We start from the raw sequence: 42398 nt of genomic DNA, 5'->3' as shown, positions 1-42398 counted from the left end.
AGGTCACCCGGGTCGCCCGCGAAGTCGGCACCGAAGGCAAACTCGGCGGCCAGGCACAGGTCAAGGGCGTCTCCGGCACCTGGCGCGACCTCACCGACAACGTCAACTCGATGGCCTCCAACCTCACCGGCCAGGTCCGCAACATCGCCTCGGTCACCACCGCGGTCGCCAAGGGCGACCTGTCCCAGAAAATCACCGTCGACGCACGCGGCGAGATCCTCGAACTCAAGTCGACCGTCAACACCATGGTCGACCAGCTCTCCTCCTTCGCCGACGAGGTCACCCGGGTCGCCCGCGAAGTCGGCACCGAGGGGGAGCTCGGCGGTCAGGCACAGGTCAAGGGCGTCTCCGGCACCTGGCGCGACCTCACCGAGAACGTCAACCAGCTGGCGTCCACCCTGACCACCCAGCTGCGGGCGATCGCGCAGGTCTCCACCTCGGTGACCCGTGGCGACATGACCCAGCACATCACCGTGCAGGCGCAGGGCGAGGTCGCCGAGCTGAAGGACAACATCAACCAGATGATCGTCACCCTGCGGGACACCACCAAGAAGAACGCCGAGCAGGGCTGGCTGGACTCGAACCTGGCGCGGATCGGTGGTCTGCTGCAGGGGCAGCGGGACCTCGGCGAGGTCTGTCGCATGATCATGAATGAGGTGACGCCGCTGGTCGACGCGCAGCTCGGCGCGTTCTTCCTCGCCGACGCCGACGACGGGGTGACCCGCCTCGGGCTCACCGCCGCGTACGGCTACGTGGCCCGGGACCACAAGATCATCTTTGGGCCGGGTGAAGGGCTGGTCGGCCAGGCCGCCGTCTCCCGCCGGACCATCCGGGTGGGCGCCGGCGCCACCGGCGCGCTCACCCTGCGGTCCGGGCTGCTCAGCATCCCGCCCCGGGACCATGTGGTGCTGCCAGTGCTGTTCGAAGGCGAGATGCTGGGGGTGATCGAGTTCGCCTCCGTCGCCGCCTTCTCCGAGCTGCACCTGGCGTTCCTGGAGCGGCTGGTCGCCACGATCGGCATCGCGGTCAACACCATCCAGGCGAACAAGCGCACCGAGGAGCTGCTCGCCCAGTCGCAGCGGCTGGCCAACGAGATGCAGGCCCAGTCGGCCGAACTGCAGCGCACCAACGCCGAACTGGAGGACAAGGCCCGCCTGCTGTCCGAACAGAAGGGCAACATCGAGACCAAGAACCGGGAGATCGAACTGGCCCGGATCGGTCTGGAGGAGAAGGCCCAGCAGCTGTCCCGGGCCTCGGCGTACAAGTCGGAGTTCCTGGCCAACATGAGCCACGAGCTGCGTACCCCGCTGAACTCGCTGCTCCTGCTGGCCCGGTTGCTGGCCGACAATCCGGACGACAACCTCACCGGCAAGCAGATCGAGTTCGCCAAGACCATCCACAGTGCCGGCTCCGATCTGCTGTCACTCATCGACGACATCCTCGACCTGTCGAAGATCGAGGCCGGCCGGATGGACGTGCAGCCGGCCGAGGTGCCGTTCGGCGAGATCCGGTCGTACGTCGAGCAGGCGTTCGCGCCGCAGGTCGACGAGAAAGGGCTGGAACTGCGCGTCGAGGTGGCACCGGACCTGCCGCCGGCGGTCGTCACCGACGCGCAGCGGCTGCAGCAGATCCTGCGCAACCTGCTCTCCAACGCGGTGAAGTTCACCGATGCCGGGTCGGTGACGCTGCAGATCGCCTCCGCCCCGCCGGACCTGACCTTCGAACAACCCGCACTGTCCACCGCCGACCAGGTAGTCGCCTTCACGGTGATCGACACCGGAATCGGCATCTCCGACGACAAGCTCTCGCTGATCTTCGAGGCGTTCCAGCAGGCGGACGGAACGACCAGCAGGCGCTACGGCGGCACCGGCCTCGGCCTGTCGATCAGTCGCGACCTGGCCCGGCTGATCGGCGGCGCGATCTCCGTCTCGTCGGTGCCGGGCGAAGGATCCACCTTCACGCTGTACGTTCCCGACGTGCTCAACACCGACGCGGTGCTGCCGCCGGCACCGTTGCCGGCCGCGGCGCCGATCCGCACCGCGCTGCCACCGCTGACCCGGCCGATCGAGGTGGACCGCCCCGAACCGCCGACCACCCGGCGGCTGGACGGGGCCACCGTACTGATCATCGACGACGACGTTCGCAACGTCTTCGCGCTGACCAGCGCGCTGGAGCTGCACGGGATGACCGTGATCTACGCGGACAACGGGGTCGACGGCGTACGTAAACTCGCCGAACGCCCCGAAGTGAACATCGTGCTGATGGACGCGATGATGCCGGACCAGGACGGTTACGAGACGACCCGGATCATCCGCCGCAATGAACGCTTCGCGGACCTGCCGGTGGTCTTCCTGACCGCCAAGGCGATGCCGGGTGACCGGGAGTCCGCGCTGCAGGCCGGGGCGACGGACTACATCACCAAACCGGTCGACCTGGACGAACTGATCACCCTGATGGTGACCTGGATCAACGCGGCTGAGGAGTTGAACTCGTGACTGCCGGATCGGCGAAGGTACTGCTGGTGGACGACCGGCGGGACAACCTGCTCGCCCTGGAGGCGATCCTGCAGGGGATGCCGGTGCAGGCCGTGGCTGTGGAGAGCGGCGAGGACGCGCTGAAGAAGCTGCTGGTGGACGACTTCGCGGTGATCCTGCTGGACGCGCAGATGCCGGAGATGGACGGATTTGAGACGGCCAACCACATCAAGCGTCGCGAACGCACCCGGCACGTACCGATCCTGTTCCTGACCGCCGCGGACCGCGATGCCCAACTCGCCCTGCGCGGGTACGCCGTCGGCGCGGTCGACTACCTGATCAAGCCCTTCGACCCATGGGTGCTGCGGGCCAAGGTCGGCGTCTTCGTCGACCTCTGGGTGAAGAACCGCCAACTCGCCACCCAGGCGGACCTGGTCCGGCAGCGGGACGAACAGGTACGGCAACTGCGTGCGGCGATCGACCGGGCAGCCGCCCGGCTGCGCGACGACGAGGTGAATCCGGCCGAGGTCGCCGACGAGTTGGAGACGGCCCGCTGGGGCGGCTGACCGCAGCGCCGGGCTGGCCGCCCCCGGCTGACCGCGACGCCGGGTCAGCCGGCCCGAGTCAGCCGGCGCCGTTACGGATGGTGAGCGCCGACCGCAGCCCGGTGATGTTCAACACCCGGTGCAGGAACTCGCCGACGTTGGTGAGCAGCAGCAGACTCTGCGCGTGGCTGGCCTTGCGGGTGAGCACCACCAGGGTGCCCAGCCCCTGCGAGTCGCAGAAGGTGACACCGGCCATGTCCAGCACGATCCGGGCCGGCGCGTCACCGAGCAGATCGTTGACGGTGGTGGACAACTGGGCGGCGGTGAGCATGTCGATCTCACCGACGAGGCGTAGTACAGCCTCGTCGGGAGTGCGCCGCAACGCGATCGACAACTCCGCCCGTTCCACCCGGCCAGCGTATCGCGACAGCGCGAACCCGGCCCTGGTACGGCGGTCGCCGCAACCCGGCCGCTGGGCAGGGTCGGATGTGCGGTCGCCTGGTGACGCTGCCACAATGGCAGGGCCGTGACTGCCACCGAAACTGCCGACGCCTGCCCGTACCCGGCGCACGCGCCCGCATCCCAGGCCCTGTTCGACCGCGCCACCAAGATCATCCCTGGCGGGGTCAACTCGCCCGTGCGCGCCTTCCGGGCGGTCGGCGGGACACCCAGATTCATGGCCCGGGGGTCCGGCCCGTGGCTGTTCGACGCCGACGACCGACGTTACCTCGACCTGGTCTGCTCCTGGGGACCGCTGATCCTCGGCCACGCCCACCCCGAGGTGGTCGCCGCGCTCAGCGCAGCCGCCGCGCACGGCACCAGCTTCGGTACGCCGACGCCCGGCGAGGTGGAGCTGGCCGCCGAGATCGTCGACCGTACCCCGGTCGACCAGCTCCGGCTGGTCAACTCCGGCACCGAGGCGACGATGTCGACGATCCGGCTGGCCCGGGGGCACACCGGTCGGCCCCGGATCGTCAAGTTCGCCGGCTGCTACCACGGCCACGTCGACGCACTGCTCGCCGCCGCCGGTAGCGGGGTGGCCACCCTCGGGCTGCCCGACTCGCCCGGGGTGACCGGTGCCGCCGCCAGCGAGACGATCGTGCTGCCCTACAACGACGTGGCGGCGGTGGAGGCGACCTTCGCCGAGCACGGCGACCAGATCGCCGCGATCATCACCGAAGCGGCCGCCGGCAACATGGGTGTGGTGCCGCCGGCCCCCGGCTTCAACGCCGCGCTGGCCCGGATCGCCCACGCGCACGGCGCGCTACTGATCGTCGACGAGGTGATGACCGGGTTCCGGGTCGCCCGGGGCGGCTGGGCCGAGCTGGAGCCGGTCGACGCCGACCTCTACACGTACGGCAAGGTGATGGGTGGCGGTCTGCCGGCCGCAGCGTTCGGTGGCCGGGCCGAGATCATGCGGCAGTTGGCCCCGGCCGGCCCGGTCTACCAGGCCGGCACGCTCTCCGGGAACCCACTGGCCTGCGCCGCCGGGCTGGCCACGCTCCGGCTGGCCGACACCGACCTGTACCGGCGGCTGGCCGACACCGCGACCCGGGTCGCCGAGCTGGCCACCGGGGCGCTCACCGCCGCCGGAGTGCCGCACCGGCTCTCCACCGCCGGCACCATGTTCTCCATCTTCTTCACCGACGCCGAGGTCACCGACTACGCTGGCGCCCGCCGGCAGGACGTCGACGCGTACCGCGCCTTCTTCCACGCGATGCTCGCGCACGGCGTCTACCTGCCCCCCAGTGCGTTCGAGGCATGGTTCGTCTCGGCGGCGATCGACGACGCCGCCCTGGAGCAGCTCGCGGCGGCGCTGCCGGCCGGGGCCGCAGCAGCGGCTGCGGCGGCGGACGGCGCGCTGCGGGCACCGACGCTGGGGGACAACGGATGAAACGGACGGTCGTCCACGTACTGCGGCACGGCGAGGTCCACAACCCGGAGAAGATTCTGTACGGCCGACTGCCCGGTTTCCGGCTCTCCGAACTCGGCGTGCAGATGGCCAAGGCGGCCAGCCAGGCCCTCGCCGACCGGGACGTGGTGCACGTGGTCGCCAGTCCGTTGGAACGCGCCCAGGAGACCGCCGAGCCGATCGCGGCCCAGTTCCGGTTGCCGGTCTCGGTCGACGAACGGCTGATCGAGTCGGCAAACTGGTTCGAGGGCCGGCGGGTCTCCCCCGGCGACGGGTCGTTCCGTGACCCGCGTAACTGGTGGGTGCTGCGCGATCCGGTCACCCCGTCGTGGGGCGAGGCCTACACCGCTATCGCCGAGCGGATGTTCGCTGCGGTGCACGCCGCCCGGGTCGCTGCCGAGGGCCACGAGGCGGTCTGCGTCTCCCACCAGCTGCCGATCTGGACGCTGCGCCGCTACCTGGAACGCAAGCGGCTCTGGCACGACCCGCGCCGCCGGCAGTGCGGCCTGGCCAGCCTGACCGCGATCCACTTCGAGGACGCGAAGGTGGTCGGCATCGGCTACTCCGAGCCGGCCGCCCACCTGATCGCCATGTCGCCGTCGGCGCGGACGGCCAAGGGGGCCTGAGATGCGGTCGGCACGTCGTGGGCTGATCGCGCCTGGCTGTCGGCCTGCCGCCCGGCTCGCCCGGTCTGCCGTGCTTCTCGCCGGTACGCTGGCCGCCGCGCTCGTTCTGACCGGCTGCGCGGCCAGCGACTGGGCGACCGACTGCGAGACCGACCCGCAGGGCGTGATCCGGTGCACCGGTGACGACCGGCCGGCAGCGCCGGAGCTGGACGCCGAGCTGCTCGACGGCTCCGCGTTCGATCCGGCGGCGTACCGGGGCCAGGTCCTGGTGGTCAACTTCTGGGGCTCCTGGTGCCCGCCCTGCCGGGCCGAGGCCGCCGACCTGGAGGCCACCTACCAGGCGACCCGGGACCGGGGGGTGCGGTTCCTCGGCATCAACGTCCGCGACGAACGGGACAAGGCCCGCGCCTTCGAGGCGGGCCGGGTGACGTACCCGAGCCTGTTCGACCCGGCCAGCCGGCTCGCCCTGGACTTCAACATCCCGCCGAACAGCATCCCCGCGACGATGATCATCGACCGGAGCGGCCGGATCGCCACCGTCGTCCGCGCCGAGATCCGCCAGGACGACCTGCAGCCGCTGGTCGAACAGGTCGCCGCCGAGGCGACCGGCGACGATGCCGAGGCGACCGGCGACGATGCCGAGGCGACCGGCGGCGGCGCCGGCGCCGAGCCGGACCCGGCCGATGGGTGAGACGTTCGCCGAGATCGCCCGGGGCGGTCCGGTGCTGCTGGCTCTCGGCCTGGCCGCGCTGGCCGGGCTGGTCAGTTTCCTCTCCCCGTGCATCCTGCCGCTTGCCCCCGGCTACCTGTCGTACGTCACCGGACTGGCCGGCTCCGACCTCGACGCCACCGGCGGCCGCAGCGGCAGCGCTGCCAGCGCGAGTGCTGGCAGTTCCTTCGGCGGCCGGCACGGCCGGGTGCTGGCCGGGACCCTGCTGTTCATCAGTGGCTTCACCGTGGTCTTCACCCTCACCGCGATCCTGATGGCCAGCGTCGGCCGGCACCTGTTCGTCTACCAGCGGCCGGTGGAGATCGGCGTCGGGCTGCTGATCGTCCTGTTCGGGCTGGCCTTCCTCGGTCTGGTGCCCGGCCTGCAACGCGAGGTGCGGGTACGCCGGCTGCCGGAGGCCGGCCTGGTCGGCGCCCCGGTGTTCGGCGCGGTCTTCGCGCTGTCCTGGACGCCGTGCGTCGGCCCCACCCTCGGCGCGGTGATGGGGATGGCGACGGTCAGTGGCCAGACCGATCGGGCGGTCGCGCTCGCCGTGGCGTACTGCCTCGGGCTCGGTCTGCCGTTCGTCGTCTTCGGTCTGGCGTTCCGCCGGCTGCTCGGCGTGTTCACGGTGATCCGGCGCAACAGCCGCTGGGTCACCCGGGTCGGCGGGGCGATGCTGATCCTGGTCGGGTCGGCGCTGGTCACCGGCGCCTGGACCGACTTCGTCATCTGGTTCCAGGCCACCGTGGGGGCCGGCGAGGTCGGCATCTGATGTCCCGGCCGAATCCGGCGCTGGCCCTGCTGCGCAACTCGTGGCGGCAGCTGACCAGCATGCGGACCGCGTTGATCCTGCTCTTCCTGCTGGCGGTGGCGGCGATCCCCGGCTCGCTGCTGCCGCAACGCGACGTCAACATCGAAAACGTCGACGCGTACTTCGCGGCGAACCCGCGGCTGGCCCCGGTGCTGGACCGGCTCGGCATGTTCGACGTGTTCGCCTCGACCTGGTTCGCGGCGATCTACCTGCTGCTGTTCACCTCCCTGGTCGGCTGCATCGTGCCCCGGCTGCGCGAGCATGTACGGGCGTTGCGGGCCGCGCCGCCGGCCGCCCCGCGCCGGCTCGACCGGTTACCGCAGCACGCCCGCTGGACCACCGCCGGCGACACCACGGCCGGCGACGCACCCGCCGCCGCGCGGGACGCGATCGCCACCGAACTGCGCCGCCGCCGCTGGCGGGTCACCGTCACCGACGACAGTGTCGCCGCCGAGAAGGGCCACCTGAAGGAAACCGGCAACCTGGTCTTCCACCTGTCGCTGATCGGCATCCTGCTCGGGGTCGCCGTCGGGAGCTGGTTCGGCTGGAACGGCAACCGGCTGCTGGTCGCCGGGCCGGACACCGCGTTCTGCAACACCGTGCAGCAGTACGACGAGTACCGACTCGGCCCCCGGATCTCCGACGGTGACCTGCCCCGGTTCTGTCTGGAGCTGACCGACTTCACCGCCACCTTCCTGGAGACCGGACAGCCGGACAGCTACTCCGCCGAGGTAGAGGTCGACGCCGACGGCGGGGCCGCCCGGACCGAGGCGTTCTCGGTGAACTCCCCGCTGCGCCTCGACGGCGCCAACGTCTACCTGCTCGGGCACGGCTACGTGCCGGTGCTGCGCTACACCGACCGCTACGGACAATCGCAGACCGTCTCCGCGCCGTTCCTGGCCGTCGACGGGATGCTGACCAGCGAAGGCGTCGCCAGCTTCCCGGACGCCAACGTCGACCCGGCGAACGGCGAACGGGATCCGCAGCTGCAGGTGGCCTTCGAAGGGCTCTTCCTGCCGTCCGCCCCGCAGCAGCCGCCGTACGTCCGCTCCACTCACCCGGAGCTGCGCGACCCGGCGGTGATGCTGTGGGCGTACCGGGGCAACCTCGGCCTGGACGCCGGCATCCCCGGCTCGGTCTACCAGATCGACCAGCGGCAGGTGGAGGCCGGCAGGCTGCTACCGGTCGGTGATCCGCAGCTGCTGCGGGTCGGCGAGACCATGACCCTCGACGACGGCACCACCATCGAGTTTCTCGACATTTCGCAGTACGTGACCCTGTCGGTCCGGCACGATCCCGGCAGCGGCCTGCTGCTGGCCAGCTCGACGGCGCTGCTGCTCGGGCTGATGCCGGCACTGTTCGGCCGGCGACGCCGGGTGTGGTTCCGGGTCACACCGACCGGCCCCGACGCAGCGTCAACGACGCCCGGTAGTAGCTTGATCGAGGCCGGTGGGCTGCCGCGCACCGACCACCCCGGGTTCGGCGACGAGTTCCGGGAGCTCATCCGGGCACTCGGCGGCGACGCCGGGCCACGGGAAGGACGGCACTGATGTCAGCACTGTCGGATCAACTCCTGGTGGTGGCGATCTTCGCGTATCTGCTCGCGATGATCTGCCACGCGGTCGAAGCCGGGTTCGGCACCCGGCGTACCGCCGCCGCGACGGTGCCCGACCGCGAGCTCGCCGCCGTCGCGGCCGCCGGGACCGGCGGCGGACCCACTCAGCCGACGCCTGGATCCGACCTGACCGGTCCGGCCGTCTACAAGACCACGGGTACGGGCGGCGAGCGGACCGGCTGGCCGGCGGTCGGACTCGCCGGCTGGTTCGCCGTCGGCGCCACCGTGCTGGGTGCCCTGTTCCACCTGGCCTGTCTGGTCACCCGGGGGGTCGCCGCCGAGCGGCTGCCGTGGGGCAACATGTACGAGTACGTGCTGGCGATCACCTTCGTCGGGGTGGCCGCCTGGCTGGTGCTGGTCCACCGCCGGCCGTCGCTGCGGCTGCTCGGCCTGTTCGTCGCGCTCGTCATGGTCGCCCTGCTCGGCCTGGCCGGCCTGGTGTTCTACACCCCGATCACACCGCTGGTGCCGGCCCTGCAGTCCTACTGGTACGCCATCCACGTCTCCACGATCATGGCGTCGTCCGGACTGCTGCTGCTCGGGTCGATCCCGGCCGCCATGTTCCTGCTCCGGTCCGGCTACGAGCAGGGGCGGCGAGGCTTCCCCTACCTGCTGGCCAAGCGGGTGCCGGCGGCGGTGTCGCTGGAACGGCTCACCTTCGGGCTGCACGCCATCGGCTTCCCAGTGTTCACCTTCGCGGTGATCGCCGGGGCGATCTGGGCCGAACACGCCTGGAGCCGGGCCTGGGCCTGGGACCCGAAGGAAACCTGGGCGTTCATCTCCTGGGTGATCTACGCCGGCTACCTGCACGCCCGGGCGACCCCGAGCGTACGGCGGACCACGGTCACCTGGATCGCGATCCTCGGCTTCCTCACCATGCTGATGAACCTGTTCGGGGTCAACTACTTCTTCGAGAGCCTGCACTCCTACGCCTGACCGGCACCGGCCGAGTCCGGACGCGGCGCGAATCACCGCCCCGGGTGGTGGCAGCGGCCACCGGGTAGGCCAGACTTGGCGGCATGGCGGCTCCAGGTTTCCCGTACCAGGATCTGAAGGACTTCGTCGCGGCGCTGGAGACGGCCGGCGAGCTGCGGCGGGTCGACGTACCGGTGGATCCGACGCTGGAGATCAGCGAAGTCGTCACCCGGACCGTGCGGGCCGGCGGCCCGGCGCTGCTGTTCGACCGGCCCACCCGGGGCGAGATGCCGGTGGCGATCAACCTGTTCGGCACCGAACGGCGCACCGCGATGGCGCTCGGCGTCGAGAACCTGAACGAGATCGGCGACCGGATCGGTGCGATGATCAAGCCCGACCTACCGGTCGGCTGGTCGGGCATCCGCGACGGACTCGGCAAGGTCATGCAGCTCACCTCGCTGCCGCCGCGCAAGGTCAGGACCGCACCCTGCCAGGAGGTCGTCTACACCGGCGCGGACGTCGACCTGAACCGGCTGCCCGGGCTGCAGGTCTGGCCCGGCGACGGCGGCATCTTCCACAACTACGGGCTGACCCACACCAAGCACCCGGAGACCGGCAAGCGCAACCTGGGCCTCTACCGGCTGCAGCAGCACTCGCCGACCACGCTCGGCATGCACTGGCAGATCCACAAGGACTCCACCGCCCATCACGCGGTCGCCGAGCGGCGCGGCGAGCGGCTTCCGGTGGCGGTGGCGATCGGCTGCGACCCGGTGGTCAGCTACTCGGCGTCAGCGCCACTGCCCGGCGACATCGACGAATACCTGTTCGCCGGATTCCTGCGCGGCCAGCGGGTCGAGATGGTCGACTGCAGGACCGTACCGTTGCAGGTGCCGGCGCACGCCCAGATCGTGCTGGAGGGCTACCTGGAGCCGGGCGAGCGGCTGCCGGAGGGCCCGTTCGGCGACCACACCGGCTTCTACACCCCGGTCGAACCGTTCCCGGTGCTGCACATCGAATGCATGACCACCCAGCGGGACCCGCTCTACCACTCGATCATCACCTCGAAGCCGCCGCAGGAGGACCACGGGCTCGGCAAGGCCACCGAACGGATCTTCCTGCCGCTGCTGCGGATGCTGATCCCGGACATCGTCGACTACGACCTGCCGGCCGCCGGGGTGTTCCACAACTGCGTGATCGTGTCGATCCGCAAGCGCTACCCGAAGCACGCCCAGAAGATCATGTCGGCGATCTGGGGGGCCCACCTGCTGTCGCTGTCGAAGCTGATCGTCGTGGTCGACGACGACTGCGACGTGCACGACTACCACGAGGTCGCGTTCCGCGCCTTCGGCAACGTCGACTACGCCCGCGACCTGCTGCTCACCGAAGGTCCGGTGGACCACCTCGACCACTCGTCGTACCAGCAGTTCTGGGGTGGCAAGGCCGGCGTCGACGCGACCCGCAAACTGCCCACTGAGGGCTACACCCGGGGCTGGCCGCAGGAGATGACCATGTCACCGGAGATCGTCTCGCTGGTGGACAAGCGCTGGCGGGAGTACGGGATCTCGTGAGCGCCGCAGCCACCGCCGGGCCGACCGGCGCGCCCGCCGCCCCGGTCGGCAAGATCCGAGCCTTCCTGCGGCTCGTCGCGATCGAGCACTCCGTCTTCGCGCTGCCGTTCGCGTACCTGTCCGCGCTGACCGTGATGGCCCGCCTGGACGGCGGCGTCCGCTGGCTCGACCTGCTGCTGATCACCGTCGCGATGGTCGGGGCCCGGACGTTCGCCATGGCCGCGAACCGGATCATCGACCGGCACATCGACGCGCGCAATCCGCGTACCGCGGGGCGGGAACTGGTGAGCGGGGCGGTGAGCGTCCGGACGGCCTGGACCGGCGCGGTGGTCGCGCTGGTGGTCTTCCTCGGCGCCGCCGCCGCGCTGAACCCGCTCTGCCTCGCGCTCGCCCCGCTGGCGGCGGTCCCACTGGTGGTCTACCCGTACGCCAAGCGGTTCACCGACTGGCCGCACGCGGTGCTCGGGCTGGCCCAGCTGATCGGCCCGGTCGGTGCCTGGCTGGCGGTCACCGGCACCTTCGCCGGTGCCGGGCCGGCGATCCTGCTCGGCGCGGCGGTCGGGCTGTGGATCGGCGGGTTCGACCTGATCTACGCCTGCCAGGACGCCGAGGTCGACCGTGAGATCGGGGTACGCAGCGTGCCCGCCCGGTACGGTCGACGCTTCGCGCTGCACGCCTCGACGGTGGCGCACCTGGTGACGTTCGCCCTGTTCGGGTGGTTCGGCGTGCTGGTCGGCTTCGGCTGGCCGTGGTGGATCGGGCTGGCGTTGACCGCGGTGGCGTTCGGCTACCAGCATCTGGTGGTGACGCCGACCGACCTGTCCCGGGTCAACCGGGCGTTCTTCACCGCCAACGGCTTCGTCGGCATCGCGTTGTTCGCGTTCGCCCTGGTCGACCTGGTGGTACGGCTCGGCCTGCGCTGACCGTTGACCGCCCCGGCCGTCAGCGCCGCTGCCGGTAGCGGGCGCTCTCGAACGACCAGTCGATGGTGCCGCGCACGGCGTACCCGACCCCGGCCAGCAGGCCGTGCGCCGCCCGGTCGTGGTCCGGCCCGAACGGCGGCACCTCGGCTTGGCGTGCGCCGAACGCCGCCATCTCGGCCCGCCACCGGTGCGCGACGATGACCAGCGCGTCGCCGATCGGCACCCGCCGCGTCTCGGCGACCGCCACCACCAGGTTGTGACCGCCGGCGGTGGTCAGGTCGCGGGACAGTGAGAAGAGGTCGTTGTACCAGGAGAGCAAATCGTTGCCGGCGACTCGGACATCGCGCACCCGGGGGTGGTGGAAGACGGCGTCCGGCACCAGGTCGCCGGTCGCGTACTCGATCAAGGTGTACGCCACGTGCGCCGCCGATGTCGCCCGACGCAGCTCGATGTACTCGTCCAGGCCGGGCCGGTGACCAGTTGCCTTGTTCACCGCCTCGCGTACCGCTCCGTCGAGGTGCTCCGCCACCGCCTCGATGAACCGCCGGCACCACCAGTCGGGCATCGACTGACGCACGACCCGCCATGGACCGACCAGCATTCGGCGCAGCGGCCCGGCAAACGCCTGATCGGGACGCGGCTCGGGGTCGAGACGCGGCTCGGGGTTCGCGCCCAGCACCGCCAGCACCTCGTCGGCGAGTCGGCGCAACCTCCCCTCCTGCGGCTCCGCGACCCCGTCGAACTCGTCGTCGAGCAGGAAGAACCAGGCGAACATGGCGGCCAGCACACGCAGCCGGCCCACCGGCACGCTCGGATAGAGCCGGGCGGCGTACCGCCCGATTCGGGCCCCGGCGAGCCGACGATGGGTGGCGGTGCCCGGCGGCAGGCCGCACCGCTGCAGCCAGCCGGGCAGCCAGGAGTCGGCCTGCGCCGCGTACGGGGACAGCACTGTGGGCAGCGGGCACGCGGCGCGCAGCTCCACGAGCAGCTCGCCGAGCAGTTCGGCGGCCGGCTCGTCGAGGCAGGAAGAGCCGTACGGGATGTCGGGGCGGGGCGGCGACGGGGTGAATTTGCGGGAGTCCATGGGCTGCCTGCGAAGTTGCTGCCAATGTGTCCGTAAGGCGGGTCGTCTTACCCTATGGGGTGACCGGGCACCGGCGACAGCCCGCGACCAGCCACGCGAACAGGGATCTCGATGAGAAGACCATGGGTGATCGGCGTCTCCGGGGCGTCCGGTACGCCGTACCCGGCCGCGGTGCTCCGCGCACTGCTCGACGCCGGCCATCCGGTCGACCTGGTGGTGTCCCGCGCGGCCCGGCTCACCCTGCTCGACGAGACGGGCGCGCCGCTGCGGGACAGCCACTGGCGCGCCGACCTGGCCCGCTGGCTCGGCCGTGGGCTGGACGACGCGGACGTACGGTTCTGGCCGGCGGGTGATCTCGCCGCCGGGCCGAGCAGCGGCTCGTACCAGGCGCGCGGCATGGTGGTCGTGCCGGCCAGCACGGCGGCCTGCGCCGGCATCGCCATCGGGCTGTCAAAGGATCTGTTGCAGCGGGCCGCCGAGGTCAACCTCAAGGAACGGCGGCCGGTCGTGCTGGTCCCCCGGGAGACCCCGGTGACCCGCAGTCACCTGGAGCACCTGCTCGCCCTGCATGATGCGGGGGCGGTGGTGCTGCCGGCCAGTCCCGGCTTCTATGGTGCGGGTGCCGACGCCACCGCCGCCCAGTTGGTCGATTTCGTCGCCGGCAAGGTGCTGGACGCGCTCGGCGTACCGCATGACCTGTTCCGGCGGTGGTCCGGCGAGTTGGGCGCGGACCGGCCGTGACCACCGGCTCAGTACGGCCGGCGTCAGTACGGCCCGGCTGCTCCTGATCCGTTCTCGGTGTGCCGGGGCCGAGTGGTCTCCGCGCTTTCCGCCTGCATCTCCTCCAGCACGCCTTCGCCTTCGAGTAGCGCACGCACCTCGGACTCCCGGAACCGACGATGGCCTCCGGGAGTTCGGATACTGCCGATCCGGCCGGCCGCTGCCCATCGTGTGACGGTCTTCGGGTCGACACGGAACAGCGCGGCCACCTCGCCCGGCGTCAGCAGACGATCTCCAGTGTCCACGGTCCCCTCCTCGCGTCCACGACGGCTCTGGCGTGGCCAGTCAGCCCCCCGATGGACCGTGTGCCAGATGCCGTAGTGCCAGACGTACGGCCATTAGAGCACCGGCCGACCGCCGTGTCCGGGAAATGAGCAGAGCTACCCGACTGGGCAGTTGCCCGGTAGGATTAGCGCCCTATATTGTAATTCACCCCAGCTCGTCGACCAGCGGGCCACCCGGGCGGGCGACAGGCACTAGGGTCTACATCCCGTGGACGCCATCGACCTCCGGCTCGTCGATTTGCTGCGCGGCAACGCGCGGCTCTCCTACGCCGAACTCGCCCGCCAGGTCGGACTCTCCGCCCCCGCCGTACACGAACGGATCGGCAAGCTCGAAACCTCCGGCGTGCTGCGCGGCTACCGGGCCGACGCACAGCCGGAATCGGTCGGGCTCGGCGTCACCGCCCTGATCGGACTGGTCGAAGACTCAGGTGCCGACACCGAGGCGGTGCTCGACGCGCTGCGCAACATGCCGGAGATCGAATCCTGCTACTTCATGGCCGGCACCGAGTCGTTTCTCTGCCTCGCCCGGGTCGGCACCATCGCCGAGCTGGAACAGCTCATCATGCGGCTGAACCGGACACCGGGCATCGCCAACACCCGGACCAGCGTCACGCTGTCCACCAAATGGGAGAACCGGCCCCGCCCCCTGACCGGGTGATTCGACAACATCACTTGTTACCGTCTGCGAATGAACGAACTGGACCGGTACGACGACGCCGGCCGGGCCTGGGTGACCGACGCGATCGCCAAGGTCGAGGCGGACGCCAACCGGTCCGCCGACACCCACCTGCTGCCGTTCCCACTCCCCCCGTCCTGGGGCATCGACCTCTACCTCAAGGACGAGTCGGTGCACCCGACCGGCTCGCTCAAGCACCGGCTGGCCCGCTCGTTGTTCCTCTACGGCCTGTGCAACGGGTGGATCGGTCCGCAGACCACGATCGTCGAGGCGTCGTCCGGCTCCACCGCCATCTCCGAGGCGTACTTCGCCCGGATGCTCGGCCTGCCGTTCGTCGCGGTGATGCCCGCCGGCACCTCGGCCGAGAAGATCGCCCAGATCGAGTTCCACGGTGCCCGCCCCCACCTGGTCCGCGACCCGGCCGCTGTAGTGATCGAGGCACGGTGGCTCGCCGAAGACCTCGGCGGGCACTTCATGGACCAGTTCACCTACGCCGAACGGGCCACCGACTGGCGGGGCAACAACAACATCGCCGAGTCGATCTTCGCCCAGCTCGCGCTGGAACGGCACCCGGTCCCGCACTGGATCGTGGTCGGTGCCGGCACCGGCGGCACCAGCGCCACCGTCGGCCGGTACGTCCGCTACCAGCGGCACCGCACCAAGATCTGCGTCGTCGACCCGGAAAACTCCGCTTTCTACCCGGCATGGTGCAGCGGTGACTGGTCGACCTCGACCGGCCGGGGGTCGATGATCGAGGGGATCGGTCGGCCGACCGTCGAAGCGTCCTTCCAGCCGTCCGTGGTGGACCGGATGATCCAGGTCCCGGACGCCGCCTCACTGGCCGCCATGCGTATCGCCAGCGACCTGCTGGGTCGGCGGGTCGGCGGGTCGACCGGCACCAACCTGTGGGGCGCGTTCGCGCTGATCGCGCAGATGCGGGCCGCCGGCGAGCAGGGCTCGGTGGTGACGCTGCTGTGCGACAGCGGCGAACGGTACGCCGCAAGCTACTACTCGGCCGACTGGCTGACCCGGCACGAGCTCGATCTGACCCCGTACCAAGCCGTGGCCGAACACTTCCTGCGTACCGGCGAATGGCCGACCGACGTGTGTTGATCGGGATCAGGCGCGCTGCGCGAGCCCCGGGTAGTGCAGCACGAACCCGTCCGGATCCACCGTCACGTCGGCAGTGAAGCTGTCGCTGCGGTACCGGACCCGGTCAGCGCCGAGCACCGTGTAGGTCTGCTCCATCGGCATCACCTCCAGGCTCGGCACCCGGACCCAGGCCGCGACCAGCCGGTGCTCCTGCCCGGCCGGCTGCTCCGACAACCGCAACCGGCGGATCGGCAGGGTGTTGAACAGCGGCGCCGCGTCCAGATCGACGTCGAGGGCCGCGTCGAGCCGGCCCGGTTCCTCGGTGCCGGGCAGGCCGACCGGGCTGCGCCCGGCCGCCCGCAAAGCACGGTCCAGGTCACCCTGTTCGGCGGTGCTCACCCGCCACCGGCCAAGCGCCCGTTCCATCCGTACGGTCCGCAGCCAGCCGGCACCCTCGACAGTGACGGTGAGCCGGACGGCGGCCCACTGTTCGTCGGTGGCGAGTTCGTAGTGGCAGCTGTACGGCAGCGGCGCCGCCGCCACCGCCACCCCGCGAGCGGTCAGCCCGCGCTGGTCGTCGAAGAGGACCTGATCGGCACCGCCGGTGTCCGTCCGCGTCCAGACGATCGATTTCGGCAACGTCGGCATGTTCCCGACCGTACCGGCCCGACGAGCCGCTGCGGAGCGGGTCGCCGGCGCCGGTCACGCACGCGGGTCAGTAGCTGCGGCTCGGCCGCCGGTCGGTGAAGCGCCGGTCACCACCGCCGCGCCGTCGGTCACCACCGGCCCGGTCGGCACCGCCCCGGGCACCCCGCTCGCCGTCGCCTCGGAAGCGGTCAGCCCCGTCCGCCCGGGAGCGGTCGCCCCGCCCCCGGAAGCGGTCGGGGCGGTCCGGCCGGAACCGGTCCCCCCGCGCGCGAGACTGCCGGGGCGGCTCCGGCTCGTTCACGATCGGTACGCCGCTCGGCTCGGTTGCTCCGGTCAGCTCGGACAACGCGGCGTCGCCGCGGCGTACCCGGGTCTGGGCCGGCTCCACCCCGGCCTTTTCCAGCATGGCCAGGGTGCTGCGCCGCTGCTTCGGCAGCACCAGGGTGGCGACCGCGCCGGACTCGCCGGCCCGCGCGGTCCGCCCCGCCCGGTGCAGGTAGTCCTTGGGGTCCTTCGGCGGGTCGACGTGCACCACCAGCGAGACCCCGTCGACGTGGATGCCCCGGGCAGCCACGTCCGTGGCGACCAGGACGTTCGTCCGCCCTTCCTTGAACTCGGCGAGGGTACGGGTGCGTACCCGCTGGGTCTTGCCGCCGTGCAGGGCACCGGCCCGCACCCCAACCGACGCCAGCTGGTCCACCAGCCGGTCCACGCCCAGCTGGGTACGGGCGAACATCATGGTCCGTCCGGAGCGCGCGGCGATCGAAGCGGCCACGGCGAACTTGTCGCTCGGCGGGATCAGCAGCAGATGATGGTCCATGGTGGTCACGGCGGCGGTGGCCGGCGCGGTGGAATGGGTGACCGGATCGGTCATGAACCGCTGGACCAGTGTGTCGACGTCGTTGTCCAAGGTGGCCGAGAAGAGCAGCCGCTGAGCATCCGCCGGAGTCTTGGCCAACAGCTCGGTGACCTCCGGCAGGAAGCCCATGTCGGCCATCTGGTCCGCCTCGTCCAGGACGGTGATCTCGATGTCGTCCAGCTGGCAGACGCCGCGCTGGATCAGGTCACCGAGCCGCCCCGGGGTGGCCACGATGATCTCCACACCGCGACGCAGCGAATCGATCTGCCGGTCGTACGGGACGCCGCCGACCGCCGTCTTGAGGAAGACCCCGACCGCCCGGCCCAGCGGGAACAACGCGTCGTTGACCTGCATCGCCAGCTCGCGGGTGGGGACCAGAATCAGGGCTCGGGGCCGCAGTGGGCGGGCCCGGCGGCCGTCGGCGATCCGAGCCAGCAACGGCAGGCCGAACGCGAGGGTCTTGCCGGAGCCGGTCTGGCCCCGGCCGAGCACGTCCCGGCCGGCCAACGCGTCGGGCACGGTGGCGCGCTGGATCTCGAACGGAGTGGTGATGCCCTCCCGGGCGAGTGTCCGGACCAGTTGCCGGGGCAGCCCGAGCGCCGCGAAGTCAGGCTCCTCGGCCGCCGGCCCGGCGGCCGTGACCACGACGACCGGATCAGCGGTCTGGCTGGTCGCCGGCTCCGCCGGCAGGCCAGCGGCTTCGGGCACGGTGTCGAGAACGGAGGGGAACGTGCTGGGATCAGCGAAGGTGGTCAAGAAAACCTCTCAGAGCGGGGCGGATCTTCGCGAATGGCCCGTTCCGGTGTGCACCGTTGAATCGCCCGCAAGATCGCCCATGAGCACGCGGTAGCGCGCCGGGTTGATGATCGAGTGACAAGTGTACGGGTTTGCCGCGCTGCTGCCACCTGACCCGTCCGACCGGTGGGCCGACTCACCTCAGCCGATCCGGCGTCAACCGCCCAGCAGCCCGTCGAAGATGTCGGTGAAGATGTTACCCACGACGAGCACCGCGACGATGCCGATCACCACCATCACGGCCAGACCGACCACCATGGCCAGCACCACCTTGGTGGTACTGCGGTCCTCCCGCTCGGGCAGGTCCGCCCAGCCCTGGGCCAGGATGTGGCCGGTCAGCGAGCCGGAGTTCTCCACGGCGGGGTTGAACACCACGCCGCCGGGTGCGCCGGACATGCCGCCGGGTGCCCCCATCGGCAGACCCATCGTCGGATTGGCCGCTGGCCGGTTGGCAGCACCGGGTTGGGAAGGTACGCCGGGAGCACCGGCCGGGGGAGGTCCGGGCGTGTCGCTGTCGGGCCGACGGGCCCCGTACACCCGCCCGGCGGTCGGGGCCGGGGTGCTGCGTGCCCACTGCCCGTAGGCCGGCGAAGGCTCCGGCGGCACGACCGGCTCCGGCGGCGCCGGCGGCTGGTGCCAGGGCGTCGGCGGTGACTCGCGCCACGACGTCGGTGGAACCGCCGGTGGGATCGTGTAGCCGCCGGCCGCCTGGGTCATCTGGTACGCGGTCCCGGCTGGCGGCGGGACCGGCGGCGGCGGAGTCGGGCCCGGTGGATTCGGACCCGGGCCCGGCGGGTACGGGCCCGGCACCGGATCGGGTGAGGTCGGCCGTGGCGGCAACGGCGGAGCCGGGGCCGGGGCGGGTTCCGGCTCGGGTGCGGTCGGCCCGGACGGCGGTTCCGCAGGTGCGGGTGGCTGTACCGGGTCGGGGGGTAGGGCCGGACCGCTGGGCGAGGGCTCCTCGGTACGACGCGCACCGTAGACCCGGGTCCCGCCGGTCGGCACCCGGAGCGCCCCGGCGTCGCTGGCGGAGAACCGTTGCGCTCCGGCCACCGTGGCGCGGGCACGGGCCGACGCAGCCTCCCCGCCGGCCGCCGGAGGCGACGACACCGCGGCGGGTGGCTCGGTCGCGGCGGCTGCGGACGCCGACGCGGCATGGTCGGCCGGCGGCTGGTCAGTTGCGGCCGGCGGCTGGTCGGTCGTGGCCGGCGGCTGCCAGGGCAAGGCAAACGCCGACCATGCGGACGCCGGCGACGCGGACGCGGACGGCCCGGCCGCCGGTGAGGTCGGAGCCGACGGCCCGGCCGCCGACGACGACGGGGAAGACGTACCAGGCACGACCGGGACGTCGGCACTGGAGCCGGTGCCGACCGACGACGCCCACAGCGCCCCGGCCGGTGGTGGCGGTGGCGGACTGAACGGAGCCGGCAACTCCTCTGCCGGTGGCGGCGCCGATCCGGACCGGTCGACCTGGTCGGGCACCCGCCGCTGACCACCGTCGACCTGGTCCACCGACGACCAGGGCCGAGCTTCGTCCATCACTGCCTCCCGTGCCAGCTCACCGGAACACCTCCGGCCGGTGAGGAGTCCGCCGGTTTACCGTGCCATACCGATGCACCTCGGCGCAGCCGGAGTATCGGCGTACCGACCGTGGCCGTCTGTCCGGTCCTGGGCGCAACGGTCCGACCGGAGGACGTACGGTCAGCCTTCCAGCGGGCCTGCGCTCGGCGTGCCGGCCGACGTAGCCGACGCGCTCGGGCCGGCCGAAGCGGGACTCGACTCGCTCGGGGTACTGGTCGGCGTCCCGGAGCCGCTCGCGTCCGGATCCGGGGTTCCGGAGCCGCTCGCGTCCGGATCCGGAGTCCCAGAGCCGGTCGGCGACGGGCTGGGGTCACTCGGCGTCGGCATCGGACCGGGCGTGGACGGGCTGGTCGACGGTGACGGGGAAGGCGACGGCGAATCCGACGGATCCGGCGACGGCGAATCCGTGGGGTCCGGCGACGGCGAGTCGGACGGGTCGGGCGACGGGTCCGGCGATGGCGTGGGCGTCGGAGTCGGGGTGGGCGACGGGGTCGGCGATGGCGTGGGCGTCGGAGTCGGGGTGGGCGACGGGGTCGGTGCGACCTCGCGGATCACCCGGGTCGCGGCGTAGAACCGGGACCACCAGACGGTGGAGACCTTGACCACGTCTCCGGTGGTCGGCGCGTGCACCATCTTGCCGTTGCCGACGTACATCCCGACGTGGTGCACCGTCGTCCAACTGGACCCGGAGGCGAAGAAAATCAGGTCACCGGGTAGCAGTGCCGACCGGTCCACCTTGTTGTGCCGGGTCGCGTAGTACTGGTCCTTGGCCACCCGGGGCAGGCTGAAGTAGTCGGCGCCGGGCGACCGGTACGCCGCCCACATCAGGCCGGAACAGTCGTAGCGGTGCGGCCCCTCGGCCCCCCACAGGTACGGCTTGCCGAGCTGCTTGAGGGCGAACTCCAGGGCGGCGACGGCACGGGGGTGGGCGGCGGCACCGTCGATCCCGTCGATGCCCTGCCCGATCTCCTGCTCGGCGGCCTCCCGCTGGCGTTCGATCGCCACCAGCTGCTCGGTGTTCTGCTCTTTCAACGCGAGCAGCGCGGTCTCCCGTTGCTTGAACGTGCCCTCGGTGCTGCCGAACTCGCTGCGCAGCGCGTCGACCAGGGCCAGCGCCGCCGTGTAGGTCTGGTACGCCTCCTGCTCGGCGGCTGCGGCGAGCGAGACGTCCCGGTTGGCGGCGTCGGTGCCGACGCCGGGCTGCTGGCCCCGTTGCAGCCGGGACAGGGCACCGAGTCCGTGCAGGTCACCGCGGTACTCGCCGGGCGGCATCGCGGCGGCGTCCTTCAGCGCGTACGACGCCGCGATGTCCGCGTCCCGCTGCGCCTCGATCAGCGCGGTTCGCGCCTCGCGCAGCGACTGCTCGGCGGCGGCCAGTGCGGTCTCCGCCGCGGTCTGCTCCTGTTCGAGCTCGAGCAACTGCTGACCGAGCAGCGCGACCTCGGTCTCACCGGCGTAGATCTGCGCGGCGAGCGGGCCCTCCACCGGGGTGGGTGTGATGGCCGGCGCGTTGGTCGTCGGGCCGGTGCCGGGCAGCTGCAGGCCGCCGGCGGGCACCGGCCGGCTGCCGGTGTCCGGCACGGTCGCCGGCTGGGCGTACACCGGGGAGGCGAGGGCGACTGCGGTGACGGCACCGAGCAGGCCGGCCCACAGGGCCGGACTCAGCCGGACCGGAACGGCACCGACCATCACGAACCGGCGTTGCCGTCGTGCTCCGTCGCGCCGCTGGCCCACCGCCGCGCCCCTGCTTCTTCGTGCCATGCCTGCCCGCTCGCTCCCGTACGGCGCGTTTGTCCGGTGCTGATGCGCCGGAACCGAGTCGCGTCGCCTGGTGTCGCCTGTCCCACATCGGTCTTACCGCACGGGGCTGCTGATGTCGATGAGTCGTGAGGTAACGAGAAGCTGAGAGGTTGCCGGCCTGGGCATGACGCAGGTCGCTGTGCCGCCGGGCGACGAGCCGACCGACGGTCCCGGGACGTACCCTCGAACGCGGATCACGACTGATGGTCGTCGACGGCGGGTCGTCGGCGTGGCCGGCCGGGAAGGGGCGTGGCGGACGTGGACGCTGGTCGCAAGCGTGAGCTCGAAGAGAAGGTGTACGCCGGGGAGCGGCTGGACCACACCGACGGGGTGGACCTGTACGCCAGCGACGACCTGGCCTGGCTGGGCCGGCTGGCGCACCACCGGCGGACCGAGCTCAACGGCGACCGGGTGATGTTCAACGTCAACCGGCACCTCAACCTGACCAACGTGTGCAGCGCCTCCTGCGCATACTGCTCGTTCCAGCGCAAGCCGGGCGAGAAGGACGCGTACACGATGCGCATCGACGAGGCCGTTCGTAAGGCCAAGGAGATGGAGGACGAGCAGCTCACCGAGCTGCACATCGTCAACGGCCTGCACCCGACCCTGCCCTGGCGGTACTACCCGAAGGTGCTGCGCGAGCTGAAGGCGGCGTTGCCGAACGTCAAGCTCAAGGCGTTCACCGCGACCGAGGTGCAGTGGTTTGAAAAGATCAGCGGGCTGCCGGCGGACGAGATCCTCGACGAGCTGATGGACGCCGGTCTGGAGTCGCTGACCGGTGGCGGCGCGGAGATCTTCGACTGGGAGGTCCGCCAGCACATCGTCGACCACGCCTGCCACTGGGAGGACTGGTCACGGATTCACCGGCTGGCGCACAGCAAGGGGCTGCGGACGCCGTCAACGATGTTGTACGGGCACATCGAGGAACCCCGGCACCGGGTGGACCACGTGCTGCGGCTGCGCGAGTTGCAGGACGAGACCGGCGGTTTCACCGTCTTCATCCCGCTGCGCTACCAGCACGACTTTGTCGACTCGGCGGACGGCAAGATCCGGAACCGGATCCAGGAGCGCACCACGATGGCGGCACCGGCCGAGTCGTTGAAGACCTTTGCGGTGTCCCGGCTGCTGTTCGACAACGTGCCGCACGTCAAGTGTTTTTGGGTGATGCACGGGCTGTCCGTGGCGCAGTTGTCGCTCAACTTCGGCGTCGACGACCTGGACGGGTCGGTGGTCGAGTACAAGATCACCCACGACGCGGACTCCTACGGCACACCGAACACCATGCACCGCGAGGACCTGCTGCACCTGATCTGGGACGCCGGCTTCCAGCCGGTCGAGCGGGACACCCGCTACCAGGTGGTACGCGAGTACGACCGGCCGCCGGCGCTGGCCGAACGGCGGGCCGAGCCGCAGCAGATCTGGGCCTGACTGGACTCGTTCAGCAAGGCGCGGAGGCAGCCGGACCGGTCTGACTCCGCCGACAGGTGTCGACCCGCCCCGGCGCGGGTAGGACACTGCGGTGAGTCAGCCGCGTGGCATCCTGCCCCGCCTCCGTGGCGTGTGGGGCAGCTTCTGGGCGGTGCCGGCGGCGATCGCGACCGGCGCGGTGCTCGGCGCGATCCTGCTCACCGCCCTGGATCTGCGGCTGCGGCTGGACGGCTTTCTGCCGAGCGGGCCGGAGGGCGCGAGATCGCTGCTGTCCTCGGTGATCACCGCGATGATCTCGTTCACCGCGCTGGTGTTCTCCATCACGGTGGTCGCGGTCCAGCTGGCTTCCAGCCAGTACTCACCCCGGGTGCTGCGGACGTTCCTGCGCGACCGGGTCACCCAGGCCACCCTCGGCACCTTCGTCGCGACGTTCCTGTTCGCGATGGTGGTCCTCGCCGCGCTACCGGGCCGTTCCGAGGCCCGGTTGCCGGCGCTGTCGCTGGCCGTGTCGATGGCCCTGGTGCTGGGCAGCACCGGGATGTTCATCTACTACCTGCACCACATGACCGCGCTGATGCGGGTCTCGCACATGATCGCGGCGATCGGGGTACAGAGCAGGCGCAGCATCGACCGGTGGGCGCCCCGGCCGACCGATCCGGACGGTTCCCCGGACGGACCGATCGTCGACGTGCTGGCGGCACCGGATACCGGGGTGATCGTCGAAGTCGACACCACAATGCTGGCGCGGCTCGCCCGCCGATACGGCTGCGCTTTCACGGTCGAGCGGATCCCCGGTGACTTCGTCGTGGCCGGCATGCCGCTGGTCGCCGTACACGCCGTCGGTGACACCCCGCCGGGCCCGGTCGACGCGAAGCTGGCCGAGCAGGCCGTCGAGGTCGGCGTCGAACGGATCCCCGGCCAGGACGTCGGCTTCGGGCTCCGGCAGCTCGCCGACATCGCCGAACGAGCGCTCTCGCCCGGCATCAACGACGCCACCACCGCCGTCCGGGCCCTGCAGGAGGCGCACGACCTGCTGCGCCGGCTGGCCGACCGGCCGGACCGGCCGAGGATCGTCCAGGACGACGACGGGACGGTCCGGGTCCACGTCCGCCGGCAGTCGTTCGCCAGCCACCTCGCCACCTCGATCACCGACGTCCGACAGGCAGCCACTGACCAGCCGAGGGTCATCGAGCTGATCGACCGCATTCTCGCCGACCTGACCACGGCGGCCCGGCCCGAACACCGGCCGGACATCCAGCGGTGCCAGGCGGCGTCACCGGCCGCCGACGCCCCGGGAAGTCGCTGAGGAGTACCAGCGGCGACCGGCGGTGGCGGTCACCCCGTGCACCAGGGTGCTGGCCGCGATTACCAGCGTCCCGGCCGTCCACAGCCGGAAATCCGTCGCCCCCTCGGCGAAGCTGTAGGTCAGGTAGAACAACGCGGACACGCCGATCGGGCCGAACCAGCCGAGAAACACCGTGTCCCGCCACGACACGCCCAGCGCCCAGCGCCGGGCGCAGGGCCAGCACCACCGGCAGCCGGCGAGGCAGCCGACCGCCACGCCGACCAGGACCGCACCGCCGACGCCCCAGGCCGCCTCGGCCACCTGCTGTCCGGCCGGCCGGGCGGCGGCCAGGCCAAACCGGCGCTGACCACCGCCATCCCGGCCATGCCCAGGGTCAGCAGCACCCCGACCGGGCGGGTCACCGTCAGGTACCCGGTGGCGGGAAACCGCAGCGCCACCGCCATTAGCGACACGGCCAGCAGGATCCGGCTGGCCTCCCGGAGCAGGCCGATGGTGTCGTGGTGGGACGGATCGATCAGCCCGGACACCGGGCCGACCAGGACGCCGAGCAGCAACGCGAGCAGCGGTTCGCTGACCGGTGCGCGGCGGATGGCGCTCGACCAGAAGGCCAGCAGTACGGCGAGCACGCCGACCAGGGCATAGCTCAGGTGCAGCGGATGCATCCGGACACCTTCACCGCAGCGGTAGGCGGCTCAAACCTGGCGGCGCCGACCCTTGGTGCCCCGTACCACCGGGGGTCGGCTGCCATCTTGGCCGGCTATCCGGGTGGCGGCCCGGCAAACCTGGTCCGGGTGCGGCACCGGCCCAGGCGTACCCTCGTCCTGGTCATGATGGAATCGAAGAGCGACAGTCTTCCGCGCCGGGACGCCGCGGGTCGGGTGGTCGCGTTGCCGGATCTGCTCGGCGTGGTCGGCGCCGGCCTGGTGATCGGCCTGGTCGTGCTGCTGCTGTTCGACGGCGTGTTCACGCTGATCGGCGACGGTCGGCTCGGCCAGTCGAACGGCTGGTTGGCGGTGATCCTGCCGGCGTGGCTGTTCGCCGACGACTTTCGGGCCTGGGCCGGCGGCTCCGTCCGGTTCGTCGCCGCCGCCGTGGCGACCGGGGTCGGGGTCGCCTCCGGGCTGCTCGCCGCCGGGATCGCGGCCGACCTGCCGCCGACGGCCGGCGGCGGGATCGGGGCAGCGGTCTTCGCCCTGGTGTACGCGGCGGTCTGGTTCCATGGCGTCCGGTGGCTGGACGGCCGGTGAGGAGAGGCATGAGCCCTGCGGTGAAGTACACGCTCGGCCGGATCGGGCTGTTCGTGATCGTCGTGCTGGCCCTCTGGCCGGTCGACATCAACGTCTTTCTGAAACTTATGATCGCGGTCATTTTCTCGGCCGCGTTGTCCTGGTTTCTGATGCGCGGTTGGCGGGACGAGATGGCGCAGCAGATCGCCGAGTCCGCCGAGCGTCGCCGGTCTGAGAAGGAACGGCTGCGGTCCGCTCTGGCCGGCGAGGACCAGACCGACGGTACGGCCGGCAAGCCCCAGGAGGATTCCTAGCATTCGCCCACCGGCCCCGGTAGATCTGGCACTGCGTGGGTCACTCAAAGCAGACCTTCAACCAACGGGTGACCGTACGGCCGGCCCCAGCCCAGGGCCGGTCGCCCGCGAGACAGTCGGGTAGCTCCCTAGCCGGGCAGTTGTGCTTCGATCGCGGCGACCACCGCGTCGTCGGTCGGCTCGACCCGGGGCCGGAACCGGCCGACCACCCGGCCGACCGGCGCGATCAGGAACTTCTCGAAGTTCCACTGGATGTCACCGGCCGCACCGTCGGCATCGGCGGTTTCGGTCAACTCGGCGTAGACCGGGTGCCGGCCGGGCCCGTTGACCTCGATTTTGGCGAACATCGGGAACGTCACCCCGTACGTCGCCGAGCAGAACTCCTGGATCTCCTCGGCGCTGCCCGGCTCCTGGCCACCGAACTGGTTGCACGGGAAGCCGACCACCGAGAAGCCCCGGTCGGCGTACCGCTCGTGCAGTTGTTCCAGGCCGGCGTACTGCGGGGTCAGCCCGCACTTCGACGCCACGTTGACCACCAACAGTGCCTTGCCGGCGAAGTCCCGCAACGAGCCGGGCTGCCCGGCCAGGGTGGTGAGCGGAATGTCGTAGATCCCCACGTCTCGATCCTCTCTCCCGCCCAGTGCGCTCGCACCGGCCGGCCGTCGTACAGGTAGGCGACGTGTCCGTGATCGGCCGCCGCGAGTGCACACCGCACCCGCCTGCCAACATAAGCTGCGGCCGCCCTCCGACCGCCTCGGGGCAGACGAGCCCGCGCCCGGTTCCGGCGCGGTGGACTGCCGGGAAATCGGCAGCGACGCGACGGTCAGCCGCGCCGCCACTTCTGGTTGGCCCCGCCGTGGCACTCGTAGATGATCAGGCGAGCACCGTCGGCGGTGTTCCAGTCGACCACGTCGACGCACTTGTTGGCCTGCGGGTTGACCAGGTCACCGGCGCTGGAGAGCACCCACTGCTGGGCCGGGTTGCCGCTGCAGGTCGCGAGCTGCACCACGGCACCGTTGGCGGTCGAGCCCCAGGCGACGTCCATGCAGAGGCCCAGTGCCCGGATGGTGCCGTCGCCGGGGAAGGTCCAGTTCTGCGCGTTGGTGCCGTTGCACCGGTACAACTGCAGGTGCTGGCCGTCGACTCCGTTGGAGTTCGGTACGTCGATGCACTTGCCGGCGAGCCCGATGATCCGGCTGGTCTGGCCGCCACCGGTGGTGGTCAACGACAGCCGTAGCGGGACAGGATCTCGAGCTTCCACATCCTCAGCTTCGACGAAGGGCCAGGGGTGGTCTACATCGAAGGGCTGACCGGAGACCTCTACGCTGAAGGTGAGGATGTGCAGAGGTGCGCCAAGGTCTTCGACGACCTGCGGGCATCTGCCCTGTCACCCGCAGCATCGACCGAGATGATCAAGGACCTCCGGGATAGGGAGACACCATGAAGGCACTCGACAACCAGTGGCGCACGAGCAGCCGCAGCGGCCACAACGGTGCCTGCGTGGAGGCGAGGTACGTCGACCAGGCCACCGAGGTGCGTGACAGCACGGACCAGGCTGGGCCGGTGCTGTCCTTCACCCCGACCCAGTGGACCGGCTTCGTCCAGGACATCAAGACCGGCAGGTTCGAAGCCTGACACCCGTCCGACCGGTTCTCCTGACCGCCGCAGGCGGGTGCACCCTGGTCCATGCCGTCGGCATCCTGACGGACAGTCCGGTCTGGCGCTATGCCGAGGTGCTGGCGATCGGTCTGCTCGTCGCCTACGCCGTGGTCAGCGGGCTGCCGACGCCGCGCTGGACGGTGCCGGCGGCGCTCGCCGTACTGATGCTGGACGCCGCCCGGACGATGCCTGCCGACCAGGCCGCAGGCTACGGCTGGCAGGTGCTGCGGCCGGATACCGCCGGCGTCGACCGGTTCGCTGGCGTCGAGGCGGGCCTCGCCATCTGCTGGGCGTCGCTGACCGCGGTGGCGATACTGCTCGCGGTGTGGCACCGCCACCCCCGGCGGCGCCGGACAGCGGTCGCCACAGCACTGGCAGCCGCGGTGATCACCGGGTACACGGTGATCCGGATCTCTGCCATCTGGCTGACCTTGGCGGCGGACCACCGTGACCACCCGACCGGGGCGGACCTGGCCGGCTCGGTGATCGCCGTGAGCCTGGCGGTGCTGCCGCCGTTGGGGCTCGGGTTGGCCGCGCTGGCGCTCGCCACGGCGCTGGCCGGGCACCGCCGGTGGCTGGCCTCGGCCGGCGCGGCGCTGCTCGCCGTCACCGCGCTGCCCCAGGTGGACGCGGCCATCCGAGCTGTGCCGCTGCCCCTGTACGCGGGCGACCAGCTCGCCTGGTCCGCCGCCTACGCCGTCGGGTCCACCTGGTGGACGCCATCGGCTGTCCCGGCACTCACCGCGTTGCTGGAGCTGACCGCGTACCTGCTGCTTGTGACGGGCTTGACCGGTCTCCACCCGCCGACATCCGCTCCACGGGCCGAGGCAGGCCAGTAGCGGCGGTGAGCCCTCGGGGCCACTGCCGCACTGACCGCCGGCCGGATGGCGGGCACCTATGCTCCACAAACGAAAACCGTTATCATCGCCATGCCGGTTCCCGAGCGAGGAGGCGTCGATGGCGCATGTGTTGCTGGTGGAGAGCTGGGTCGGTGCGATGGCCCACCTGCTGCCCAGGGCCGTGCTGGAGGCCGGGCACCGGTTCTCCTTCCTGACCCGCGACCTGCACCACTACCTGCGCGGCGCGCCGGCCGGAGGTGCGCATCCGCTGCTCGCCGCCCACAATGTGCTGACCGCTGAGACCAACGACCTGCCCGGACTGCTGGAGCACGCGGAACAGCTGCACCGGGCGCTGCGCTTCGACGGCGTACTTACCTCCTGCGACTACTACCTCGACACCGCCGCCCAACTTGCCGCCCACCTGCGGCTGCCGGGCGCGGACCCGGCCGCGGTACGGCGGGCGTACCGCAAGGACCTCGCCCGGGCGGCGATGGACGCCGTCGACGTGCCGCAACCCCGGTACGCGCTCGGGCAGAGCTGGTCCGATGTCGCACGGGCCGCCCGGGAGCTGGGCTTCCCGCTGGTGGTCAAACCGGTCGACCTCTGCGCCGGCATGTACGTGCGCGAAGTCGCCGACGAGGCCGGGCTGCGGACGGCGTTCGACGCCCTCACCGGTTTCCCGGTCAACGCCCGGCACCAGCCCCGGGTGCCGACGGTGCTGCTGGAGCAGCTGCTGTCCGGCCCGGAGGTGAGCGTGGAGACGGTCACCGTGGACGGGGACACGACAGTCGTCGGGGTGACCGACAAGAGCCTCGGTGGCGCCTCGGGGTTCGTCGAGACCGGACACATGTTCCCGGCGCCGCTCGACCCGGCGACCACCCGCCGGGCCGGTGCGGTGGCGGTGGCCGCGCTGGCGGCGGTCGGGCTGGACCGCGGGGTCGCCCACACCGAACTGCGGTTGACCCCGGCCGGGCCCCGGGTGGTCGAGGTCAACCCCCGGCCGGCCGGCAACCAGATCACCGAACTGGTGCGCCGGGTCACCGGCATCGACCTGCCCATGGTGTACGCGCAACTGGCGCTCGGCGAGACCCCCGACCTCACACCCGCCGACACCGGCGTACGCAGCGCGGCGATCGCGTTCGTCCTACCGCCGCGCCCCGGCGTCGTCGCCCGGGTCGACGGTACCGGGGCCTGGCAGGCGGACCCACGGGTGGTCGACTGGTCGGTGAAGCCCGCCGGCCACCGGGCCGGTGACAGCGGCAGCAACAACGACTACCTGGGCCACGTGATGGTGGTCGACACGGCCGGGGCCGACGCGCGCACCATCGCCGACGGCCTGGCCGCACAGGTACGCGTCGGGTACGTCGACGACGACGGCAACACCGACCGGCACCGGTCCGCCGCCGCGCCGGCCGGAGCGGCGGTATGACGGCGTCCACCGACGGCAGTCCGGCGACGTCCGTGTCGCCGACCCGACCGGCCGTGTCCCGATCGCCGACCCGGCCGGCGTACCGGTCCCTCGCCGCGCTGATCAACGCGGTACGGGCCGGACGCCACGGTGTGGACCCGACCCGCTGCCAGGTCAGTGTGGGGTTCGTGACCAGGCAGGGCGCGCGGCACGCGAACCGGCTCCGCAGCTACCGCAACCAGGTGCTGAGCCTGCGGGTCGACGCGGCGGTCGGCTCCTGCGCGGTCGAACCCGGCGAGCTGCCCGACGAGGTCGTCTACGACTGTGTCGGCGCCACGGTCGCCGACCTGCTCGCGCATCCGTTGCTCCCGGTGCGGGTGGCCGCACTCGACGCGTACCTGATGGCGCAGCGCCCGCACGCGGAGGCAGCCGACACGGTGGTCACCGTGCCCGCCGGCGGCTCGCTGGCCAAGTCGCAGGCCCGGGCCGCCGCCGTGGTCGACCTGCTGCCGCCGACCGGCGGCCCGGTCCTGGTCGTCGGGGTGGTGAACTCGCTGCTGGCCCGGCTCCGGGCCGCCGGCCGACAGTACCTGCCGTGCGACCTGGCCGGCGGCCGCACCGAATGGGACGAGCCGTGCCTGCCCGACGCGGCGGCGCTGCTGGACCGCTGCGACGCGATCCTCGCCTCGGGAATGACGCTCGGCAACGGCACCTTCGAGCCGCTGCTGGGCCACGCCGCCGCCGAGGGCAAGCCGTTCGTGGTGTTCGCGCAGACCGGTAGCGCGGTGCTGCCGTGGTTCCGCGGCGCCGGGCTGACGGCGGTGTCGGCCGAGCCGTACCCGTTCTTCTGGCTCGACGGCGGCCCGACGACCATCTACCGGTACGGGGTGTCCGGGTGAGCGCGCCGCAGCTGCTGAACCTGGTGGGGCACACCCCGCTGATCTACGTCGACGCGCCGCTGCCGCACCCGCACGGCGGCTTCTGGGCGAAGGCCGAGTCCGTCGCGCCGGGCGGGATGAAGTCCCGCGCGGCAGTGGCGATGCTGGCCGGCGCGCGGCGACGCGGCGAACTCCGCGACGGCGCGCCGGTAGTGGAGTCGACCAGCGGCACCCTCGGTATCGGGCTGGTCTTCGCCGGGCAGGCTCTCGGCCACCCGGTGGTGCTGGTCGTCGACCGGGAGCTGGAGCCGTCGATGCGAGCGCTGCTGCGCGCGTACGGGGCCCGGCTGGAGGTGGTTGAGCGGCCCCACCCGACCGGTGGCTGGCAGCAGGCCCGCCGGGAACGGCTGACGCAGGTGCTGACGGCGCTGCCCGGCGCGTACTGGCCGGACCAGTACCACAACCCGGACAACGCCGCCGGGTACGCGAGCCTCGGTGACGAGATCGCCGCCCAGGTCGACGCGGTCGACGTGCTGGTGTGCAGCGTCGGCACCGGCGGGCACAGCGCCGGGCTGACCCGGGCGCTGCGCCGGCACTGGCCGCGGCTGCGGCTGATCGGCGTGGACACCATCGGTTCGACGATCTTCGGCCAGCCGGCCCGGCGGCGGGTGATGCGCGGGCTGGGCAGCAGCATCTATCCAAACAACGTGGACTATCCGGCGTTCGACGAGGTGCACTGGCTGGGCCCGGCGGAGGCGGTTGACACCTGCCGCCGGCTGGCCCGGACGGCGTTCGTCACCGGCGGATGGTCCACCGGCGCGGTCGCCAGAGTCGCCGCCTGGGTGGCCCGCACCCAGCCGGACACCCGGGTGCTGACGGTCTTTCCGGACGGACCGCACCGCTACCTTGACTCCATCTTCGACGACGGCTGGTGCGGCCGGCACGGGCTACTCGGCCCCACCCCCGGCCATCCGGTCGAGATACCGCACCCCGGTGCGGTGGAGGTCACCCGGTGGAGCCGCTGCCGGGTGGTCAGCGACCCGCTGCGCCACGAGCGGGTGCCGGCATGAAACTGTCCTGGCACCCGTACCGGCTGGTGCTGCGCGAACCGCTGCGGATCTCCCGGTCGGTGATGGCGCACCGCGAAGCGGTCCGGCTGACCGTCACGCACGACGGGCTCACCGGTCACAGCGAGGTCGTCACCAGCCGCTACTACGGACTCGACCGAGCCGCGGTCGAACGTACCTGTGCCGGCTGGACCGACCGGCTCGCCGGCTGCGTCGATCCGGCGATGCTGCGCGACGAGCTGAGCAAGTTCGACGGACCCGCCGGGGTGCTCGCGGCACTGGACACCGCCGTGCACGACCTGCTCGGCCAGGCCCGGGGGCTGCCGGTGCACCGACTGCTGGCAGCGCCGGTACCGACGCCGGTCGCCACGGCGTACACGATCGGGCTGGTGCCGGTCGCGGACGCGGCGGCGACCGCGCGGCGGCTGGTCGCCGCCGGGTTCGCGGTGCTGAAGGTAAAGGCCGGTGACGACGCCGACGTGGCCCGGGTGGCGGCGGTACGCGCCGAGGCGCCGACGGCCCGGCTGCTGCTCGACCCCAACGGCGGCTGGTCCGCCGAGCAGGCGGTACGGCGGCTCGACGCGCTCACCCCGTACCGGATCGACGCCGTCGAGCAGCCGACCCCGCCGGGGCGACCCGACCTGCTGGCCCGGGTGGCCGCCCGCACCGCGATCCCGGTCGTCGCCGACGAGGACGCCGAGCGCCTCGCCGACCTGGACCGGCTCACCGGCGCGGTCGCCGGGGTGAATGTCAAGCTGGCCAAGTGCGGTGGGATCGCCGCCGCCACCCGGATCGTCGAGGCGGCCCGGGAACGCGGCCTGGACATCATGCTCGGCTGCCTGGTCGCCAGCACGCTCGGCGTCGCACCGGCCGTGCACCTGGCCGGCCTCGCCCGCTGGGTCGACCTGGACGGGCACCTGCTGATCGCCGATGACCCGTGGACCGGGATCGGCGGCCACGACGGCGTGCTGCGCCTGGCGGAGACCCCCGGCCTCGGCGTGACGGAGGCGGTGCGGTGAGGGCGACCTGGACGACGCTGATCAGCTTTCCACCGGCGATCCGGCTGCTGGTGGTCAACCAGCTCGGGGTCAACGTCGGCTTCTACCTGCTGCTGCCCTACCTGGCCGGTTACCTGCGCGACGACATCGGCCTGTCGGCCACCCTGGTCGGCCTGGTCCTCGGGGTACGCAACCTGAGCCAGCAGGGACTGTTCCTGGTCGGCGGGTCGGCCGCCGACCGGCTCGGCGCACGCGGCGTGATCATCGCGGGCTGCGGGCTGCGGGCGGTCGGCTTCGCGGTGTTCGCGGTCGGCGGGTCGCTGCCTGCACTGCTGGCCGCCTCGGTGCTGACCGGGCTGGCCGGGGCGCTGTTCAATCCGGCGGTACGCGCCTACCTCGCCGAGGCCGCTCCCGAGCGCCGGGCCGAGGCGTTCGCCCTGTTCAACGTCTTCGCCAGCGCCGGTGCGCTACTCGGGCCGCTGCTCGGCAGCGCGCTGCTGCTGGTCGACTTCCGGGCCGCCGCGATCGGCGCGACGGCGGTGTTCGCCGCGCTGACCGTGGCGCAACTGCTGGTGCTGCCACCGCACCCGGTGACCCGAAGCGGGCAGAGCGTCGGCCGGGACTGGCGGGAGGCGCTGACCGACGGCCGGTTCCTGGCGTTCACGGTGGCGTTGAGCGCGCTGTTCGCCCTGCAGACCCAGCTGTACCTGGTGCTGCCGGTGCAGGCCGAGGCCGCCGCCGGCACCCCGCTGGCGGTGGCGGCACTCTTCGTCGTGTCCACGGTGGCCACCCTCGCCTGGCAGGTCCGGCTGACCGGGTGGCTGCGCCAGCGGAGCAGCCGTGGGGTGTCCATCGCGGCCGGGATGGCGGTGGCCGGCCTCAGCTTCCTGCTGCCGCTGCTGCCGGTGACCGGCCCGCCTCCGGTGCGGGCACTGCCGACGCTGGTCGCCGCGCTGGCGCTGGCGGTCGGGGTGATGATGGCGCAGCCGTTCGTGTTGGAGCTGGTGCCCGGCTTTGCCCGCGACGGGCTGACCGGCACCTACTTCGGGGTGTTCTACCTGGCCTCCGGGGTTGTGGCGGCGCTGGCCACCACCGCCGTCGGCCGGTTCATGCAGACCGGTGGCCAGCCGGACGGGGCGGCACCGGCCGTACCCGCCGGAGCGTGGCTGCTCTGCGTGGGGCTGGGCCTGGCCTGCGGCGCCGCCGTGTGGACGCTGCACCGCCGCGGCCTGCTCGCCCCACGTACGGTGCCGGCCGCCGCTGAGAAGACGGCCCGGTGAGCGGGCCGGTGGTCGGGGGCGGACCTGTCGTGACGGGCGGCCCGGTGGTGGCGGGCGGGCCGGTGGTGGCGGGCGGGCCGGTGGTGGCGGGCGGCAACCTGCTCACCGACAACCCGCAGCTGTACGAGGCCCAGTTTCCCGACCCGGAGCACCGGGCGGCCAGGTTCGTGGCCGACCTGGTCGACCGGTTCGCGCCCGGCCCGCCCGGCCGGCGGCTGCTCGACCTCGGCTGCGGCACCGGCCGCGACGCCGGGTACCTCGCCGACGCCGGCTTCGACGTCACCGGGTTGGACCTGTCCACCCGGATGCTGGCCTACGCCCGCCGCCGCCACCAGCGGGTCCGGTTCGTCGAAGGTGACCTGCGTACGTTCGACCTCGACCTGCGCTTCGACGTGATTACCTGCCTGGACAGTGCGCTGCTGTACTGCCACGGCAACGCCGACCTGACCGCCGCGCTGGCCAGCTGCCGCCGGCAGCTGGCCCCCGGCGGGCTGCTCATCGCCGAGATGCGCAACGGCGCGTACTTCCTCGGCAACACCGACCTGGTCGACGGGCCCAGCATCCGGTCGGTGCGCTGGCAGGGCGTCACCTACACGTCCCGTACCACCTTGTGGATCGACGCCGCGGCGCAGCTGCTGCGCCGCCGTCGGATGTGGACCTGGCCGGGTGCTGAGCAGGAACTCGTGCAGAACTCCGCGTGGCGGCTGCTCTTCCCGCAGGAACTGCGCCATTTGCTGGAGGGCGCCGGGTTCGACATCCTCGCCCTGTTCGACGCCCCCGGCCCGCGTACCGAACCGCCCTGGCGTCCCGGCGCCGAGCTGGCGACCGGCCTACGCGGCGACCGCCTGCACCTGGTCGCCCGCCGCCGCGACGACGCGGCCTGAAATCCCCGCTGAAATCCCCTCGGAAGGAAAGAACTGACATGTCGACTGTTGCCCGACTACGCCGCCGAACATTGCTCGGCGGCGGTGCCGCCGTGACCGCCGCGCTCCTCGCCGGCTGCGGCGCCGACGCCCCCGCTGGTTCCGACACCGCCGTCAACAGCGGCACGCCGAAGCGGGGTGGCCGGCTGCGGGTCGCGTTCGCCGGTGGCGGCGCCACCGAAAGCCTCGACCCGCACCTGGCGAACCTGTTCAACGAGGCGTCCCGGGCCAAGGCGATCTTCGACAAGCTCGCCGACTACGGCCCGGACGTGTCGATCCAGCCCCGGCTCGCACTGGGCTGGGAGCCCAACGCCGATCTCACCCGCTGGCGGGTGCCGCTGCGCGAGGCCACCTTCCACGACGGACGGCCGGTGCGGGCCGCCGACGTGCTCGCCAGTTACGCCCGGATCACCGACCCGGACCGGGCCTTCCGCGCCAAGGCCAGCCTGTCCCTGATCGATCTGCGGGCGAGCCGGGCCGTCGACGACCGTACGGTGGAATTCGCGCTGACCCGTCCGTTCGCCGAATTCGGCAACGTGCTCGCCGCGTTCGGCGCGTACATCGTGCCCGAGGGCAGCGAATCGTTCGACCGGCCAATCGGCTCCGGACCGTTCACGTTCAGCAGCTTCACCCCCGGTACGTCGCTGCTGCTGGCCCGGTACCCGGACTACTGGGACGGCGCCGCGCACCTCGACGAGCTGGAGTACGTGATCGCCAACGAGGAGTCGGCGCGGGTCAACGCCCTGCTCGCCGGGCAGGTCGAGTACGCGCACGACATCAGCCCCACCACGGCCCGCAGCTACGCCGCCGACGACCGGATCGCCATCACCCGGATGGCCAACAGCGGCCTGCAGGGCTTCACCATGAAGCTGGACCGGCCCCCGTTCGACAACCGGGACCTACGGGAGGCGATGTTCCTGCTCACCGACCGGCAGCAGCTGGTCGAGACGGTCCTGTCCGGCTCCGGGCAGATCGGCAACGACCTGTTCGGCAAGGGCTACCAGTACTACGCCGACGACATCCCGCAGCGCGAACCCGACCTCGACCGGGCCCGCACGCTCATCGACCGGGCCGGCGCGCGAGGGCTGCGAATCCCGCTGGACACCGCGCCGGTGGCCGCCGGGTTCGTCGAGGCGGCCAGTGTCTTCGCCGACCAGGCCCGCGCGGTCGGGCTGAACGTCGAACCGGTGCAACGCAACAAGGACACGTACTGGCGAGAGGTGCTCGACAACGGAGTGATGGCCTGCTTCCGCTCCGGTGCCATGCCGATCGAGACCCACATCTCGCAGCGGTTGCTGAGCACCTCGACGACGAACGCCACCAAGTGGACGCGGCCCGAGTTCGACGACCTCTACGCCACCGCCGTCTCCACCGCCGACGAAGCGGGCCGGCGGCAGGCGTACGGCGAGATGCAGCGGATGCTGCACGCCGAGGGCGGGCTGCTGGTGTGGGGCTTCGCCGACTTCCTCGTCGCCACCGCGCCCCGGGTCGGCGGCGTGTCCGCCGAGGCACCCGCCAACACCCTCGACTGGGCCCGGTTCGACAAGGTGTGGCTGGCTTGAGCCTGACCCGCTACACGGTTCGGCGGCTGCTGCTCGGCGTCGGGCAGGTCGCCGGCATCACCACCATCGTGTTCGTGCTCACCGAGGCGCTGCCCGGCGACGCGGCGGTGGTGATCGCCGGTGACCAGCCCGACCCGGAGCGGATTGCGCTGATCCGCGAACAGCTCGACCTCGACCAGCCACCCTGGCAGCGGTACCTCGATTGGCTCGCCGGGCTGCTACACGGAGACTTCGGCGTATCGCTGATCTCCCAACGGCCGGTCCTGGACATGATCGTCGGCAGCGCCGCAGCGACCGTACTGCTGGCCGCCGCGACGCTGCTCGTCCTCGTCCCGCTCGCGATCGGCCTCGGCATGCTCGCCGCCCGGCGCGAAGGCGGCCGGCTCGACCGCGCCATCAGCGCCGTCGCCGTCGGTCTCTACGCGGTACCGGAGTTCGCCCTGGCCATCCTGCTGGTCGCGGTCTTCGGCGTACGGCTGGGCTGGTTTCCGCCGACCGCCGTCGGCACCGGCCCCAACCTGCTCGCCCAGCCTGCCGTGCTGGTCCTGCCGCTGCTGGTGCTGCTGGCCCGACCGATCTGCTCACTCAGCCGGCTCACCCGCGCCGGCATGGTCGACGCGCTGCGCTCCGAGTACGTGGCCCACGCCCGACGCCTCGGCCTCGGTGCCCGTCGCCGGTGGCTGGCCCATGCGCTGCCCACCGCCGCCGCGCCGGTCGTGCAGCAGCTCGCCCGGACCACCGACTGGCTGCTCGGCGGCGTCATCGTCGTCGAGGCGGTCTTCGTCATCCCCGGTCTGGGCACCGCCCTGGTCGACGCGGTCGCCGCCCGGGACGTCCCCACCGTCCAGGGGCTGTGCGTGATCGTGGCGGTCACCACCGTGGTCGTCAACCTGGCCGCCGACCTGATCGCGTTCCGGCTCGCCCCGCGTATGGCCGGTGCCCGATGACCGGCCGGGCTCCAATTATCAGCCGGGCTCGGCGGACCGGCCGGGTTCCGCGCCTGCTCACCGGGGTCGTCCTGCTCGCCGTACCGCTGCTGCTCGCTCTCGCCGGTCCGGCCCTGGTCGATCTGGCCCTGGTCGGCACCGGCGCGGACCGGACCCGGCCGTTCGACCAGGCAGGGCTGCTCGGCACCGACTTCGTCGGCCGGGACGTCACCGGGCAGCTCCTGCTCGGCGGCCGGTCCGTCGTCGCGGTCGCCGCCGCCGCGACCGCCCTGGCCTACCTGATCGGCGTACCCGTCGGTCTGGTCGCCGCGCTCACCCGCCGCCGCTGGCTCGACGAGGTGCTGATGCGCCCGCTGGACCTGCTCCTCGCCGTCCCGTCGCTGCTGCTGCTCATCCTGCTCGCCGCCACCGCACCCCGGGGGCCGGTGACGCTGGTGGTAGTCGTCGCCGTCATCGCCCTGCCGGAGATCGCCCGGATCACCCGCGCCGCGGCCCTGCCGCTGGCCCACGGACCCGCGATGGAAGCGATGCGGCTCTACCGGGAGACGTGGTGGCGGCGGGCGGTCGGGTACGTCGCCCGGGGCATCCGCCGGGTCCTGCTCGCCGACGCCGGGATCCGGTTCATCGGCGCCGTCTACCTCGTCGCCACCGCCAGTTTCCTGGGCATCGGCGTCGCCCCGGACGCCGCCGACTGGGCCGTCATGGTCGACCGCAACCGCGCCGGGATCTTCCTGCAACCGTGGGCGGTGGTGGTGCCCGCCGCGCTGCTCGTCGCGCTCGCCGTCGGGGTCAACCTGGTCACCGATCAGCTGCTGGCCGCCCGGCCGGAGGTCGCGAAGTGATCCGGGTCGACGGGCTGTGCGCCGACGCCGCTGGACAGCGGCTGTTGCGCGACGTGTCGTTCACCGTGCCGGCCGGCGACGTCCTCGCCGTCGTCGGTCCGTCCGGCAGCGGCAAGACCACGCTCGGGCGGGCGCTGCTCGGCGAAGCCGGCCCAGGCGTCCGGCTCACCGGCGGCATCGAGATCGACGGTCGCCCGGTCACCCCCGACACACCGCCGGCCGGCGGCACCGTCGGCTACATTCCGCAGCAGCCGGCGGCGGCGCTGACCCCGGTACGCCGGATCGGCCCGGTGCTGCGTGAGATCGCCCGCCGGCACACCCCGGCGCCGTCGCGCCGAACGCGGCGCGCCGCCACTTGGCAGGCGGTCCGGGCGGTGCTGGCCCGGGTCGGTTTGCCGGACGACCGCGACCTGCTGCGGCGCTACCCGCACCAGCTCTCCGGCGGCCAGCAGCAGCGGCTGGTCATCGCGCACGCCCTGCTGGCCGGTGCCCGCGTCCTGGTCGCCGACGAACCGACCACCGGGCAGGACAGCCTCAACCGCCGCGACGTCGCCGCCGAACTACGCCGTCTCGCCGGCTCCGGCGTCGCGGTCGTCCTGCTCACCCACGACCTGCACCTGGTCCGGGCGGTCGCCGATGGCGTCCTCATGCTCGACCGGGGCACCGTCGTCGCCTCCGGTCCACCGGACGCGGTCCTCCATGACACCCCAGCTCGGCCAGCGCGGACCCCCGCCGCTGACCCGCCGGGCGGTGTCGGTCAGCTGCTGCGGGTCGCCGGGCTCACCGCGGCGCACCACGGCCGCACCGTGCTGCACGGCATCGACATGATCATCGGCCCCGGTCAGCGCCTCGCCCTGGTCGGCCGCTCCGGCAGCGGCAAGACCACCGTCGCCCGCTGCCTGGCCGGCCTGCACCCACCGAGCGGCGGCAGTATCGAACTCGACGGCCGCCGGCTCGCCGGCTCGATCGACCGCCGGCAGCGGGGCGACCTCACCACCGTGCAGTACGTCTTCCAGGATCCGCGGGCCAGTTTCCAGCCGTCCGCCGCCCTGCTCGACCAGGTCGCCCGCCCCGCCGTACGGCTGCACCGCCAACCGACCGTCGACGCGCTGCGGACCGCCCACGACCTGCTGCGTCAGGTCGGGATCGACGATGCTCTCGCCGCCCGCCGCCCCGACCGGCTCTCCGGCGGTGAACTGCAACGCGCCGCTCTGGCCCGCGCCCTGGTGGCCCGACCCCGGCTGCTGGTCTGCGACGAGATCACGTCAGGTCTCGACCGCGTCAACCAGGACCGGATCCTCGACCTGCTCGACGAAGTGTGCCGCGCCCACCGGCTCGCGCTGCTGGTCATCACGCACGACCCGGACGTGGTCGACCGGCTCGCCGACCACGTCACCGTGCTCGACCACGGCCGGGTCGTGGAACACGGTCCCGCCGCCACCGTGCTGCGCGCCGGCCGGCAGCCGCTGACCCGCGCCCTGCTCGACCCTGACCTGCCGCGACCGCGCGACCCCGACCTGCCGCGACATCTGCCGCGACCCGCAACCACGTCCAGTACCGGAGAGATGAGCACCACGTGAACGACCAGAACATCGGTCCGTACGACATCCGTACCGCCACGCCGCAGCACCTCGACGGTGCCCGCAGCGTCATGCTCGACACCTTTTACCAGGTGTTCGGCTACGGCTACCAGCCGCGGTGGCACGCCGACGTCATCGACCTCGCCGGCACCTACCTACGGCCGGAGCGGCATGCGCTGTTCGTCGCGGTCAAGGGCGACGAGGTGGTCGCCACCACCGCCGTCCGCGCCGCCGCGCCGAACAGCCCGCCGCATCCCCGCTGGCTCGTCGACCGCTACCCGGCGGCGAGCACCGCCCAACTGTTCCGGGTCTACGTACGCCCGGAACACCGCCGCAACGGGCTGGCCCGCGCACTGGTCCGACGGGCCGTCGCGTTCGCCGCCGGACACCCCGGCTACCGGGCGGTCTACCTGCACACCGACACCGGGGTCCCCGGGGCGGAGGCGTTCTGGCGGAGCGTGGCCGAGGTGGTGCACGACCCCCGCGACGGCAGCCCGCACGCCTCCCGGGTGGTGCACTTCGAGATCCCGATGCCCGTGCTGACCACCGCGTCCCGGTAGCGATCGTTCGGCAGGTCGGAGCCGTTGGTCGAGGTCACCGTGTTCGGAGAGCCCGTCTGCCAAGGTCACGAAGGCAGCGGCCCAGTACTTCGTGTGCAGGACCAGCATCGGTACGGACACGAGCGCGTGCATGGCCGGCAGCGCGTCGGCGACCTCCGCCGCCGACAGCAGGTCGACCGGGTGCCCGAGACAGGACTGCGTCTCGTCCTCGTTCAGTCCGTACACGTCGATCGCGTCGCGCAGCGCGGCCAGAACCCGGCGGTTGAGCGCGGGCTCGTGGTAGGCGGCGTCCTCGAAGTAGGTCACCGCCCGGGTGGCAACCGCCGCATGTGCACGCGCAGCTCGGCGAGTCGGCGGTCGAGCTTCTCGGCGGAGCGCATGGCGTTGAATCCGGAGATCAGCAACACGTCGGCCCGGCTGAGCCGGTCGCCGAACTCGCCGCTGAGCAGCATCGTGCTGTTGGCCGGGTCGTTGAGGTAGATCAGCCGGTTCGGGAACGGCGCGGTGATGTCGATCTCTCCGGCGCGGATCCGCAGACCCTGGTCGTACTGGACGATCAGGTGCGGGTGCAAGGTGTCCTCGACGCCGCTGGACAGGTACGCGCCGTCCGGTGGCGGCAGCCGACGTACGGTGTCGTCGACGCTGACCAGGTGCAAGGTCGACGGCACGCCGAGGCGGCTCATCAGGATCCCGGCCCGTACCGGTGGGTACCGCCCAGCGCCACCGGTGCGGGAACCGGCCGGCGAAGAGCTCCAGCGCCGGGGCGGAGGCGACGTCATGTTCGCCGCCCCGAGCGACATACCCGAGGATCGACACCACGAGATCCCGCTCGCTGGTCACCGTGATCGGCGAGGTCAGCTCCGCAGCGGCGATACCGTAGTCGGCGACCAGCTGTGCCAGGACATCGGCGGTGAGCTTCAGCTCGTAGTCCGGAGCTCGGCCGGGCCGTCGAACCGCCGCCCCAGTTGCGTCGTCACCCCGCCGGTGCGAAAGAATCGTTCCATGACCGAGGACTGGGAGCTCCCCTCAGGCTCTAAGATGGACACCGCCGTTCCGCACTCGGCGCGGATCTGGAACTACTGGCTCGGCGGCAAGGACCACTTCGCGGTCGACCGGGCCGCCGGCGATGAGGTCATCGCGCACATCCCGGACATCCCCATCGGAGCCAAGTCCGAGCGTGCGTTCCTCCAGCGCGTGGTCAGGTTCCTCGTCAGGGACGTCGGTATCCGCCAGTTCCTCGACGTCGGCACCGGTCTGCCCTCGGCGGACAACACCCACGAGGTCGCACAGTCCCTCGAGCCGCGCTGCCGGGTGGTCTACATCGACAACGACCCGCTCGTCATGGCACATGCGCGTGCGCTGCTGACCAGCACGCCGGAAGGCAGTTGCGACTACGTCGAAGCCAATTTGCGGCAGCCGGACGCGATCCTCGCGTCCGCGCGGCGGACGCTCGACTTCACGCAGCCGATCGGGCTCATGCTCCTCGGCGTCGTCAACCACATCCTGGACGACGACGTGGCGTACGGCTCCGTCGCGCAACTGGTGCAGGCGCTGCCCGCCGGCAGCCACCTGGTGCTCACCCATTCCACGGCGGAGATCCACGGCGAGCCGATGCTGCGCGTGATGCGGGAGACCACCGAACGCGGCGGCACGCCGATCCGCGCCAGGACCAAGGTGGAGCTCGAACGCTTCTTCGACGGGTTGGACCTGCTGGAACCCGGCGTCGTCACCTGCTCACGCTGGCGCCCTGACCCGGAGTCCGACGAGCCCGAGGTCTACCTGTTCGGCGGTGTCGGCCGCATCGGCTGAGCCACCACAGGAGGACGCGCCGGTGGTGCGCGCGACGTTCGACGATCCGAATCTGGTGTCGTGTGCCGGTCT

43 protein-coding genes and 1 pseudogene are annotated in these 42398 nt (G+C 71.9%); 33 read left to right on the top strand and 11 right to left on the bottom strand.

The genetic code is table 11. The features are described from left to right. On the top strand, nt 1-2495 hold a 2495-nt coding region (locus tag ACFHWS_RS25960), incomplete at its 5' end, for an ATP-binding protein (RefSeq protein WP_416569300.1). After that, entirely contained in the window at nt 2492-3040 is a 549-nt protein-coding gene (locus ACFHWS_RS25955) for a response regulator (protein WP_416550664.1), read from the top strand. The genes ACFHWS_RS25960 and ACFHWS_RS25955, both read left to right, overlap by 4 nt. A 58-nt stretch (nt 3041-3098) precedes the next feature. Here ACFHWS_RS25955 and ACFHWS_RS25950 read toward each other — a convergent pair whose 3' ends face one another. Then, nucleotides 3099-3428 carry an STAS domain-containing protein gene (locus tag ACFHWS_RS25950; protein WP_281552162.1) on the bottom strand — a complete coding sequence of 110 codons (330 nt, stop codon included), beginning with the start codon at nt 3426-3428 and terminating at the stop codon, nt 3099-3101. Between the two features lie 117 nt (nt 3429-3545). Here ACFHWS_RS25950 and hemL point away from each other — a divergent pair, with 117 nt between their 5' ends. The 8 genes from hemL (at nt 3546) to mqnP (ending at nt 12101) form a co-directional block, all read left to right on the top strand. Then, on the top strand, nt 3546-4913 hold the full coding sequence (hemL, locus tag ACFHWS_RS25945; RefSeq protein ID WP_416550667.1) for a glutamate-1-semialdehyde 2,1-aminomutase: 1368 nt from the start codon (nt 3546-3548) through the stop codon (nt 4911-4913). Beyond that, a complete protein-coding gene (locus ACFHWS_RS25940) occupies nt 4910-5557 on the top strand; it encodes a histidine phosphatase family protein (RefSeq protein ID WP_123607031.1) in 648 nt (215 codons plus the stop codon). The genes hemL and ACFHWS_RS25940 overlap by 4 nt, the downstream gene beginning before the upstream one ends. Before the next feature lies 1 nt (nt 5558). After that, nucleotides 5559-6248 carry a TlpA family protein disulfide reductase gene (locus tag ACFHWS_RS25935; RefSeq protein ID WP_416569299.1) on the top strand — a complete coding sequence of 230 codons (690 nt, stop codon included), beginning with the start codon at nt 5559-5561 and terminating at the stop codon, nt 6246-6248. Beyond that, nucleotides 6241-7041, top strand: a complete 801-nt coding sequence (locus tag ACFHWS_RS25930) for a cytochrome c biogenesis CcdA family protein (RefSeq protein WP_416550669.1) — start codon at nt 6241-6243, stop codon at nt 7039-7041. The genes ACFHWS_RS25935 and ACFHWS_RS25930 overlap by 8 nt, the downstream gene beginning before the upstream one ends. Continuing rightward, nucleotides 7041-8630, top strand: coding sequence for a cytochrome c biogenesis protein ResB (resB, locus tag ACFHWS_RS25925; RefSeq protein WP_416550671.1), 1590 nt, complete (start codon nt 7041-7043; stop codon nt 8628-8630). The genes ACFHWS_RS25930 and resB overlap by 1 nt, the downstream gene beginning before the upstream one ends. After that, entirely contained in the window at nt 8630-9631 is a 1002-nt protein-coding gene (gene ccsB, locus ACFHWS_RS25920; RefSeq protein ID WP_416569298.1) for a c-type cytochrome biogenesis protein CcsB, read from the top strand. Before resB ends, ccsB begins: the two co-directional genes overlap by 1 nt. Nucleotides 9632-9714: 83 nt before the next feature. Next, nucleotides 9715-11178 carry a menaquinone biosynthesis decarboxylase gene (locus ACFHWS_RS25915; RefSeq protein ID WP_416550675.1) on the top strand — a complete coding sequence of 488 codons (1464 nt, stop codon included), beginning with the start codon at nt 9715-9717 and terminating at the stop codon, nt 11176-11178. Continuing rightward, nucleotides 11175-12101, top strand: coding sequence for a menaquinone biosynthesis prenyltransferase MqnP (mqnP, locus tag ACFHWS_RS25910; protein WP_416550677.1), 927 nt, complete (start codon nt 11175-11177; stop codon nt 12099-12101). The genes ACFHWS_RS25915 and mqnP overlap by 4 nt, the downstream gene beginning before the upstream one ends. A 19-nt stretch (nt 12102-12120) precedes the next feature. Here mqnP and ACFHWS_RS25905 read toward each other — a convergent pair whose 3' ends face one another. Then, entirely contained in the window at nt 12121-13185 is a 1065-nt protein-coding gene (locus ACFHWS_RS25905; protein ID WP_416550679.1) for a terpene synthase family protein, read from the bottom strand. A gap of 111 nt (nt 13186-13296) precedes the next feature. Between ACFHWS_RS25905 and ACFHWS_RS25900 the strand changes: the two genes are divergently transcribed. Next, entirely contained in the window at nt 13297-13926 is a 630-nt protein-coding gene (locus ACFHWS_RS25900) for a UbiX family flavin prenyltransferase (protein WP_416550681.1), read from the top strand. Nucleotides 13927-13949: 23 nt separating this feature from the next. On the opposite strand, the gene ACFHWS_RS25895 is transcribed toward ACFHWS_RS25900, so the two are convergent. Then, nucleotides 13950-14210: a BldC family transcriptional regulator gene (locus ACFHWS_RS25895; RefSeq protein WP_347403703.1), complete on the bottom strand. Its 261-nt coding sequence runs from the start codon at nt 14208-14210 to the stop codon at nt 13950-13952. A 247-nt stretch (nt 14211-14457) separates the two neighbouring features. Here ACFHWS_RS25895 and ACFHWS_RS25890 point away from each other — a divergent pair, with 247 nt between their 5' ends. Together ACFHWS_RS25890 and ACFHWS_RS25885 are read left to right on the top strand one after the other, a co-directional pair. Next, nucleotides 14458-14907, top strand: a complete 450-nt coding sequence (locus tag ACFHWS_RS25890) for an Lrp/AsnC family transcriptional regulator (protein ID WP_416550684.1) — start codon at nt 14458-14460, stop codon at nt 14905-14907. Between the two features lie 30 nt (nt 14908-14937). After that, on the top strand, nt 14938-16038 hold the full coding sequence (locus ACFHWS_RS25885) for a PLP-dependent cysteine synthase family protein (protein WP_416569297.1): 1101 nt from the start codon (nt 14938-14940) through the stop codon (nt 16036-16038). A 6-nt stretch (nt 16039-16044) separates the two neighbouring features. Here the strand turns inward: ACFHWS_RS25885 and ACFHWS_RS25880 are convergent, their stop codons facing one another. The 3 genes from ACFHWS_RS25880 to ACFHWS_RS25870 all read right to left on the bottom strand — a co-directional run bounded on the left by ACFHWS_RS25880 (nt 16045) and on the right by ACFHWS_RS25870 (nt 19036). Further along, a complete protein-coding gene (locus ACFHWS_RS25880; RefSeq protein ID WP_416550688.1) occupies nt 16045-16665 on the bottom strand; it encodes a putative glycolipid-binding domain-containing protein in 621 nt (206 codons plus the stop codon). A 67-nt stretch (nt 16666-16732) separates the two neighbouring features. After that, the gene (locus tag ACFHWS_RS25875; protein WP_416551080.1) at nt 16733-18169 is read right to left on the bottom strand and encodes a DEAD/DEAH box helicase; all 1437 of its coding nucleotides are present in this window, start codon (nt 18167-18169) and stop codon (nt 16733-16735) included. Nucleotides 18170-18475: 306 nt separating this feature from the next. Beyond that, nucleotides 18476-19036: a hypothetical protein gene (locus tag ACFHWS_RS25870; protein WP_416569296.1), complete on the bottom strand. Its 561-nt coding sequence runs from the start codon at nt 19034-19036 to the stop codon at nt 18476-18478. A 337-nt stretch (nt 19037-19373) separates the two neighbouring features. On the opposite strand from ACFHWS_RS25870, the gene ACFHWS_RS25865 reads away from it, so the two are divergent. Further along, a complete protein-coding gene (locus tag ACFHWS_RS25865; RefSeq protein ID WP_416569295.1) occupies nt 19374-19811 on the top strand; it encodes a hypothetical protein in 438 nt (145 codons plus the stop codon). Nucleotides 19812-20020: 209 nt separating this feature from the next. On the opposite strand, the gene ACFHWS_RS25860 is transcribed toward ACFHWS_RS25865, so the two are convergent. Further along, a complete protein-coding gene (locus tag ACFHWS_RS25860; RefSeq protein WP_416550694.1) occupies nt 20021-21661 on the bottom strand; it encodes a C40 family peptidase in 1641 nt (546 codons plus the stop codon). 297 nt (nt 21662-21958) lie between these two features. On the opposite strand from ACFHWS_RS25860, the gene mqnE reads away from it, so the two are divergent. Continuing rightward, on the top strand, nt 21959-23128 hold the full coding sequence (mqnE, locus tag ACFHWS_RS25855) for an aminofutalosine synthase MqnE (RefSeq protein WP_416551081.1): 1170 nt from the start codon (nt 21959-21961) through the stop codon (nt 23126-23128). A 91-nt stretch (nt 23129-23219) separates the two neighbouring features. Next, nucleotides 23220-24434: a DUF2254 domain-containing protein gene (locus ACFHWS_RS25850; protein ID WP_416569294.1), complete on the top strand. Its 1215-nt coding sequence runs from the start codon at nt 23220-23222 to the stop codon at nt 24432-24434. Here ACFHWS_RS25850 and ACFHWS_RS25845 read toward each other — a convergent pair. Then, a complete protein-coding gene (locus tag ACFHWS_RS25845) occupies nt 24402-24734 on the bottom strand; it encodes a hypothetical protein (protein WP_416550698.1) in 333 nt (110 codons plus the stop codon). The genes ACFHWS_RS25850 and ACFHWS_RS25845 overlap by 33 nt on opposite strands. A 530-nt stretch (nt 24735-25264) precedes the next feature. Between ACFHWS_RS25845 and ACFHWS_RS25840 the strand changes: the two genes are divergently transcribed. Both ACFHWS_RS25840 and ACFHWS_RS25835 read left to right on the top strand, forming a co-directional pair. Beyond that, nucleotides 25265-25681 (top strand): hypothetical protein, encoded by a 417-nt coding sequence (locus ACFHWS_RS25840; RefSeq protein WP_416551082.1) that lies wholly within the window; start codon nt 25265-25267, stop codon nt 25679-25681. An 8-nt stretch (nt 25682-25689) separates the two neighbouring features. Then, complete coding sequence (locus ACFHWS_RS25835) at nt 25690-25974, top strand: DUF4229 domain-containing protein (RefSeq protein ID WP_416550702.1); 285 nt, start codon at nt 25690-25692, stop codon at nt 25972-25974. Between the two features lie 128 nt (nt 25975-26102). On the opposite strand, the gene ACFHWS_RS25830 is transcribed toward ACFHWS_RS25835, so the two are convergent. Continuing rightward, nucleotides 26103-26591: a glutathione peroxidase gene (locus ACFHWS_RS25830; RefSeq protein WP_416550704.1), complete on the bottom strand. Its 489-nt coding sequence runs from the start codon at nt 26589-26591 to the stop codon at nt 26103-26105. A 206-nt stretch (nt 26592-26797) separates the two neighbouring features. Next, a pseudogene (locus ACFHWS_RS25825) lies at nt 26798-27225 on the bottom strand (ricin-type beta-trefoil lectin domain protein); the annotation flags it as partial. A 37-nt stretch (nt 27226-27262) separates the two neighbouring features. Between ACFHWS_RS25825 and ACFHWS_RS25820 the strand changes: the two are divergent. The 14 genes from ACFHWS_RS25820 (at nt 27263) to ACFHWS_RS25755 (ending at nt 40517) form a co-directional block, all read left to right on the top strand. Then, a complete protein-coding gene (locus tag ACFHWS_RS25820) occupies nt 27263-27418 on the top strand; it encodes a Scr1 family TA system antitoxin-like transcriptional regulator (RefSeq protein ID WP_416569293.1) in 156 nt (51 codons plus the stop codon). After that, nucleotides 27415-27609, top strand: a complete 195-nt coding sequence (locus ACFHWS_RS25815; protein WP_416550714.1) for a DUF397 domain-containing protein — start codon at nt 27415-27417, stop codon at nt 27607-27609. Before ACFHWS_RS25820 ends, ACFHWS_RS25815 begins: the two co-directional genes overlap by 4 nt. A gap of 98 nt (nt 27610-27707) precedes the next feature. Next, a complete protein-coding gene (locus ACFHWS_RS25810) occupies nt 27708-28472 on the top strand; it encodes a hypothetical protein (RefSeq protein ID WP_416550716.1) in 765 nt (254 codons plus the stop codon). Nucleotides 28473-28590: 118 nt separating this feature from the next. Then, on the top strand, nt 28591-29901 hold the full coding sequence (locus tag ACFHWS_RS25805; RefSeq protein ID WP_416550718.1) for an ATP-grasp domain-containing protein: 1311 nt from the start codon (nt 28591-28593) through the stop codon (nt 29899-29901). Continuing rightward, entirely contained in the window at nt 29898-30779 is an 882-nt protein-coding gene (locus tag ACFHWS_RS25800) for a Rossmann-like domain-containing protein (RefSeq protein WP_416569292.1), read from the top strand. Before ACFHWS_RS25805 ends, ACFHWS_RS25800 begins: the two co-directional genes overlap by 4 nt. Further along, complete coding sequence (locus ACFHWS_RS25795) at nt 30776-31828, top strand: PLP-dependent cysteine synthase family protein (RefSeq protein WP_416569291.1); 1053 nt, start codon at nt 30776-30778, stop codon at nt 31826-31828. Before ACFHWS_RS25800 ends, ACFHWS_RS25795 begins: the two co-directional genes overlap by 4 nt. Then, the gene (locus ACFHWS_RS25790; RefSeq protein WP_416569290.1) at nt 31825-32844 is read left to right on the top strand and encodes a dipeptide epimerase; all 1020 of its coding nucleotides are present in this window, start codon (nt 31825-31827) and stop codon (nt 32842-32844) included. The genes ACFHWS_RS25795 and ACFHWS_RS25790 overlap by 4 nt, the downstream gene beginning before the upstream one ends. Next, nucleotides 32841-34103, top strand: a complete 1263-nt coding sequence (locus ACFHWS_RS25785) for an MFS transporter (RefSeq protein WP_416569289.1) — start codon at nt 32841-32843, stop codon at nt 34101-34103. The genes ACFHWS_RS25790 and ACFHWS_RS25785 overlap by 4 nt, the downstream gene beginning before the upstream one ends. Before the next feature lie 29 nt (nt 34104-34132). Then, nucleotides 34133-34987 (top strand): class I SAM-dependent methyltransferase, encoded by an 855-nt coding sequence (locus ACFHWS_RS25780; protein WP_416569288.1) that lies wholly within the window; start codon nt 34133-34135, stop codon nt 34985-34987. A gap of 38 nt (nt 34988-35025) precedes the next feature. Next, on the top strand, nt 35026-36588 hold the full coding sequence (locus ACFHWS_RS25775; RefSeq protein ID WP_416550730.1) for an ABC transporter substrate-binding protein: 1563 nt from the start codon (nt 35026-35028) through the stop codon (nt 36586-36588). Beyond that, a complete protein-coding gene (locus ACFHWS_RS25770) occupies nt 36585-37535 on the top strand; it encodes an ABC transporter permease (RefSeq protein ID WP_416550732.1) in 951 nt (316 codons plus the stop codon). The genes ACFHWS_RS25775 and ACFHWS_RS25770 overlap by 4 nt, the downstream gene beginning before the upstream one ends. Next, nucleotides 37532-38377: an ABC transporter permease subunit gene (locus ACFHWS_RS25765; protein ID WP_416550734.1), complete on the top strand. Its 846-nt coding sequence runs from the start codon at nt 37532-37534 to the stop codon at nt 38375-38377. The genes ACFHWS_RS25770 and ACFHWS_RS25765 overlap by 4 nt, the downstream gene beginning before the upstream one ends. Continuing rightward, a complete protein-coding gene (locus ACFHWS_RS25760; protein WP_416569287.1) occupies nt 38374-39957 on the top strand; it encodes an ABC transporter ATP-binding protein in 1584 nt (527 codons plus the stop codon). Before ACFHWS_RS25765 ends, ACFHWS_RS25760 begins: the two co-directional genes overlap by 4 nt. Beyond that, entirely contained in the window at nt 39954-40517 is a 564-nt protein-coding gene (locus ACFHWS_RS25755; RefSeq protein ID WP_416569286.1) for a GNAT family N-acetyltransferase, read from the top strand. Before ACFHWS_RS25760 ends, ACFHWS_RS25755 begins: the two co-directional genes overlap by 4 nt. Nucleotides 40518-40819: 302 nt before the next feature. Here the strand turns inward: ACFHWS_RS25755 and ACFHWS_RS25750 are convergent, their stop codons facing one another. Beyond that, a complete protein-coding gene (locus ACFHWS_RS25750) occupies nt 40820-41200 on the bottom strand; it encodes an ADP-dependent glucokinase/phosphofructokinase (protein WP_416569285.1) in 381 nt (126 codons plus the stop codon). Nucleotides 41201-41519: 319 nt separating this feature from the next. Here ACFHWS_RS25750 and ACFHWS_RS25745 point away from each other — a divergent pair, with 319 nt between their 5' ends. Beyond that, nucleotides 41520-42326, top strand: a complete 807-nt coding sequence (locus ACFHWS_RS25745) for an SAM-dependent methyltransferase (RefSeq protein WP_416569284.1) — start codon at nt 41520-41522, stop codon at nt 42324-42326. The last annotated feature ends 72 nt before the right edge of the window (nt 42327-42398 follow it).

Source organism: Micromonospora sp. LOL_013 (assembly GCF_048060315.1).
Lineage (GTDB): Bacteria > Actinomycetota > Actinomycetes > Mycobacteriales > Micromonosporaceae > Micromonospora_E.
The sequence above is the reverse complement of the archived record's forward strand: the minus strand, read 5'-3'. Positions and strand labels throughout refer to the sequence as shown.

Bases quoted from the DNA above. Each gene is read 5' to 3' on its own strand.
- ACFHWS_RS25885 (WP_416569297.1), top strand. From the start codon at position 14,938: ATGAACGAACTGGACCGGTACGACGACGCCGGCCGGGCCTGGGTGACC.
- ACFHWS_RS25935 (WP_416569299.1), top strand. From the start codon at position 5,559: ATGCGGTCGGCACGTCGTGGGCTGATCGCGCCTGGCTGTCGGCCTGCC.
- ACFHWS_RS25745 (WP_416569284.1), top strand. From the start codon at position 41,520: ATGACCGAGGACTGGGAGCTCCCCTCAGGCTCTAAGATGGACACCGCC.
- ACFHWS_RS25930 (WP_416550669.1), top strand. From the start codon at position 6,241: ATGGGTGAGACGTTCGCCGAGATCGCCCGGGGCGGTCCGGTGCTGCTG.
- ccsB (WP_416569298.1), top strand. From the start codon at position 8,630: ATGTCAGCACTGTCGGATCAACTCCTGGTGGTGGCGATCTTCGCGTAT.
- ACFHWS_RS25905 (WP_416550679.1), bottom strand. From the start codon at position 13,185: ATGGACTCCCGCAAATTCACCCCGTCGCCGCCCCGCCCCGACATCCCG.
- ACFHWS_RS25765 (WP_416550734.1), top strand. From the start codon at position 37,532: ATGACCGGCCGGGCTCCAATTATCAGCCGGGCTCGGCGGACCGGCCGG.
- ACFHWS_RS25790 (WP_416569290.1), top strand. From the start codon at position 31,825: ATGAAACTGTCCTGGCACCCGTACCGGCTGGTGCTGCGCGAACCGCTG.
- ACFHWS_RS25835 (WP_416550702.1), top strand. From the start codon at position 25,690: ATGAGCCCTGCGGTGAAGTACACGCTCGGCCGGATCGGGCTGTTCGTG.
- ACFHWS_RS25880 (WP_416550688.1), bottom strand. From the start codon at position 16,665: ATGCCGACGTTGCCGAAATCGATCGTCTGGACGCGGACGGACACCGGC.
- ACFHWS_RS25900 (WP_416550681.1), top strand. From the start codon at position 13,297: ATGAGAAGACCATGGGTGATCGGCGTCTCCGGGGCGTCCGGTACGCCG.
- ACFHWS_RS25750 (WP_416569285.1), bottom strand. From the start codon at position 41,200: ATGAGCCGCCTCGGCGTGCCGTCGACCTTGCACCTGGTCAGCGTCGAC.
- ACFHWS_RS25815 (WP_416550714.1), top strand. From the start codon at position 27,415: ATGAAGGCACTCGACAACCAGTGGCGCACGAGCAGCCGCAGCGGCCAC.
- ACFHWS_RS25870 (WP_416569296.1), bottom strand. From the start codon at position 19,036: ATGACCCAGGCGGCCGGCGGCTACACGATCCCACCGGCGGTTCCACCG.
- ACFHWS_RS25800 (WP_416569292.1), top strand. From the start codon at position 29,898: ATGACGGCGTCCACCGACGGCAGTCCGGCGACGTCCGTGTCGCCGACC.
- ACFHWS_RS25860 (WP_416550694.1), bottom strand. From the start codon at position 21,661: ATGGCACGAAGAAGCAGGGGCGCGGCGGTGGGCCAGCGGCGCGACGGA.
- ACFHWS_RS25805 (WP_416550718.1), top strand. From the start codon at position 28,591: ATGGCGCATGTGTTGCTGGTGGAGAGCTGGGTCGGTGCGATGGCCCAC.
- ACFHWS_RS25940 (WP_123607031.1), top strand. From the start codon at position 4,910: ATGAAACGGACGGTCGTCCACGTACTGCGGCACGGCGAGGTCCACAAC.
- resB (WP_416550671.1), top strand. From the start codon at position 7,041: ATGTCCCGGCCGAATCCGGCGCTGGCCCTGCTGCGCAACTCGTGGCGG.
- ACFHWS_RS25840 (WP_416551082.1), top strand. From the start codon at position 25,265: ATGGAATCGAAGAGCGACAGTCTTCCGCGCCGGGACGCCGCGGGTCGG.
- ACFHWS_RS25915 (WP_416550675.1), top strand. From the start codon at position 9,715: ATGGCGGCTCCAGGTTTCCCGTACCAGGATCTGAAGGACTTCGTCGCG.
- ACFHWS_RS25775 (WP_416550730.1), top strand. From the start codon at position 35,026: ATGTCGACTGTTGCCCGACTACGCCGCCGAACATTGCTCGGCGGCGGT.